Source organism: Coprococcus ammoniilyticus (genome assembly GCF_025567345.1).
GTDB classification, from domain to species: Bacteria; Bacillota; Clostridia; order Lachnospirales; family Lachnospiraceae; genus Coprococcus; species Coprococcus ammoniilyticus.
Map to the genome: position 1 here is coordinate 1 of NZ_JAOQJS010000007.1, position 57,671 is coordinate 57,671.

Genomic DNA, 57,671 nt, shown 5'->3' on the forward strand with positions numbered 1-57,671 from the left:
TTTCTGCATCATCTAATACATGTCGTTTAAGAACTAATCTATCTGTTTCTATTCTAATTGTGCCCTTATGTTCCATACGCATCCTCCACCATCAAGAAAATTCCGATTTTCCAGTTTCCAAAAAGGATTTTTCAAATTAGTCTTTGCAAATAACCTTTGAACCTTCACCATCAATTACAATTCCCTGATGGTTGTTAATAGGGCATAGATTCAAATCCGAAAACTCAGTCATTATTTTCTCGGTAACTTTCTTAAATGGTGCTGTAAGATAATGCGGAAGAACATAGAAATCAATCAAATCAAGCCCTGCATCATCTTCTTGTGAGTAGTCCTCCGGCTTTTCATCCATTTGCTCGATATATTGGATGCTTGGAGCGCATATAATTGCGCCTGCCGACTCGCCGATCATCAATTTTCCATTTGCCAATTCCTTTTTTAGCAACCCATCAGTTCTTGTTTTACGGAGTTGGTCCATAAGAAAGAAAGAATTTCCGCCGGTAAAATATATCACATCTGCATCTTCATAAACAGACTGTATCGTTGAATAAGCCTCCGTTGAAATATCAATTTCAGTTACGATTGCTCCCAACTTTTTGAATAATTTTCGAGCCGAGCCGACATAACCGGTGTAGCCTTCACGCAACGAAGCTGTTGGAATAAATGCGACTTTCTTATTTTCAATTTCTTCCTTTATCAGACTTCCTACACTTGAAAAGTGCGAACATAAAAATAGTTTCATCAATATTCTCCTTTATAAATCCCGATTTTAATGTCTCTATTATACCATAATGATACTATTATAAAAAAGCAAAAAGAGCTCCTTCGAGCTCTTTTGGGTCAGTTCTGCAAACTTGAATTTATATAATTATTCCTCTAACTTTCCCCATTTTATAGGCTTTCCCGCCTGTCCATTAGTGAAATGATATGTAGTTTCCCTTATTTTTGCCCTTATGAGATAATCACAAGGGAAATAAGGGAAATTTTTTAGTCATTGCCCACCACTTTATCAAGAAGCCGAACTGATTTTCGTTTCGCATCTCTTGTGGAGTGAGCATAGACGTTCATTGTGGTACTGACATCTGAGTGTCCCAACAATTCCTGCACATCTTTTGGGGCAGCTCCATTTGCTAAAAGGTTGCTTGTATAGGTGTGACGTAACTGGTGGAAATGAAAGCCTTCAAATCCCTCTAATGTTTTTGCCACCTTTCTGCAAACAGTCCCCAAAGTAGTTGGAAGTTCCAAACAACCATCCGGTCTTAAACAGACGAAAGAAATTTCTTTATAATCTGTCGGGACTTCCTCTGTTCTGTCTAAACAATAATATTCGTAGTACACTCTGTTTTTCTCTTTGACCTCTTTGTAGTAGTTCGTGTGATAAAGTTCTCCGTACTGCATTCGATTTTTTAACTGCTCTTTCCGGGCATTACGGAAAATCTCTACCAGTGTATCTCCAAAATCAACAACCCTTACTTTTTTCCGCTTGGTTGGTCCGATGATATATTTGCGCTTTGAGCCATCATATCGGATGCTGCGTCTTATGGTAAGGCATTGTTCTTCCAGATTTACGTCCTGCCATGCCAAACCGCAGGCTTCTCCAATACGAAGCCCGGCATAATAGGCTATCTGGATTGGAAGTATTGCGGCTGGGTTCTTTTTTTGCAGATAAGCAAGCAATCTTTCATAATCTTCTCGTGAAATTGGTTGGACATTTCCGTCCATATCCTCATCGGAAAACAAATCCACTTCATCCGTCTGATACCGCAGTTTAATATACTGCATGGGATTGAACGTAATATACTGCTTTGGAAATACTGCAAAACGGAAGGACTGCTGCATGACTGCGGAAAAAGAATGGATATAATCTTTGCTGTAACCCTTTCTCTCTTTTCCGTCGGGATGAACTCCCCCGAAGGAAAGCAAATCGAAGAAGGATTGCAAATGTTCAGAGGTTACATTTTTCAGTTTCCGTTCTGCCAATGGGTGTTTCTTGATATTTCGGATTGTTCCGAGGTAATTCTCCACCGTACCATTGCTGAGCGTACCTGTTTTTAATTCCTCCTCTGCCCACACATCCAAAAGCTGTCCGACTGTGAGATTTTCCGCTTTGGCAACAAATTTCTTTTTCTCATAATCATCCATTGCCTGACGGAGCAGCTTTTCAGTTTCACTTTTGCTTTCTGTTCCAACGCATTCTTTCTGAACAAGATTGCCGCTTGCGTCCTCTACATAGAAGCGGTAGTACCATTTCTTTCCTTTTTTTCTTACAGATCCTTTTGCCATAATCGTATGTCTCCTTTCGATATTAGACAATCGGAACTGATGAAATGCTTCGTGCGTGTAAGTATATCATAACTCCGGTTGTCTTACTATACCGATTCGGAATCTTCGTATAAGACTTCTGATAAAAGATTTGCAAGCCTTTGTTCTGCTGTTTTTGGTTTCTTGGAATAGAGCCTTACAACGTCTGCCATCTCATTAAAAGCATTGATGGTGTGAGTGATTTCCCTTAAGAACATAATCTCATTATATTCATCATTCGATTCAAACCCTATTGTTTTGGCAATATCCGTCTGACCAGCATTCCCCTTGAAGTTTTTGCAGGCGAACTGGAAGGAATCCAAAAACAGACCATATTGTTTTAACATCAGCAGTAATAAATCTTTTGAAAAAGCATCTTCTTCTTTGGTAAGGGCAAGCGGTAACTGTTCCAGAATATCTCCCATCGCATCACGAATCTGTAACTCTCTCTTATCCGTAATGTCGGTTTCATATTCATCTGTTTCCCCTTTGAGCCATTCCACAGATACATGGAGTGCTTCCGAAAGACCTTCCAGCACCATTTTTTTCGTATTGTCAATCGAACCATTCTCATAACGCAGGATTGTAGAAGCGGTAACACCCATCTTTTCTGCGACATAAGGCTGTGTCAGATTCAATTCCAGACGGCGCTGTTTTACTCTGCTGCCTATCAGCTTGCGTAGTTCTTTATCTTTCATGCTGACTGCCTCCTTTTTCGGTATGTATGAATTATAGCATTGTTTTTCTGTAATTGCAATATGCAACTTAAAAATTATTTTTAATATTTCGTAACGCTTGACAAAAAGATATGAAAAGGATATACTTACATCACAAGAATTGCATAATGCAATTTATAAGGAGGTGATTATATGACGCAAAGAAAAATTGCATTATCCATCGAAGAAGCTGCTGACTATACGGGAATCGGCAGAAACACCTTAAGACAGCTTGTAGAATGGAAGAAACTTCCAGTATTAAAGGTTGGTCGCAAAGTCCTGATTAAAACCGATATTCTGGAAATGTTTATGGAAGCGAATGAAGGTCGTGATTTGAGGGATAGAGGAAATGTAAAAGCCGTAACAAGAACTGCGGCAAATTAAAAAGGCGGCTTCCAAAGAAACCGCCAAAGGTTCTATCAGACCGAAGCCATGATATACCTACACGCAAGAAGATTATACCATGTGCTTCTTCTGATACGCAACCGAGAACTTATGTTTGTAAAAGAAAGGGGAATGTAATCATGGCAAAATCAACAAAAAGTTATGAAGAACGAATGCTTGAAATGGAAAAGAAGGAACAGGAAAGCCTTGAAAAAGCAAAACGATATGCAGCACAGAAGAAAGAACTTCTGAAACGAAAGAAAGCCGAAGAAAGTAAAAAACGAACCCATAGGCTCTGTCAGGTTGGCGGTGCGGTGGAATCCGTTCTCGGTGCGCCTATCGAGGAAGAGGACATCCCAAAGCTGATTGGTTTTCTGAAAAAGCAGGAAGCCAATGGGAAATTTTTTTCAAAGGCAATGCAGAAAGAAACACATACCGATATGGAGGAAGTGTAATGGCGGGGGGGGATGAGTTTTTCATTCCCTTCATTGCTTTTTCATGAAGGGCGCACTTATGGACAACCAGAGGTCGTCCCAATAAGTTTGCCACAAGTGGCAACCGGTCTTCGCTCACGCTTGCCGGGCTCGTTCCGTCGGCGGGGCTTTCAGCCAGACCTGCTCATGCCGCAGGAGGCACTCTTCGCCAGAGGGGCGCATTCCATGCAGGCTGCTATGCGCAGGGCACTCTTACGCAGAGGGCGTTCCGGCAATACTGCTTTTTCTAAAACTGAAAGCAATGTTGCCGGAAATCTATGCCGGATGTGCAGAAAGGGGGAATCCAGACATGGCGATTTTTCATTACACAATCAAAATAGTCGGACGAAGTAAAGGGAAATCTGTTATCTCCGCTTCCGCATATCTCAATGGGGATGTGATGAAAAACGAGGAAACCGGGCGAATCAGTTATTACACTTCTAAAAAAGAAGTGGTCTACACCAGTCTGATGATGTGCGAAAACGCACCTCCTGAATGGCAGATAGTACCAGAAGAAAATATAAAACGCTTTCAAAAATCTGTCCGATACAAAAGGTCAGAAGATAAAGAAGCTGCTTTAGAAAAATTTAAAATCACATTTCAGAAACAACGGTTATGGAATGAGGTATTGAAGATTGAAAAAAGTGCAGATGCCCAACTTGGCAGGTCATTTGAATTTGCCCTCCCCAAAGAATGGAGCAGACAGGAACAGATTCAATATACAGCCGACTATATCAAAAAAACATTTGTGGATAAGGGAATGTGTGCTGATTGGAGTATCCACGACAAAGGGGATGGCAATCCTCATGTCCATCTGCTTCTGACAATGCGCCCTTTTAACCCGGATCATTCTTGGGGGAAGAAAGAAGTCAAAGATTGGGATTTTGTCAGAGATAAAAGCGGAAATATCGTGATTGATGAATCCCATCCGAACTGGTGGCAGGATAAGAAAAACCCTGACCGTCATGGAATCCGTATCCCTGTATTAGATGAAAACGGAATCCAGAAGATTGGTGCAAGAAACCGCCTGCAATGGAAACGGGTACTGACCGATGCTACGGGATGGAACAATCCAAAAAACTGTGAACTGTGGCGGAGCGAGTGGGCAAAGGTGTGTAATGAACATCTGCCTTTGCATAATCAGGTCGATCACCGTTCTTACGAAAAGCAGGGAAAACTCCAGATTCCTACCATCCATGAAGGTGCTGACGCAAGAAAGATTGAACAAAAGTTTCTTGCCGGGCAGGAAATAAAAGGTTCGTGGAAAGTAGCGGAAAATCAAATCATAAAACAACAAAACACGTTATTGCAAAAGATACTGGACACCTTTGGGAAAGTATCAGGTGCATTATCATTATGGAAGGAGCGATTAAATGACATTAGAAGAAAGCCGGGAAATTATACCCTTAATGGAGTCCATGATTGGGCAAATCGAAGAACAGCAGACCTTAATGGCAGAAATGCTTCTGGAAATGCAGAACCGGGACACCCAACTCTCTCTTATGCAGGAACAGAATCAGAAATTGCAAAAATTAAACAGCGAGTTATCCGAGCTGCTCAACATTTTGCCAAATACCGAGGAACTACTTTCCAAGATGGAAGAACAGAAAACGAAGATAGAACTTTTGGAAAACGAAAATCAGCAATGGCAGATATTGGCACAGAAGCTGAACAGCGAAAACAGTTTATTACTGAAACAGAACACCGAATTGCTGAACTGGAACAGCAGGTAGAGAAAGGACGTGATATAGATGAACGAATCCAGAGAATTAAAGAACGCCGAACAGTTGGAAGAACTTCTGCTCTTGACCGAGGAGATACAAGAAGAGTTGGAACAGAAAGACCAGCTTATCGTGGAACTGAAGACGCAGCTCAACGAATCTCTGACCTTGAACGAGAAATTAAACAAAGAGAACAGAGCCGGGAATATTCAAGCATTAAAGAACGACTTGAAGCTGGCAGACAGAGCATTGCGGAGCGAGAAAGAGAAGCTGCGAAGCGCAAACGTCACGATAGAGGAATGTCAAGATAAAATACGATGCTTAACACAACAACGGGATTATGCCCGGACACATCAGAAAATCGTAGAGATACCGGTAGAAAAGCCGGTACTCTATAAAAAATGCGAAGCCTGTGACCGGACAGCCTATCAGAATGCAAAAGCAAGATACGAAACACAAAAAGAGCAACTTGCAGGACAATATAAAGCAAAAACGGTAATGTTCCAAACAACCTTGTTCCTTCTTGCATGGTATTCGCTGACAACCACTCTTTTTCAGGCAGTACAGTCAGATGTGTTCCTTTCCGATTGCAAATCATTCTTCCATGATGCAGCATCATTCATACAAACTTTTATCGGTTGGACGATTGATGCCGGGCAATCTGTGGCACAAATCAGCACAAAAATTCCAAATGAGATTATAGCCGGAATCATATATTGGTTATTGATGATATTGGTTGTTGGAATATGTGTGGCAGGGACAGGGATACTGGCAATACTGATAGAAATAAAGGTTATAGAATTATATAAGAAAAACTGTTGGGATGTTATTACCCTACTGATGATACTGACAAGTGCGGCTGTCATCATTTATTTTGGAGAAGTAATTAAAAAAGCATTATCAATAAATCTGTTGTTCTTTTGGTTAATTTTACAAGGAATATATCTTACAATTCGACGCTATATAAGTCAAGATACTGATTGACTAGATACAAAATATTTGATAAAATATAAATAGAAATACAGCAGATCAAAGGAAGTAAAACTTATGAGAGCAAAGAAAGTGATTGTAGGGGTAGCTATTAGTGCAATGTTAATTTCTTCATCAATTCCAGTAATGGCATTTTCTGTTACAAACGGGAATAAGACATTTGATAAAAAGTGGGAATTGAGCACTACATCTGATGGCGGAAAAGGTGTTTTGACTTATGGTTATAATACTCTTGCTATTAATGAAGATTATGCACACGCATATCATTCAACTAAAGATCATTACGCATATGTCAAGAATGGAAATGGTTCTTTTTCGGGTTCAAATGTTGGTAAAGGTAATTGGTCTAAAATTGAGGTTGCTCATAAAGGAAATAGTATTACCTACGGTAATAGCTACTAAACAAAGGTTCGGGATAATGGCTGAGTGGTTGGAATTCCAACCACTCTTTTTTGTGGAGTGTATATAAATGAAGAAAAAAATAAAATATATAGGAATTGTTTTGGTTATTTTGTTCTGTTGCTATAATTTATTTTGGTACTTCGGGAGTTATAAACCATATAACGAATTTCAGAAAGACTTCCCTGAAATAGAAGAATCTGGAGTAAAAATTTACACAGATAAAGATGGATTCCAGTATAGTGTGTCTGTCCCTGATTATTTGCTTTGGAATGGAAATCTTGCGATAGCTGAGTCAGATGTTCGATATGCACTAATTATTTGGATAAAACCATTTCACCAAGGAATAAGTCAAGGCGTGCTATTTAATGACTATAAGGATTTGAATACTCAAATTATGTTGTCAAGTAGCAAAAAAGCTGAAGATCAAGAAGATCAATGGATTGTTGATGAAAATAGCACAATATTGACTACGATATTTGAAAAAGCAAATAAAGTATGGAATCTGGGGTTGAAATAAATGAAAGCAATTAAAAACTTATGTTTGTTTTGTTTCCTGATTTTTGGAATACTTATGCAATCTGAAATATTTCAAGATCAGCTTTGGAACTTTTCTACAGCATATTTTACGTCATCACGCTATGAAGTTGCTAGTGAAGATATGTCGCAGTTTCTGAAAGATGTATCAGAAACTGCAACGGAGAATGATGTACATATTTTTTCTCAGTACAATGAAATCAATAATAAATACCTTTCAACACTTCATATTTATGGCGATGATAAAGTAATCAGACAAACATTAAAAAATACTGCAAACATAGAAGAATCAGAATATACCGCTTTAGTTTCCGGAATTACGAAAGTAAAATTTCATAATCTCTCAGAATTGCAAAGTACCTCTGTGGGTTATGAAAACTTTATCTCATACATAGGAAATGAGGACAATATTATCTCTGCATATCAGAAATTATCAGAAAAATATAGCTTAACTTATCCAGAATATTGGAATTCTACGGAAAAGGACATGATTTTTATTATATGGGGTATGATTATTGCATTGATGATTGTTCTAAATGTAATTGAAGTGGTTAGGCGAAAAAAAGAGGTTGTTGTACGAGTTTCCTTAGGAGAAAGTGCTGGTTTCATAGCATTTAAGGCTGCTTTATTCGATGTAACTTTTGACATTGCATTATTTATTGTTGCAAAAATATTGCTGTCAAATTATATATCGGGAGCATATGAGAATAGACTCGTCACAATTTTATATTCCATTGGAATTATTCTTTCCACTATTCCATATTGTTCTTTTTGCTTTTTTGATATTAGAAAGGCATTCGCAAATGCAACACACAAAAGAGGAGTGGATTTTTTAATTTATTCGTTAAAATTTATAGCAGGGGTAGCCGCTGTTTTTACAATTACCACTAATATTAGTAGTATTCATAATAACCTATTTACAAATGAACATTTGTTAGAAGAATATTATGATGCAAATTATTTTACCGTAAAGACTACTGATTTTAATGCTGAAAAAGAAGAAGCTTTTTGGAATAAACTATACAAGAATGAATATAACACATTAAAGCCTGTAATATGCTTGAATATTTTAAATGATAAAAATGATGTGATATATGTAAATAATCATGCAAAAGATATGTTACAAGGTTTTACGAAGCAGATAAATGCAGTAGAGAATGAATCTTCTGATTTGATTATTTTCATTCCAAAGAATAGATATTTTGCTAAAAACAAGCAATTAGCCTATGACTCCTTGAGCCATGTTTTAAATCATGATAATTTACAACAATTAAATATTCAGTACATAGAGTATAGCGAAACAGAATACTTTTCCTATTTAGATACAAGTAGAATAAATGGTATCGAAAAAAGCAAAAATCCGATAATTATTTATCAGGCAAACAAAGATTTAGCAGTCAATGGTGGGTATCTTGAAAGCTATAAAGCAGGAGCAGTTTTATTTCAATGTGATGAAAAACAGCTAAGAAATATCAGCAAAAAGTATGAAGATATGCTTGGAAATTATCAGCTAGTAATTACAAACGTACATGAACAGTATTTATATAATCACACATTTTTAATAAAACTCGTGGGATTTTTAAGTTCTCTTTGTACGATTGTATTGCTTTTAAATATTATGATTATTGTTACAGTAAGTAGACTAGAGTTCCGAGAAAATGCAATGAAAATTTCCTTGATGAAAATCTTTGGATATAGTTTATTTGAACGGCACAAAACACTTCTTAAAATGATTGTAGTGGAAAATTTTGTGATATTAGTAGGTATGCTTATCTATTCTTTATTATCGGTACAGACTGAAGTAGGAATTAGCATTCTTGTTAGTTCATTTATGGCACTAATAGAATTTACAATTATTTTCTTTAATATCACAATTGTTGAAAAAACAAACATACCGAAATCATTAAAAGGAGGTTGCTTATGATAACAATTGAAAATCTATGCAAAGCATATAATGATAAAATTTTGTTCAAAAATTTTCATTTGGAAATTCCAGATAGCCGTTTTTTGGTAATTAGTGGCGAAAGTGGATGCGGAAAAAGTACTTTACTTAATATGATTGGAGGTATTGAAACTCCTGACAAAGGTTCTATTATTGTGAATGGTTTTGATGTGGCAAAAAAAGGAAAAAAGCAGAAATATTTCAAAGAAGTTGTTGGATTTTTATTTCAAAATTTTGCCCTTTTGGAAAACAAAACAGTAAAAGAAAATCTAGAAATAATAAAAAAATCAGGTAGAACGGATATTTCAATAAATGAAGCTCTTGAAAAAGTTGGTTTACAGAAAGTAATTAACAAAAAAGTCTATCAATTATCTGGTGGCGAACAGCAGAGAGTTGCGTTAGCTCGTTTAATGCTAAAGAAATGTTCGATTGTATTAGCAGACGAACCAACTGGTTCCTTAGACAAAAAAAATAGTGAGATTGTTATGAATATATTGCATGAGTTAAGTGAACAGGGAAAAACAGTTATTGTTGTAACTCATAGTGAAGAAATTGTAGCACAAGAAAAGCATGTTCTATATTTATAATTACCCATAATAGAAGAATATGTTCTTTCGGGAGACACCTCCTCTAAGAACATATTCTTTTGGTTAAAATTGATTATAAAGATACTTTTATTTCAGTATATTCGCTATATTGATGGGATATATATTTGCATATTATTTATATGGATAAGGATTATAACTCTAGTGAGTCTTCTGCATCTACCCACATCTGTAAATTACCCTCAAGATATAATCTTGCATATTCCAAAGGCTCATCCACAGCCAATGAAGTAAGCGCACATTCTGATCCGTATGTGGTTTTTAGATTTTTTTCAGCTTTCCAGCAATCAATGCGAAGCATATATCCGGCACTTGTGTAAACATCAATACTATCGTGATTTATGTTGTATTCTGCATAAATTGTTCTCATCGTATCTTATCTCCATTTTCTTTTAATAATCAGTTATAGAGTTAAATATCGAAAACATTTCAATCAGTTCACCATGTCGTTATTGTTATACTGTGTTATGAAATTTTCTTTCCCTTATTTTTTCCCATATTAAGGTTCATGAAAACCAATGTGAGAATATAACACAAGGGAAAGAGTAAGGGAAAGCTCACTTGCTACAAACTTAGTATTTTCAAGGGTTTGCGAAGAATTTGATAATTAAATATAACAGTTATTAAATTTCCTAAAATATGTGAAATATCAACTTGAAGTTATAAAATCACAGTCCAAAACAGGGCACATCTTTTAACTGCAATACTTTATTCGTGAATTTCCAATGGTAGATTGTCAGGGTCATAAAAGAATGTCATTCTTTTACCTGTGTAAATATCAAGTCTAATCGGCTCAGTTATGATGCCCCTTTTATTCAATTCTCTTACGGTATTATCGACCGAGTCTACAGCAAAGGCAAGATGCCGGAGACCGTAAGCTTCTGGATAACTGGGGCGCTTCGGACAATTTTTAATAATAAAAAGTTCTAATTCCATCTCATCGAGTTGAAGATCAATTTTGTAATCATCACGTTCTGGTCTGTAATTTTCTCGAATAATAGAAAAACCTAATAGATCCACATAAAAATGCTTTGATTGCTCATAGTTGCTCCCAATAATGGCAATATGATGAACTTTTTTCAAATTCATGGTGTATTTACCTCTTTCCTACTTTGTTTGAATACATGAAATATAATATCATAAGAACGCATCTAATCAAACTTAAATACATTAAGCCCTGTTTCTTCATCATAAACTCTGTCAACTTTTCCATCAATGACCGTAATTACCATCTCACAGGTTGCACTCACGACAGCTCTGTTCAGATGCCCTCCAAACACTTCACCTTTCTCATTTCCGACACTCATATGAAGATGCGCATAATATTCTCCATCCATTGTATTGATCGTACCTGTCAGTGATGTAATTTCATAATACCCTTTAAAACTGTTTGAGTAATATTTCTTCTCATCTGTCTTATATACTCCGATTGTAAAATCATTGTTTTGTTTCTCCCTTCTGGAATTTCTATTTGTGTTGCCATGTCATTACATAATCTTTTTCTCCGGTAGCCTCATCTAAGCCACTATGCTGAATCTCAAATCCTTCTCTCTTATAAAAGGATATTGCCCGTGCGTTCTTTTGGTATACGTTCAAGAACAACTTATTTCTTTTATCCTTTGCATAATTCAGCAGAATTTTACCTATACCCTGCGATTGCATTTCACCAGAAACAAAAATGCCCTCAACATATTCATCATTTAACCCTATAAAGCCCTGTATTTCTGTATCATACTCATACACATAAATCTCTGCTTGTGACAGTGCTTCTTTTACTGATTTGAAATTGCCTTTCCAGTATTCGGCGGGGATAAAATTATGTGCCTTTATATTTGTACCCAACCATATATCCGCAACTTTATTTATATCATCCCTTTGAAATTCTCTAATCATAACGGTGGCTCTCCATAAACTTGAAATTGCTAATTAATCTTCATCATCCTAATAAATATTTTTCCATGCTATTTTCCCAAAATATTTTGAGTTGCAGATTTATATTTTCCTATTTAATCAACTGTACAACCAACCAAAAATTTAAGAAATCTTATACATATCGTTCTTGTAGAACATTATTGAATCGCCTTTTTCAGAATTTCTTAGAACGGTAAGAACATTAAACACATCCGGAAACGGCGAAACCATACCCATACACGCCATGCCGAAATTCAATCCATTAAATACTCTAAATTCAGCAGGACTAATTACAAATAATATAAATGGAACTAATCCAAGAACAAATGGCAACAGGCACATCAATATAAACCGATTTCGCTTCAATGGATATGATGCTAATGCGACAAATGTTGTCTTCCCCTTTATTCTTCCTATTGTTACATCTGCTTCCTTAGGATAAACAATTCCATGTAACCACTCATGCATTATTAACAATAAAAAACCGAAAGCAAATCCAACCGGAATAAATATTGGTGAGATTACAACGGTCTTACATATTATCGTTTTACCAAGCATAGCAATAAAAAGGAAAACACATAGAATTGCAGAAATCGGCACCGCTTTTTTCATCAGTTCACCAACACTCTGCGGTGTTTCTATCTTTACTGCGCCTTCCGGCAAGCTTCCTGTTTGATATTTATTTATATCATTTATTGACCACACAATTTTTATCATATCAACTTCCTATTCTTCTGTATAATCCTTTGCATTTACACTATGTGCCGTATTATAAAACAATTGCGCCAACTACTCACAGTCAGTCGTTTTGTATTCTATAAGTTTCATGTTTTATCCTCATAAACTTGAACTAGCAAGTGTCTATAATTTACAAATCATAATATATTCTTCATCATTTTCATCAACAATTTCAAATCCTATCTTCCTATACATACGGACAGCATAATTCATCTTTTGAACTGATAATGATGCTTGTTTATATCCTTCTAGTTTTAGTTTTGTTAGCATCTGTTTCATTAATTCTGTTCCGATACCATAGTTTCTATACTCTTTAAGAAGTGAAATTGCAAAAGACGGTGTTTCATTATCTATATGACCATAATCATTCATAATCCGAACCCACACGGCGCCAACAATTTTATCCCTAACTTGAGCAACCAAACATAAGTCTCCCTTATTCTTACCAAAGTCTTTTACATATACCTGCAAATCTGGTTGGTTAATAATATCTTGGAGCGGTGCAGAAACTCCTTCGGGAATAAAAATCACCTCATACAAAAAAGTATCTAATACCTTATTTTCATCTTGTTTTAATTCTCTTATCAAATAATTCATATAAACCTCCGATTTATTTTTCCTTATAAATCAGTTGTCATTCCACACATAATGATACCTCCGTCAAATCCTGATTTATCAACGTTTAACATGATTAAATCATATTAGAAACGGGATAAAATAAAATGGCTTCAACAATAAATTTTCTTCTCTTCCTACATCTTTTTGTGATATTAAATATATCTTATTCACATTTTGGGAATATTTTTTAGAAAATTCCTTTATTGATTCGTGTTTTCCTGTTCCGGAAGACTTAATCTCAAATGCATTTACCTTGCTTCCTTCTGAAATTAAAAAATCCACTTCATAATAATGCGTACTTCCATTCTTTTCCCATGTATGATAAAACAATTCTCTTCCAGATGCAGCAATCATCTGTGCTACAAGATTCTCATATAAATAACCCAGATTGGCAGGTAATTTATCAGAAAGCAGCTTGGCATATACATCATTTTCCGTTACCGGACGGTCAATAAACAACAACGTAACAAATAACCCCGTATCTGAAAGATATAACTTGTAACTGTCAAAATCTTTCGTGTCCGTCAGGCTGACCCTCGGATTGGTAGAATTATAGCATGGCAGAACCGTTTTCGAATCTATCAAATCATATAATAATTCTTCCGCCTTGGTATTATTTCTTTTTCCGATTGCTGTAGTAATACGATATTTTCTTACATCCTTTGACAACTGTGCCGGAATCGCATGATATAATGCCGATATTCTTCCGGAGGCATCGATTTTCTTAAAATCTTCCTCATACAAAGATATGATCTGCCTTTTTACCATATCTATTTCTGAAAAGTTTTTTCCATTAACATAGGCTTCTACTGCCTGTGGCATTCCTCCCACTGCCATATATATTCTCAGATCCCGCATTAATTTACGATTGGTTGCCTGTCCGATAGCTGTTCCGCTATCATAAATCTGCTGCAATAACCCATAATTATTGCCCGTGGCATCACAGAATTCTTCGTAATCCATGGGATATACTTCCAGCTTCATTTCCTCGGAAGGAATCAGGATGTCCTTTACATTTTTCTTTATCGAGATCAAAGATCCTGTTTCCAAATAACTGTATCTGCCATCAAACACAAGATGCTTGATTGCCTGTCTTGCTTTAGGAAATAGTTGAACTTCATCAAAAATAATAAGAGACTCATGCTCATATAATGTTATTCCTGTTTCTGCCTGTAACCTAAGAAAAAAGATATTTAAATTTCCTATATCATCAAAACATTCCAATATATTACCTGTTGTTTTTGAAAAATCAATCAATATATAAGATTTATACTCATTCTTTGCAAAATTCTCCGCTATCGTTGATTTTCCAACTCGTCTAGCCCCCTCTAACAGCACAGCGTATTTATCTGAATATAAATTTTTCCATTCTAATAGTTTGTCATATGCTTTTCTTTTAAAATACATATCTACCTCCAAATATGCTCCACTGAATCTCTTCCACCCATTATATCACAAATGTACTTTTCTTCAATATTTGCATCCAGTATTATGTGTTTTTCTTCAAAATTTATACTCAAAACCATGTGCTTTTCTTCAAAACATTTTGAGTTGCAGATTTATATTTTCCTATCTGATCAACTGTACAATCAACCAAAAATTTAAGAAATCTTATACATATCGTTCTTGTAGAACATTATTGAATCGCCTTTTTCAGAATTTCTTAGAACGGTAAGAACATTAAACACATCCGGAAACGGCGAAACCATACCCATACACGCCATGCCGAAATTCAATCCATTAAATACTCTAAATTCAGCAGGACTAATTACAAATAATATAAATGGAACTAATCCAAGAACAAATGGCAACAGGCACATCAATATAAACCGATTTCGCTTCAATGGATATGGGATATGATGCTAATGCGACAAGTGTTATCTTCCCCTTTATTCTTCTTATTGTTACATCTGCTTCCTTAGGATAAACAATTCCATGTAATCGCTAAAATAAAAATCCCCTTGCTTCTCATGATTTTCCTCCTGAAACTCCCGATTCATCACATGTATTCAACGCATCTAATCAAACTTAAATACATTAAGCCCTATTTCTTCATCATAAACTCTGTCAACTTTTCCATCAATGACCGTAATTACCATCCCACAGGTTGCGCTCACGACAGCTCTGTTCAGATGCTCTCCAAACACTTCACCTTTCTCATTTCCGACACTCATATGAAAATGTGCAGAATATTCTCCATAGAATCTTTTGACGTATACTCGCAAGCCAAGCTGTCACTCATTGCCCGAGTGACAGCTTAGTTACTTGCTATCCCTGATACCTTATTCTTTCTACCAGCGTTTCCTTTTTCAGATTACTGCTTAAAACGCAGGAAAGTACAAGCTGCAACAGACCGACCAAAAAAATCATAATAAAAATTGGTACGATTGGAACATGATAGATATTTATTCCAAATATTCCCATATGTTTTGCATAGGAAAAAAGTGCATAGCCGAGCGGCAGACCAATGATCAAAGCTACGCATATAGTGCCAACTGTAAAAATCAGTCCCTGTAACTGCAGGCATAAATTTAATTGTTTATTTGTCATGCCCACAGCCTGTAATATACCATATTCCTGCTTTTTTGTCGTAATATTCATGATCATGGTATTCGCCATATTCATAAACCCGATGAGTCCTACAATAGCCATAAACAGATAACAGCCAAGCTTCATCATGCTGCTTGCAAATTCGGCAGATTGTAACTGCGCATGATAAGTATCCATTTTTATATGCGAAGTATTAGAAATCAAAGTATTCAGACTTTGTTCTACAGATGCCACATCTTTTTTATCACAGTCCACCCACAGATAGCCATAGGCTGTTCCTCTCGGATTCATGGAACGATATACACCTTCCGGAATGACAAGATAAGTGTCCGCACTTACAAAAGATCCTGCAATCTTTCCCTGATAGGTATAGGTTCCACTTCCATTCTCAAAGTCAAATGCAATGGATTCACCCGGAGCATATCCATCTTGTTCCATCCACGTTGACCAACCAAAGAAAATATCACCATTCTTTACCGCCTGATCATAGTCCATAGAGCCAATATCCCCTTCTTGGCGCATAAAATCAAAATCCTTTTTACTCACAATAGTAGCCGGAAATCTTGTTCCGTTCAGATTTACAGAGACAATCTCTCTCGTCATGACATCTGTTACTCCCGGAATGCTTTTGATTTCTTCAATCAGCGAATCATTCAATGGATCATCCGTCAGAATCGTATCCAGATTATTCTCCGGATATCTTTCATCATACTCTGCAGAATAGTCAAGCTGCAGTTCAAATTGTCCATGATTAACGGAAAGACGTGCTTCATGCTCCGTGTCAATATTTCCCACATAATTAGAGATAATCACAAACAATACGCAAGAAAAACCCATTGTGAGGATAGTACCAATAGTTCTTTTGGGATTACCCGTTACATTTGCCATTGCCATAGAAAACACGGTAACATTTTTTCTGCCATTTCGTTTTCCTTTTTTGTGTGTTTCTGCATTTTCTAAATACCGTGTTGCTTCGATAGGTGAAATCCGTGAAACAATTTTCATTGGTTTACGCAGTGCCAAAGCAACGGTAAGAAATGATACGAAAATACATAGAAGCATAACAGGCAGGGAAAACAGTGGCACCTGCTGGTTTTGAACACCCATAGAACCAGTTCCGGTTGATACAAGGTTTCCCTGTTCTACCAGCCAGTTAAAACCGTATTTTGCAATCAGAAATCCAAAAAGAAATCCAACCGGTATTGAAAAAATTGTCAAAAAAATACCCTCTCTGAAGATCAGTTGTTTCATCTGCTTTTTTGTCGCTCCCAGAGCCTTGATTTTTCCATACTCCTGTATCTTGTTGGCAATACCGACCTGAAAAATATTATAAATGACCACAACAGAGAAAAGTACAATTGCAAGAATCAGCATTCCACATACCGCAATCGTTTCATAACTCGGCTGCAAGACCCATTGCAGATAGAGATCATTGATTATAACGTTTTTTTCTTCGATCCCACAAGATGCTGCAATCTGTTTTATAACCGGTTCAATATTATTCATAGATACATTTGCAGAATCATTTAAAGAAAAATAAATATTATACTGTCTGTCAGTCTCTGCGACATGCTCATCGTAAAACTCCTGTGACCCGAAAGCAACATAAGATGCCTCGATGGTATACTCATCCCGGTCATATAGGATTCCGCTGACAACAAATTCTTCCGGCTTATATTCTGACCGCATCCCTGCACGGTAATCCAGTGTAACCGTATCTCCGACCTTTACATCATCATATCCCATTTCACTAAAAAATGCTCTTCCTGCGGCAATTTCCTGCGTTCCCCCCGGATACTTTCCTTCCTTTAACTCATATTCCTTATTATAGGGAAGCATTTTTCTTGCAGTCTCATCCATGCAGACAAAACCACCGTTTTCGTTGCCTTTAATTATGCCTTCTGTACACATAATTTCTATTGCATCTATTTCTGCACGGCGGCGTACGTCCTTTAACTGCGAGGCATCTGCTGCGACAAACAAACCATAATTGCTTCCATATGAGCCTGCCGCCTGACTTTTCTGTAAACGGATCATTCCATTTCCCACAGTACTGATAATCACAAGCAGCATCGTAGTCAGACATATGGACATCATAATCAGTATACTTCTTGTCTTGTTCTTTTTGTCATTGCTATATGCAATCCTGCTTATTGTCTTCATCTGAAATCCACCACCTGTCCGTCCTCAATCACCAGAATACGGTCAGCGACCTGTGCAATTTCGTCATCATGGGTAATCATTACAATTGTCTGTCCATATTTTTTTGCTGTCATCTTAAGCAGGGCGATTACCTCATCACTGGTCTTAGAATCAAGATTTCCTGTCGGCTCATCTGCAAATATAATTTCCGGACGATTCACCAGTGCTCTTGCAATTGCTACTCTCTGTTGCTGTCCTCCGGATAACTGATTTGGCAGATTATAAATCCGGTTTTCAATCCCCAAAGTTGCAATGATATCATTTACATACGCTTCATCCACTTTTCTTCCATCCAGCCCCAGTGGCAGTACAATATTTTCCCAGACATTAATAGATGAAACCAGATTAAATGCCTGAAAAACAAATCCGATTTTTCTTCTGCGGAAAACAGCAAGGGCATCTTCCTTCATCCTGTATAAATCTTTCCCTGCTAAAGTAACACTGCCTTTTGTCGGGGTATCAAGCCCTCCAAGCATATGAAGTAATGTACTTTTACCGGATCCTGACTTTCCAACAATTGCGACAAATTCTCCCTGCTCAATCTGAATGTCCACCTGATTGACCGCTTTGACCTGATTCTCACCTGCGCCATAAAACTTACAAAGCTGTTTGGTTTCTAATATCACACTCATGTGTTGCCTCCTTTTCAATTCTGTAAAGCGTACCTTTTCAGCACACTTTCTTTGCCTGTTTATATAATTGGTCATTTTTCAACCTACATCCTAATTGTATCAGGACAATCTTTCATTTCACTTTCAAAAAACGAGCAGAACTCTTACAGAATTGTAAGGGTTCTGCTCACTTAAAATTTAACCAACATATGGTAATTGAATCACAAACGTGCTTCCTTTTTTCTTTTTGCCGGAGGTTACCGCGATCGTACCTGCGTGTTTTTCGATAATTTCTCTTGATAGAAAAAGTCCGATTCCTGTACCACTCTTTTCCATGACCTCCCTGGAACTTCCTCTGTAAAATCGTTGAAAAATTTTGTGATACTCATTCTGCGGAATACCAATTCCCTGATCCTCAATTTCCATTCTTACAAGATCGTTTCTTTTTTGTAACCGGATAAATATTTTTGAACCACACGGACTGTACTTGACCGCATTATCCAGAACGTTGATCACAGCTTCACCAAGCCACCTTTTATCCTGCATAATCGTGCATGTTTCCAGCTCTTTTTCATAGTCAAAAACGAATTCCATTTCTTTCTCATCCGCTTTGGGATAAGTACGGTTCACAGCAGATATGACAGTATCCATAAGCGGAAGTTTTTTCTTATTCATCTGAATCAGTCCAGTTTCCATCTTGGATATTTCAAGAAGCGACTGCAATAATGTCTCCACTCCATCCAGAGCACTCCGACAACGGATACGAAACTCCTCCTGTTCTGTGGCACTTAAGTCATTCTGCATCAACACACTAAAACAAGTATCCAAAGCTGCAACCGGTGTCTTTAACTGGTGAGAGATATCAGAAACCATTTCTTTCGTGCTCTCTTTTTCTGCCCGTGCTTCTTCCTTTAGCAACTGAATATGATGTCCGATTGCTTCAAGCTGGTCATTCAATTTTTCCAGTTCTGCCTGATTTTCCGTTTTCAGTAAATCATCAAATTTATTTTCACGGAATCTGATCAGAATTTCTTCCAACTGGTCTAAAATTTTCTGATGACACGCATCTTCTTTTTTCTTCCAATAAAGTAAAAAAGTCAAAAAAAGCACGCATATCACAGTGCTTACAGCACCGACCACCATAACCTGATGCCGGAATTGCGAATAAAATGCATTCCCTTTATTTCCCCAGTATCCATATTGCTCCAATAATCGTCTTCCCTGTTCGTTAGTTTCAATATCCTTATCTTTAAGCAATTCCGAAACAGCATCCAGCCCGGAAAATTCTTCCTTTGCAGCAATCTCTGTCATAAGATTCATTTTATATTTATAATCTTCATAAAACACATACGTGGTAAAACAATTTAATATTGCAAACAATATTATGACAGGCAATACCAAGGAAAGCACTACTGTGATCTTCTTGCGATATCTCTTTGTCACTGCCTTACCTCCTGATTCCATATATACCCAAGACCTCTGATATTCTTTATATAGACCGGTGCAGCCGGATTGTCTTCGATTTTCTCACGAAGTCTTCTGATATTGACAGCGATTGTATTTTCATCCACAAAATCCCCTTCCAGATCAAACACATTTTCCAATATTTGTGTTTTTGAAAGAATCTGTTTCGGATTCTGAAGAAAAAAAGTCAGCATTTTCAACTCCGTTTTTGTCAGACTGATTTCACGACTCTTTATCAGGACTTTCATTTCTCCTGCGATAAATACGATATCTCCCGAAATCATCTTTCCGGCTTCCGTTTTCTCCTGTCTTCGACGGAAATGTGCTTCTATTTTCAAAAGAAGTACCGAAAGACTAAACGGCTTTGTAATATAATCATCTGCCCCTGCTTCATATCCCATAACCTGATCCATCTCCTGATCTAGTGCTGTAAGGCAAATAATGTATGTATTATAATTGCACCTCATCCACCTTACAAATTCCAGTCCATTCCCATCCGGAAGATTCACATCACAAATGGTAACATCCACATTATTATCACTTGCAATTTTTTTCGCTTTTTTCACTGATTCTGCTGAAAAAACCTCATATCCGGATTTTTTCAGTGAGAATGTAATTCCACGATTTAAATTTTCATCATCTTCAACTACGAGTATACCTGGCATAGCATATGCGCCTCTCTTTATTAACTATCAAGTATTATTTTGTTATGTCTCCAAGGAATTCCGATTTAACAAAAAATCATACAAGCCAATATGCACAATACCATCTTCATCTATCCATGGTTTTGCATTCGACTTTGATATAATAATCTTCTTAAAAAAATCTTCTGATATGGGCGTTTACCTATTTCTCTCTGCTTTTGTAGATCATCCAATAGTTTCCCCTCAGAAAATGCAACAATTTCTTTATAGGTTTGAACATCATTATCTTTTTTTACCTTTTCAACCTGAAAGGCAAAGTACATAGAGAGTGCCCAAATGATTCCCCAAGGGATGAATGCCCAAACGCCAAACCACATAAATAGCAGAACTGCCGAAACTGCAGTGACAATCAGCATTTTAGTGTAGATTTTTCCATAGCGGTTCATTTTCCCAATTTGAGATTGTTTGTCTTGAAACATAAACTCGATCGGCTGACTCCTCTTGGGATAATTGTACTTCCTGACGATGTTTTTTTATTTGTTTTCCGAGTTCCATCTCTTCACCTCCTAGTATACTCATACTAATCAAAAAGTCATATTTTCGCTATCAAAGGACATTGACATCAAGGTTTTTAGCGTGTCAAAAGTCTTTTACATTCCAGGTCGGCGATATAGCAAGTTCTTTGTCCTCACTTTTCGGATTCACAACCCCTATAAAAACGCCAATATTCTCTCCACTACAAACACTGTCACACAGGCGGCGGCAGCTACGACTACCAGCCCTTTTTCACGAATACCAAGGATAACCGCTACGACAAATCCTGCGATCGCACTGATAACACTTTCCGTACTGTAGAAAATCGCCGGAAGGGTAAGTGCCGTCAGGCAGGCATATGGCACATAGTATAAAAACGAACTTAAAAACTGATTCTCTATCTTTTTCCTGAATAACACCAATGGCACCGCACGGATCAGATATGTGACAACCGCCATTGCGATAATATATGTATATACACTCATCTCTATTCTTCTCCTTTTTTCTTAACCGGTGCAACGATCGCACCGATTGCTGCTGCCGCTACTGTACATATAACGATCGATATTCCGGTCGAGATAAAGTGGAATATCGGAACATAATATAAAAGGATACTGAACAAAGCTGCAACGCATACCACAAATAACACAGATTTTGACTTCTTGGCAACCGGAACAACGATTGCCACGAACATGCCATAAAGTGCAAGACTGAGTGCGCTGCACACAGACTTTGGAAGCAGCCCGCTGGCTACTGCTCCGGCAAATGTACCACCGCCCCAGCCAAGGATCGGAAGGATCTGAAGTCCTAACATATACGGAAAGGTCACTTCTTTGAAATATCCCATTGCAACTGCAAAGATCTCATCTGTATTTGCAAATGCGATGATCAGACGCTTCCAGATGCCTACATCGTCAGCTAACTTCTGCGTAAGTGAAAGACTCATCAGACCATATCTCAGATTGATAATAAGCTGGGTAAGGATCACCTCAAGGATCGTTCCCCCGGCAATGATGATCTGAAGTCCGGCAAACTGACCGGCACTTGTAACATTTGTAACGCTGGTAAAAACTGCCTGAAAGACACTGAGTCCGCCTTTGATCGCAAGAATACCAAAACTAAAACTAACTGCAAAATACCCCAGGGCGATCGGGATTCCATCCTTCAGCCCATTTTTAAATTCATTCATTTGTACTACTTACTCCATATTACTTTTTTTCATAATCAACCTGCATCAGGCACAAGCCCTGCGGTGGTGCGGTCGGCCCTGCGAGCTGTCTGCACCGGCCTGTAAGCACCTCTTCCATGTATGCCGGTTCCATTCTGCCTGCCCCAACCTCTACCAGAGTACCGGTCAGGATACGAACCATATTCTGTAAGAATCCGGCTCCGTGGAAATCAAGAATCACATAATCGCCATCTTCCTTAATATCAATCGCAAATAACTTCCGAACCGTCGATTTCTTCATCTGCTTATTGCCACAGAAGCTCTTGAAATCATGTTCACCGACCAGATAAGCTGCTGCCTTTCGCATCCGTTCACAGTCGATCGTCTCACCCTCATCCAGAGTCCAGACGTATTTCCGGTCAAATACCGGCTTCAGCCTGCCACGATAGATCGTGTAACGGTAATGCTTGCCCTTTGCATTAAATCTTGCATGAAACCGTTCTGCTGCCGGAGTAACCTCCAAAATGCAGATATCATCCGGCAGATAATGATTCATATAATCCCGGATCTCCTCCGGTGTCTTATCTGTCGGAACCGGGCCGCTTGCGACCATTGCCCTTGCATGCACACCTGCATCGGTTCTTCCCGCTCCGTTGATCCGTACTTCTTCGCCTGCCATCAGGGAAAGCACTGATTCGATCTTTCCCTGTATGGTCACAACGTCTTTTTTATGTTCCCACCCATGATATCTCGTTCCATCATAGGCGATCAGAAATCTGTAATTCTGCATAATCGTTTCCTTTTCTACACGGCGTTTATATCCTTGATCGTGCCATTCTCATAATCTCTCGCATTGTCCAGTGTGGTACGGCTGATTGCTTCCAGTGCTTCTTCCGTCAGGAAACCCTGATGGGAGGTTACAATGACATTCGGGAATGACAGCAGTCTTGCCGTGATCGAGGATTCCAGAATATCATCCTCACGATTCTCAAATACATTATTTGTTTCTTCCTCATACACATCCAGACCGATACCGAAGAATTTCTTATTCCGATTTCCCGTGATCAGATCCTCCGTCTTGATCAGTGCGCCTCTCGATGTATTTACAAGGATCACATTATCCTTCATCTTATTGATCGTCTCTGTGCAGATCATATGGTACGAATCATCTGTCAGCGGACAGTGAAGAGAGATCAGATCACTGGTCGATAACAGCGTATCCAGATCCACATACTCTACAAAATCCAGGGATGGATTCCGGTACATATCATATGCCTGAACCTTCATGCCAAATCCATGACAGATCCGGCACATAGCTGCTCCGATCTTACCGGTTCCGATGATACCCGCGGTCTTGCCATAGAAGTTCATACCTGTAAGACCTACCAGACTGAAATTATTCTCACGAACCTTGATATAGCTCTTATGGATTCTTCTGGTAACCGCAAGTGCCAGTGCCATCGCATGCTCTGCAACCGCCTCCGGTGAATAACCCGGAACACGGAGCACCGTGATACCACAACGGTTTGCTGCATCCAGATCTACATTATTGAATCCGGCACAGCGCATTAACACTAATTTTACACCATTTACAGCCAGACACTCAACTACTTTTTCACTGACATCGGAACTTACAAATGCACAGATCGCATCATATCCTTTTGCAAGAGCTGCTGTTCTCGGCGAAAGGTCTGCTTCTAAAAACTCTACCTCCAGATCTGAATATTCCGGTAATATCTTTTCAAATGAATCTCTGTCATATTTCTTCGTATCATAAAATAAAATCTTCATATTCCATATCCTCCTATCATATCCTGCTGCCAGGCATCTGTAAAAGCATCGTATACTGCCATATTTTCGCTTATTTTTCGGTATGCCTGTATAATTCTATATTTCTGCAACTATTATTTACATTTCATTGCCATTTTATCACAACATCCATGTATTTACACAAATAAAATTATCTATTACAAATCGTTTCTCATCACCCAACACTCTTTACAGATAAAAAGAGATCATCCTGTATCTTTTACCGATACAAAACAATCTCTTTTCTCACAGGAATTGTCTTCTGATTCTTTCAATCCTTCTGATCATTCCTGTTCATATTATTTATTACTTATTGTTTTTTGTAGTTGTCGTAGTTTTCTTATCACTGCTTTTTTTGTTCTTTTTTTTATCCTTTTTTCCGGCCGATTGTTTATTTATTTTTTCAGCCTCAACGGTTGTCTGAGTCTGTTCGCCATTCTCATCTACCGTAATAACAGTTGCAGGATTCTTCATATACTTTTTGTATACCTTATACTGTTTATTCCAGTCAGTATACCGGGAATCTTTTTTCTTATTTTCAAATGAATAATGTTTTGAAATATATTTTCCTATCTCTCTTGTTACTTTTCTTGCACCGTAACAGTTCAGATGTTTTCCGCCATCTCTGGTATCTGTTCCCCAGTTGATCTTATTTTTGCCCTTTACCGTATTCAGATCAAGGAATGGGATTCCTAATTTCTTCGCATACTGTGTCATACCATTATGTTTTTTATAATTCCACGAGCTTGCTGTCGGCATCTCAACAAACATAACTTCAACATTGTTTTCTTTGCAGATATCCAGGAACATCTTAAGAAAAATTCTAGAAGACTTCGGTACCGGTTCAATATCCTTTGTCTCTACCATCTTATCTTCACCTGTATAAGCCACAACCGTTCTGCTCAGATACTGACCTCTTGTACTGGAACGATAAGTATATGATTTTTTCTTAAAGCTGTCCTTAAGTGCCAGTGTTTTCCACCTGTCATGATACTTCATGATCGGAATATATTTATAGATCAGGGATTTGACATTTCCCTCTACTCTAGATACCTGTGTCTTACCTTGCCACAACAGATCCACATCCAAAACAACCAGCTTCGGTTTCTGGCAGGTCAGTACTTCCTGAAGGACATTGACTGTCTCTGCAATATTCTGCGCTCCCTCCGCCGCAACATAGGTTGGAATTCCATAGTTCTTCCACATCATCATTGGAGAGTAGGCACTGTATGCGTTACTGTTTCCCATGACAACAACATCCAGCGAATTTCTCGGTTCTCCATAGAAGCCTCTGGCATTCGGATTTGACAAACCACCTTCCGGGTCACTGGTCTTCGGATAGAATACAACCGACAGAACTCCCATCAGTACACAGAAAATGATGAAAAACAGGATACATTTTATTATATTTTTTGTTTTGTCTTTTTTCATATCGTTCACCATCTATCCTAAAATTGTGCGTATATAAAGCCTGCGACTTCATATCCGCTTCCATATGCTCCAAGGATGATCACGGAAAAGATCAGTCCATAATATAATACCCAACGGAATACAATATTCTTTGTTGCAATATCTTCTCTGATATGACGTCCCTGTTCCTGATACAAGCCAACCAACAGCAACACAATTGCTCCAAAAAGCAGTAACAGGAAATCACTCATACCAATCCGGACATCAAACAATTCACCATAACGGATCGGATCCCATGACAGATTCCGGAACATCGATATAAACATCTGTCCGAAGATCTTCAGATCATCTGCACGGAACATCAGCATACCGATATTAACAAAGATAAAGGTTCTCACAACCTGAAGAGCCTTATAGATCTTACCTTCGCGGTTCACATGCATTTTTTCAAATAATTTTCTGAATAATGGTTCTGTCAAAAGTCCGAGGATCATGATCAGACAGTAATAAATACCGTACATAACATACTTCCAGCTTGCTCCATGCCAGATACCGGTTCCAAACCATACTGCAAGCATGGCAATTGAGGTCGGGATCAGGGTTGCAAAGAACGCATTGAACTTCTCTCTTGTCTTCTTGCTCAGTTTCATAAATGCCTTGGATAGAGAGATGGTATAGAATACATAATCTTTAAACCATGCACCAAGTGTCATGTGCCATCTTCTCCAAAACTCGCTGACTGTCTTTGACATAAACGGTCTTGCAAAGTTTTCTGACATCTCAATGCCAAACATCTGCGCACTACCGCGGACGATATCCATACAACCGGAAAACTCTGCATACAACTGTAAGGTATACAACAGCATTCCTATGATGACATACAGTCCGTCATACTGATCGTGGAAATTAAAAATCTGATTTACATACATATTTGCACGGTCAGCAATTACGATCTTCTTAAACAGACCCCAGAACACAAGCTGAAGTCCCATTGTTGCATTTTTATAATCAAACGGATGTCCTTCATATACCTGATCTCCCAGCAGATCAAAACGTCCGATCGGGCCTTCCACAATATGTGGGAAGAATACCAGAAACAAAGCAACCTTTCCAAGATTATCGGAGGCTTTGTATTTACCACGGTATACATCTACAATGTAGCTGATCGCCGATAAAGTGTAGAACGAGATACCAAGCGGCAGCATCATATTCTGCATTGGATTGGATATCTTAATATGGAAAATACTTAATATATCACAGAACACCTGTCCGAAAAATACGGAATATTTCAGATATACCAGAATACCAAGATTTAATAATACAATGGATACACAGACACATTTTTTCTGCCATCCGATGATCGACTTGAATTCCTTTTTATTTTCCTTTGGCAAGGCTTTCTTCGCCATACTGAAACCATCATCAATCTTATTCAGCAGCAGACCGCCAAAATAAATCGACAAGGTACTGAACAATATAAATACAATATATTTTCCGGAATTAATAAAATAGAACAGATAACTGAATATCAGCAGAACCTTCCACTTGTGCTTTAGGGGCACGATCGAGTAGAAAAAGAAGGATCCCATCAATATAAATCCCAAATAAGCTATAGATGTATAAGACATTTTTTTCTCCCTATCACTGATACCGAAAATCTACCGGGCAGCCATTTTCTGTATGTATTACAAAAGGCCGTCCGGTTTATTCCCAGTATTTCTTTTTTCCTCAGTCTGTAAACTAATTAATCATCACTGAGTCTCTGGATCATATCATAGATCGTCTGAACTGTTTTGAAGTTCTCTGGAACGATATCTACAGGTGTGATCTCGATATCAAATGCATCATTTAATTCCATAACAAGTGTTACCATTGTGATGGAATCTAAGACGCCATGGCCGATCAGGTCTGTATCATTTTCAAAATCAACACCTGGTTTTACTTCGTTTAAAATCTCTAATAATTCATCCATTTCTTTTTCCTCATTTCTTATAATTTATAGTTATTTTTCAACCACTTACGATCAATTTTTCCATTTTGATTGTGTGGCATACTCTTCACTCTTACAAACTGGTTCGGTTCCATATAATGTGGAACTTTTTTCTTGAATTCCCCAAGCAGGAATGCATCATCCAGTTTCTTACCTTCATATATAAATACGATCTTATCCTCTGCATCATCGTAGATACATGCATAGCTTCGGATACCTTCGATTGCACCGGCAGCCGCTTCGATCTCGCCGAGCTCGATACGGTAACCCATATGTTTGATCTGATAATCTTTTCTTGATATATAGACCAGTTCGCCATATTTATTATATTTTACAAGATCACCTGTCTTGTAGATCAGTTCCGGATAATTCGGGTTTAACGGATTCTGGACAAAGGCTTCTTTTGTCTTTTCTTCATTTCCATAATATCCAAGAGCGACAAAGGAACCTCTGGCATATAATTCACCTTCTGCACTGAAGCCTGTCTCCGGATTGATCTCCGGCGAAACCACCTTGCCATCTTCTCCAAGTACAAATACATCACAGTTGTTACATGCATTTCCCATTGGAAGTGGCTCATCGTCACGAAACTTTCTGTTTACCACATAGTAGGTACAAATATCGGTTGTCTCTGTCGGGCCAAACAGGTTTGCATACATGGCATCCGGCAGATTCTCGATCCAGTAATTCAATGGTCTTGTCGGCATAACCTCGCCTGCAAATAACACTTTTTTCAGATTCGGAAGCTCGGCATACTGGAACATCTTATAATTTGCAATGATTGAAAGCGCCGATGGAACCCAGTAGATCGTATTAACCTTTTTCTCATTCAGAAATTCCATGAGCTTGATTGGGAATGAAAAATATGCTTTTGGTATTATATACAATGTTGCGCCATTTTTCAACGTGCTATATAAATCTGAAACAGACATACTAAAATAAAATGGGGTCTGATTTCCAAATATTGTTGTCTCGTTGATATCAAAGGCTTCTGTATACCATGTAATATAAGAAAGAATATTTGCATGTGATATAACCGCACCCTTTGGAACACCTGTCGAACCGGAAGTAAATAATGCATACACCGGATCCGTATCGATCATATTAGCTCTTACCTTTGCCAGACAACTCTGGTCTGCTTCCTGATCCATCTCATCCAGATTGAAAATCTTTGGTGCATAGCCCTTGCCGTCCTCTGTTTCAACATGCAGCTCTTTTGCTTTATCGAGATGCTTATTATCGGTTATGGCAGCCTCCGGTTTCAATGCCTTTAAGATCTTATTCACTCTGTCAACCGGCATCTCCGCATCTATGACCACATAAAAGTTTCCGCTATATACAGCACCCATGAATGCTGCCACACTCTTCGGCTCCTTATCAAGAAGTACAACAACCGGACGATTTTTGCATCCGCCAAGTCCCTGATATAACCATGCTCCAACCTGTTTTGCAGTTTTCTCCAGTTCTTTATAAGTGAGTCCTCCGTTAACATCGGCAACTGCTAATTTGTCTGGATATTTAGCTGCTGAGCCTTCAATAAATTCAAGTACATTCTTCATATCTTTCTTTACCGGAACCTGTCCGGACCTCCTTTATTCCACGATTGCAAATACAAGTGTTACTGTATATTGCCCTTTCTTCTCTTTTACTGAAAAGTCTATGTTCATTTCCTGTGCAATTTTCTCACAGGTCTTAATTCCTATCCTTGTGCTTTCTGCTTCATTTCTGCTTTTGCTTATATGATTACTGATCACCAATGTTACCTTCGTATCCGATGTACTGTACTTAATATCTACCGGTTTGCTGTAATCCGAATATTTTCTTATATTCATAAATATATTATCAAACAGCCGTTTCAGATATGGGGCATCAATCTGTATCTTCGGTGAATTATCCTCTGCCTTAATCTGGAATGTAATTCCTTTTTCTTCTAACAGACACATATATTCACCGATCATCTGTTGGAAAAATTCTTTTGCCGGAAACTTTTCCATCTTCAGTTCATCCGTATGTCCGGAATATACGAAGAAGTAACGGAACAACTTGTCTGACAGATCTTTTAACTGCCCTGCCTTATCCACGCAGATATCAACGTACTGCTTATACTCTTCTTCCGAATCAAATTGACTTGTTTCCAGAAGATCCAGATACCCATTCAATACCGTAAGCGGTGTCCGGATATCATGTGCCATTGCTGTGACCAGATCCCGGTTCGCCTTCCAGGCTTCTTTTTCTTTGCTCATCTGCTGAATGATCGAATTTCTCATACTGTCAATATTATCTGCCAGCACATAGATCTCATCATTTCCGGATTTTGTGATAGTTGCATTGATATCGTTCTTTTTGATTCTGGATACCTCCCGTGTCAGACGTCTTACACGCTTTACCACACGACCGTTATAGATCATAACAAACATCATAAAGATAAACGAGCACACCAGAAAACCAATTGTCATCCAGAAATAGTAAACTCTTTTCTCTGAGTAATCCACGATACAGACATCATACAGACCATCCTCGAACCTCACAGAATAAAATGCATAATTTCCATACTGAGATGCTAATTCTTCTACATCTGAAGTATCGACCGGATTTGTTTCTTTATATTCTGACTCAGAAGATGCTATATCATTGCCAACATTTTCATTTGTCTTTTCTGTCTGTCTCTTATATTCTTTTTTCTTCCTGTAAATCTCAACCAGCCGTTTGTTTTTAATATTATTCAGCATCTGCTTCTTGTCTTCTTCAGACTCTGCAAGCTTTCTGCCCTTCTTGTTTCCATTTGTTATCTTATTAAAAAAACGCTCCATCGCGGTACGTCTTTTCTGTTTTGTTGAATCATATATTACATTCTCATTCTGATATACAAGAAGATATACACTTCCCTCTTCCTGCTGCCATCTGAGAATAGCATTCATATCTGTTGATTTTACCTTATTATCCCTGACATAATCGGAAAAGCGGTCGATCTTCTCGTCTGTTCGCCGGGCTATGGCTGTCTCGTCCAGATACTTTTTGTCAATTATATATACTGTAGTTTTCAGCCAGACGAAGAACAAACCGACTGCAAGTAACAGACTTCCTGCAATAACCAGAACCAGCTTCGTATTTAAGGTAAGCTTCTCGTCTGTTCTTTTTTCCCGTCTATTCCTTTGTCTCGTTTCTCTGTCTTTCATTCCGTCTGATCTTTTCAGGCTTTAATCCACCTGATATCCTTTTCCATAAATCGTTCTTATGATCTCAGGCTGTGCCGGATTCTCCTCGATCTTCTGTCGAAGCCTGAGCACATGCACCATGACCGTATTGGACGATGAAGGAAGATATTTTTCCTGCCAGATATTCTCATATAGTTCATCCAGATTCCAGGATCTACCACGATTCTTCACAAGAAAAAACAGCAGTGCAAATTCTTTATCCGTCAGATGGATGACTTCGTCTTCTTTCGTTACCACACGCTTATATGGATCGATCGATATTGTTCCGACACGAAGTATTCCATCCGCATTATCTTCTCTTCCTTTATAAACATTATAACGTCGGATCAGTGCTTTCACCTTCCGGATCAGCTCACTCTGTTCAAATGGCTTACTTAAGAAATCATCTCCACCGATATCGTATGCCTCATTCTTGTCCGGTTCCTGTGTCTTGGCTGTTAAGAACAGCACCGGAACCGATGAGAATTCCCGGATAGCCGCACAGCTTTCGGTTCCCGACATTCCAGGCATCATAATATCCATAATAACCAGATCAATATCCGAATGTTCTTTCATAATATCGATCGCCATCTGTCCGTTCTCTGCTTCCAGTGTTTTATACCCCTGCTTTTTCAGGTAAATACCTACAAGCTTCCGGATATCCTTTTCATCATCTACGATCAGAATCTTCGCTTTCTGTTCGGACAACAATCCCTTTTCCTTCTCTTCATCTATTGTTTTGTTATTTTTTAAAATCATAACCATATCCTCTCTTTTTCTAATATGCCCTGATTTTAACTTTCAATAACCACCCCAACATTATAGCATTTGCATCTATAATTCAAGTATGCGTCAGGTGTTGTTAAGATTTGTTAAGTCAGGTTATACCAGAAAATTACATCCTTTTTGTATCTAAATTTTTAAGATTCTTAAGTTTTTTGTTTAAGCTATCTAAAAAATCCATTCAAAGACGATTCCGTAAAGCTCCCTCAGATAATAAGTTGGCAATAACCACCACGCTGTTTTCCCGCACACCGCCGATGGTTTTATACCTGTATGTTCTGCAATAACAGATGCACGGTATTCATGAAATTCATTTGTTACGATAATAACCTGCGGATCCAGATTCTTCTCCTCTATGATCTTCTTTGAATATAGAAGATTCTCTCGGGTCGAGGTTGACCGGTCTTCCTTATATAAACGGTCCTGTGCAATTCCTTTTTCTGTCAGATACCGGTACATGCACTCCGCTTCGCTGATATTCTCACCTTTTCCCTGTCCACCGGACAGAATACACACAACCTCTTCATGTGTGTTCAGATAATCATATGCCGCATCTAAGCGTTCCGTCAGCATCAGGCTTGGACGATCGCCATTTACACCACAGCCAAGCACGATCATAACCGTTTCATCCTTCGGAGTGCTCTTCGATGCCCGTATCATGCATATCGTACCTGCTGCCGCAAATCCAACTGCAACTAATACAATCAGCAAAACGATCCCGCATATTACTTTTCCGGCAGTCCGGGTCATCCATTTTTTCACCCGGCGATTCACCCTGTGGAACCATGCCGCATATAAGATCAGGCAGATACCAAGAACAACTCCCGTAAGATTTCCTATGTTTTTAATCCCCTTCGTAACAAATGGATACAGAAATATGAATACTCCTGCAAATCCTGCTATGAATAATACTATTCTAAGCCATAATTTCTTCAATTTTCCCTGCATACCTCCCGTCTTTTTACATAATTCTCCCTTTTCTGGAGTTCACTCCATGTTTATAGCATCCAAATGCATCAAAATGCCATCATCTATATTGCGGAGCGATTAAGATTTATAAATGATCCGGTTACATTATATTTAAACACTATTATATACTGTTTTTAACAAAAAACAGCCATTTCAGGCAACGGATTGCTCCATTTAGAACAATTCATTATCCAAAATGACTGTATTTACACTAATTTAAAATGATTTCTAATGATTTTAAATCATTTTAAATTATTTCTTATAATTTCTAATGATTATTAATGTTTCAGGCATTCCTTAATAGATGCTTCAAAAATATCAAGACCTGCTGCAAGCTGCTCATCTGTCATTACAAGCGGTGCAAGGAAACGGATTACATTGTTGTAAGTTCCTGCGCCTTCTACTAACAGACCTTTCTTCGCACAGGTCTGGATCAGGTCAGATGTAAATGCTGCATCCGGTTCTTTTGTTTCCTGATCTTTTACGAATTCGATACCGATCATACCACCAAGTCCTCTGACATCACCGATAACCGGATATTTCTTCTGCATTTCCAGATAACGCTCTGTTACTTTCTTACCGATCTCACAGGAACGCTCTGCCAGATGATCTCTCTCCATAATCTCGATCGTCTTTAAGGATGCGGCACATGCCAGTGGATTTCCACAATAGGTTCCACCGATCGTTCCTGCCGGAACTGCATCCATAACCTCAGTTCTTGCAATAATGGCTGATAATGGCACGCCGGCTGCGATGGATTTTGCTGTTGCGATGATATCCGGCTCTACACCGGTCTCCTGCCAGTAAACAGAAGCAAACATACGACCGGTTCTGCAGAAACCGCTCTGTACCTCATCTGCGATCAACAGGATACCATTTTCATCACAGATCTTACGGACTGCTTTTACCCATTCGATCGGTGCAGGGATGAAACCACCTTCGCCCTGAAGCGGCTCAACAACGATCGCTGCGATCGTGTCCGCTGCCGCACACTGTTCAAATACATCGTAGATAGATTTGATATAGTAATCAACTGCCTTATCCTCAGGCATTCCTTCCGGATTTCTATAATAATATGGGAACTGTGCACGGAACACGCCGGCTGCTAACGGTCCCATATCCTTTGCATATGCTTTCTTGGATGTCATTGCCATTGTAAAATGTGTTCTTCCATGGAATGCACCGGAGAATACGATGATATTCGGACGTTTTGTATATGCCTTTGCTACCTTAACGGCATTCTCGTCTGCTTCGGCACCACTGTTTGCAAAGAATGCTTTCTTGCTATCACCCTTTACAGGTGCAATGCCGGATAACTTCTCTGCGAGTGCTACATAGCCTTCATGTGTTACGACATTGAACATGCCGTGGAAATATTTATCTGCCTGTGCTTTTACTGCTTCAACGACTTCCGGCTGAGAAAATCCGATATTCAATACACCGACACCGCCGATCCAATCCAAGAACTTATTGCCATCGACATCCTCGATCATGGCTCCTTCACCACGTTCTATAACGACTGGATATGCGCAACGAATCGCATTGGGAACTGCCTGTGCTCTCCTGTCTATGATTGCCTGTGCCTTAGGGCCGGGTAAAGTCTCTGTTATTATTTCCGGTAAATCTGTTCTTAACATATGTATCATCCTCCATCTTCTTAATACGAACGGCTTTTGTATCTGTGCCGTTCATTTATTTGCTCTTTTGAATTTTCTACAGTATGCCATTCATAAAAACCGATCACCATATCCCGCCAGCACAAAACTCCCACCCTATTTTGTGCTGATAGCACAATTATATGTTTGACAGGCACATATTTTCTATGGTATTGTTGGGTTATTGTAATCCATAGCACAAATCAGTGGTTTATTATATTAAGCAGCAGCTAATATAAACCTTATATAATTAAGTAAATATTAGGCAATCATGTTCAAACTGCTTGAAATCAATAAGCCACCGCCAAGCCGATACGCGCAGATCATATTTTGATTGAACGGACTTCTTATACATAGACAAGTAACAATTATCAAATTCTGCTAAGAAAGGATCTTATATATGGCAATATTATTAAGAGATTTATATAAAGAAACAAAAAGCACCTATGGTCTGGATCTGATCGCAGGGGAAGAAGGACTGGATCATCTGATGAACTGGGTCTATATATCAGAAGATCCCGGTACATTGGAATTCCTGCATGGCGGTGAACTGATCATTACGACCGGCGTTCTATGCGGAAATGAATACTGGTTATATAACTTCATCAAAGGGCTGATTGAGCATAAAACCTGCGGCCTTATTATCAATATCGGCGGACATCTGAACCGTTCCGATATCTCCGACCGTATCCGTATGCTGTGCGATCGGAAGCATTACCCGCTCTTTCTTATGCCATGGGAAACGCGGATCTTCGATATCACACACGATTATTACAATCGGATATTTGATGATACCCAGACCAGTCAGGCAATCTCAACAGCCCTTTCGCGCGTGATCCTTCACCCAAATGACAAAGCTCTGATGGAAATCAGCCTGCCTGTCTTATATGAACATGGTTTTCAGGCGGATGCACAATACCATCTCGTATATATATCAGATCTGCGTGATACAGCATCCATGAAACCAACCGCTGCACAGACAAATACCTCTATCCAGCAGTCTGAGCATTCCACCATCTCATCCGGTTATGCAAATACCGCCGGAAGTTTTCTTCAGAATCTGTTGACACGTCTGGTCAGAATCTATAATCTGCCATATACATTTGTCAACGGCACCAACTATACTCTGCTGATCTGCCCCGCGCGGTCAAATGAACGGCTCGAACAGGAGCTTAGCCGGCTTCTGTATTATATGGGTGAATCCGCCGGAACAGCTTTTCTACATATCGGAATCAGTTCCCCGTCCAAAGATCTGATCGGATTAAGTCAGGCATTTTTACAGGGACAGTGCGCCGTCCTGATGGCACAAAAAAAGAACAGTAGCCTGTTCTTCTTCGATGATATGGGATTCTATAAGCTTCTTTTATCTGTAAATGATACGGATGTGCTTAGAGAATATGTAAATGATACCCTGGGCTCCATCATTACATACGATGAGCAGCACCATACGAATTATCTGGAAACGCTCTCTCAGTATCTGCTCTGTGATGGCAGTATACAAAAAATTGCCGGTGCCCTGTTCTGTCACAGGAACACCGTCAATTATCGTGTTCGTATATTAAGAGAGGACTTACATCTTGCCTTAGATGATCCGTCCACTCGTTTTGAACTGATGACCGCATTTCAGGTACGCAGTTATCTTGATTTGTTTTCCTGAACCTGCTGCAGCACATTTTAATATCATGTACATCATATATCCGGTCATTAATTGGCCTGTTATTTTCTGCGTCTGACCGCCAGTAATTCTTTCCATGCCGGCGGATAGAACAACAAGAGCAATGGGAACAGCTCCAGTCTTCCGGCAAGCATATCGAACATTAACACGTATTTGGAAAATGTGCCATATACATTGAAATTCTTCGTTGGTCCTACCAGCTCCAGTCCCGGTCCGATGTTATTGATCGTTGCCGCAACCGCAGTAAAGTTTGATGTCATATCTTTTCCCTCAAAGGAGATCAGCAGTACGGATGTTGTAAACAAGATGATAAATGTTATAAAATATACATTTACCGCACGTACCACTTCATGCTCTACCGGCTTGCCGTCCATTTTGATCTTCTTGATACTCTTTGGATGCAGATAGGAATTCAACTCTTTTACCACACTTTTTACCACGATGATAAATCGGGATACCTTGATACCACCACCGGTACTGCCTGCACATGCACCAATGAACATCAGAATAACCAGTATCGTCCTACATGTCTGGTTCCACAGGTCAAAATCCACACTGGAGAATCCGGTTGTTGTTATGATCGAAGCGACCTGGAACGATGCATGACGGAGTACTGTCCAGAATCCATCCATTGTATGAATCAGATTCAATACAAGAACTGCGATCGCTGCCACAATAATGAGGAAATAGGTTCGCACCTCCTCCATCTTCAATGCCTTTTTGATATTGCCAAATAAAATCAGATAGTATGCATTAAAATTTACGCCGAATAAGATCATAAAGATCGTTACCACCCACTGCAGATATGGCGAAAAGCTGGCAAAGCTATCATTCTTTGTTCCGAATCCACCTGTACCCGCTGTTCCGAATCCGGTACAGAATGCATGGAATACCGGCATTTTCCCGGCTATTAACAAGATGATCTCTATAGCCGTTAATACAATGTAGATAACATATAATATTCGCGCCGTATACTTGATCTTCGGTACAAGCTTACCAACAGAAGGTCCCGGGCTCTCTGCTTTCATCAGATTGATATTTGATCCGCCACTAAGCGGCAATACCGCAAGCAGAAACACCAGCACACCCATGCCACCGATCCAATGTGTAAAGCTTCGCCAGAACAACGTCGTCCGGGATAATGCTTCCACATCGTTTAAGATACTGGCTCCTGTGGTTGTAAAACCGGAGATCGTCTCAAATAACGCATCTGTGAAAGATGGGATATCTCCTGATATGCACATTGGAAGTGCACCAAATATACTCAGTGCTATCCAACTCAATGCTGTAGCGATACAACCCTCTTTCAGATAGAATACATTTACTTTAGGTTTATGTTTTACAATGATGGCTCCAATCAGCATACAGATAACTGCCATCACCAGATAATCAATTCCTTCACTTTCCTGATAAATCAACGAAACCAGACATGGCAGAAGAAGCATAACCCCCTCCAGCATGACCACATGTCCGACTACGTATAAAATCATTGACCGATTCATAGCTTCCTATTTTCCCTTTTACAAAAATACTCATTACTTATACCAGAATATCCCTGATATCATTAAATCCTGTATGGGTCGTTACTACCATAGCAGTATCCCCGACTTCGATCGTATCATGACCGGATGGTGTAATAATCGTACCGTTTCGATTGATAAACGCGATCAGCACATCCTTCTTTAACTTCAGATCCATCAGTGGCTTACCCGTTACCTCGGATGCTTCATCCACACGGAACTCGATCGCCTCTACCCGGAAATCAAACATATGATATAACGTCTGCACACAGCTGTTCATGGAACGTGTATTTGATTTCGCACGAACATAAGCAGTAATAGTCTCCGCTGTAATAAAACTCGGATAAAATACACTTCCAAGGTTCAGATTATTAATTATTTCCTTGAAATTACTACGGTTGATCTTCGTGATGGTCTTTGCATCCGAAACATGTCTGGCATGCAGTGTCAGGAGGATATTTTCCTCGTCAATCCCAGTTAAAGCAACAAAGGATTCTGCATTGCTTAAGCCTTCTTCCTTTAATACATCCTGATCGGTTCCGTCTGCATTGATAATAACTGCTTTCGGAAGCAGAATACTGAGTCGCTCACAACGATCCTTCTCTTTCTCAATGATCTTTACATTGATTCCCATATTGATCAACTGACTTGCAAGATAATATGCAACGTCACCACCGCCGACGATCATCGCATCACTGACACGATTTGTCTTGAATCCGATAAAATCAAGAAATGCACGGCTCATCGGACGGGATCCTACAAACGAAAGAACATCTCCTGCATGCAGTTTAAAATGACCGGATGGAATATAGACTTCTCCATCTCTTTCAACCGCACAAATCAGAATATTGATATTCTTCGCTCGATCCATAAGCTGCTGACCAAGATGTGCCACAGACAGTCCGTCTAACATATTATGCTCCGGAATCTTGATCTTCGTCATCTCTGCCTGACCATGTGCAAAGGAATTGATCTCCAAAGCTGTCGGCATATAAAGCACACGCGCAACCTCCGTTGCTGTTTCAAGCTCCGGATTGATGACCATGGTAAGTCCCAGACTCTTTTTCAGATATTTTATCTCCTTGCTGTAGTCCGGATTTCTGACACGCGCTACCGTTGCGCAGTCACGTCCCTGTTTTGCGATCGTACAACAAAGCAGGTTCAGCTCGTCAGAATTTGTTACTGCGATCACAAGATCGGCATTCTCCACACCGGCTTCCATCAGCACACTGTAGCTTGCACCATTTCCGCAGATTCCCATAACGTCATACTGATTGACGTTCATCTCAATCTTATCCGCATTTTTATCAATGACTGTTATATCATGCCCTTCCTTGCATAACTGTCTGGTCAGTGCCGTTCCGACCTTACCGCATCCTATGATCAATATATTAAGACCCGTTTTCTTCGCGCCTCGTTGCTTAAACATCACTTACCTCCACCGACTTCGGCTATATATTATACATATCTTTTGTGCATAAAACGCTCACTTTATTATAGCGTCAATCTTGATTGTAACATCTTTTTTCTATATGTACAGTGATATTGGAAAATTTTATTTAAAGTTTAGTTTGATTCTGTGTTATACTACTGTCTGGAGGATTTGATATGTTATTTTCTTTATTTATTAATTTTTTCAAAATCGGATTATTTACATTTGGAGGCGGTTATGCAATGATCGCACAGATCCGGGAAGAAGTAGTTGCAAAACGAAACTGGCTCACGGAAGACGAACTGATCGAAGTGATTGCGATCGCTGAATCAACGCCCGGGCCACTGGCGATCAACCTCGCTACTTTTGTCGGTTATAAACAAAGAGGCTTCCGCGGAAGTCTGGCAGCCACCCTCGGTGTCTGTATCCCATCCGTTATTATTATATTTGTCATTTCTCTGTTTTTTGATGCTTTCATTGCAAATAAATATGTAGCATATGCCTTCGTTGGCATTAAATGTGCTGTTGCTTTTCTGATCCTTACAACCGGAATCAGCATGATGAAAACACTCGACCGAAAAAAAATACCGGTTCTTGTATTTGTAGTTACTTTTATAATCATGGTGATCGGAGAACTGCTTTCCAAATCCGTGAATGCAATTCTTCTGATCCTCGCAGGCGGCATCATCGGAATTTTTTGTACCTCTTTTAAAAGGATCCGAAAGGAGGATGCAGGCAAATGATATATCTGACATTGTTTATTGAATTCTTTAAAGTAGGACTGTTCAGCTTCGGAGGCGGCTTCGGCATGATACCGCTGATCCAGGATGCTATCATCCGCCATAACTGGATGAGTGAAGATGCCTTTTACAATTTTATCGGTGTCTGCGAATCTACACCGGGTCCGATCGCAGTCAACATGGCAACCTATGTCGGATCGACGCAGGCAGGACTTCCGGGCGGTATCGTCGCTACTCTCGGTGTCATCACGCCGTCCTTTTTCATTATATTATTAATTGCCGCAGTTATAAAAAATCTGACGAAAAATACCTACGTGCAGGGCTTCCTGTATGGCATCAAACCGGTTATCCTGGCCCTGATCCTTGCAACCGGAATCAACATGCTGTTAAAGTCTACCGGATATGTCAGCTTATCCGAATATGATGTGAATATCCCTGCTATCATTATTCTGTGCCTGCTTGCAGGAATCTATTTCTTCATCCGGCGCAAATGGAAGCAAAAGCTGTCAGCGATCTCCCTGATCCTGCTTTCCGCGGTTCTTGGAATCGTGGTATCCTTGATTGCCGAACACATCAGATAAAAAGTCACCTGATACAATACAGCGTATCAGGTGACTTCATATTTTTCATTGGCAGTCATAATTATCCTTTTATATCAGATTGCTCTGCCTTTTATTTTCGATAGGATGGAGCAAGTGCGTATGCCGGAACATACTCCTCTGCTGCCACACTGTTCATGGCAAATGCCCGTACCAGAAACGTACCGATGGTTTTTGATGCATTCCGAATATAGCGTGCATCCGTTTCATTATCTCCGGCCTCCGTCATATACAGTGCATGGTTTTTCTTCAGATACTCGACCGCTTCCTCCACAGAATGAACCATTTCACCGATCCGACTCGTTTCTTCCTGTTCTACATGTCCATGTCCAAATAAAAACTTCTGAAATCCACTTTCATATGCAACATGTTCAGAAAAACCGCCTTCAAAAATGGAGTTATGCGCATATGTGAAGAAATCCTCCACATAATGAAGTACATATCCGAGTTTCAGGAAAGAATATCTGCTGTTCTTCCCCTTTTCTTCCAGCTTCTGTATCCGGTTGACTGTATTATCAAATGAACTTTTCCAGGTATGCTTCTTAATATAGGTATGAACCAATATATCCGGCAGAATACTGCCTAACAATAACCACTTCCTTTTGTTCTGTGGAACCTGTTCTATAATTTCTCTGGTTACAAATAAATGACTTCTTTTTTTCATATCAGTCTCCTTCCCACTTTTAACTCGGCACAACTTTTTCCGTTGTTCCTATCTATATTTTACCGCAGGAAGTATGAAATACAAGCCATTTCACAGAATTTTCTTGAAATTAGAAAAATTTTCTAACAATTTTTACACTAACCAAGACATCTTACACAAAGGTAACATACCTGACTATCATCCGTATAGTCTTCCGCAGCCAGGATCTCCATCATTGTATCCTTATACTCTTCGCCATATTTTCTCCTGTATATGATGCTGTATGACTTTCCGGTGCCATTGATATTCTTTTTTAGATTTTGAAGTGAAGTCTTTTGCAAAAATGCCTGTCTGTCATCCGGATACAATTCATCTGAATTTGCAAATGTCGCAAACCAGTCTGAAAGCTTTGCCGAAAACACACTGTTCTTTAAGCTTTCTCTGTCAATACTTACAATCTGATATGAATTCTGTGTAAGATTAATGATAAGTACTTTAGTATATAGCTTTGTAAGTGCATTATGTGCAGCCTGCAATTTTCTCCGGTCTTCTCCCTTTTTACTGTAGTATTCTGCCTTACAGGCATACATTCTCTCATCCGCATGCTCTGCAAGTTCCTCAAAATTCTCCCACTGCCTTTCGCACTTCTCCGCATATCCCAGAGACACAGATACATCTGCTACTTTCTTTCCGGACCATTTGTTCATCCGTTCCTTAAAATCATCTATAATCTTTTTGAGTCTTCTGCTATCTGCAAACACAATTGCTGCGAACTCATCACCGCCAAATCTGTATACCCGTCCATATCCGTTAAAGCTCTTCATCATGCACTCCGCAGCTCCCTGAAGCAATTCATCGCCTGCCGCATGCCCCTGATGATCATTTACCTTTTTCAATCCATTGACATCCATGGATATATATACCATATCCGGTGATTCCCAGTATTCTTCCACATTCTCCTGATATGCTTTCCGGTTAAAACACCCTGTCAGTTCATCTGTATAGGCACTGCGCCTTACCCTGTCAAGCTTTGTAAACATACTTGCGAGTGCTTTCGCAGCAATTATAAAATACACGATCATAATCACCATTATGATAACATCTGTCTTTATATTCGAAAGTAAATTGCAGGTAACCACAACGATATAGTCATCTGTCCGGTCGAAAGCGCACCGGCTCACAATACCATCTATGTTCCTGTAGCATATTGCAGGGACATCTGCCTGTTCAGTAACCTTATCACGGGATATACCGACATCATTCAGCGTTTTACCAACCATTGCTGCTTTTGTACTTCCAAGGATTTTGCCATCTCCACTATCCGCAACAAATATATTGATGCCTGTATACATCGGCATATTGGAAATAACTACCGATATCTGATTCTGATTCATCTCATCAATCAGGCGCTTCGGTTCTATTCCTACCTGGATCATCTTTGTTCCGGAATTATTCCAGGTTATTGCATACATCATGCTTCGCCCCTCAGATGTATTTGGCATAACATCCTGGCACATTGTCAGGTCTTTATCCTGAAGCATGGGGGTAAAATATGCCATTTGATCTCCCGAATCAAAACTGTATCCATAATACTTTGGAATGGTTCCACCGTAAATAACTCCATTTTCATCAAATAAATGGATCTCATCTACAGACATAAATGCTGCAATCTTTTTCAACTCATTAAGATCATTTTCAACCTCCGGTTTTGCATCCAATATATAGGCAACTGCATTGACACGAACCTTATAATCCTCTTTTAAGGATTCCAGCATTTCTTTCTCCCGGCTGTCATTTTTTTCAATTACTTCCATCGTCTGGTTCATCAGCATCTGAGATGTTCTTTTGTAATCCTGTAAATTAACAACATATAATATGACGATTTCTAAAATCAATGCTAAAAAAACAGCTACATTAATCGTCATTGTCATCTGTCTGGTATTTTTATTCCTTTGAAAAAAGATTTTCTTCTTCAGTTTTCTTCCCCCTTTGCCTCCCCATATTTATATCATATATAAAATCGCTGTCTTACATACCTTCCGGCATCTCGGTCTCATAAAAGCCCCGTCCATTTCTGGTGCCCATTCGGATCGTCATGCCGAGATCCTCATAGACACTGGTGCACTCATAGTCAATCGGCTCTGTCGTTCTGACAAGCCTCTCCAGCTCTTCTGCAGCCGCCATATATTCGTCACCATCAAAGCCACCGATCGCCGGTCCTGACGCCCCATAATATAAAGTCAGATAGATCACCTTACCATCCTTATCTTCTGCCGCGATCGTATAGTCCAGTAACTCCTCATTATTCTCGGTTGTCTCCTTATCGCCAAATAATGTAACGATCTGACCAATGAACAGGCCATGATATTCTGCAAGTGCTTCGTCCTCATATACATTTAACAACAAATAACTGCCTGCCAGGTCCACATCATCATTTACTCTATAAAATGTATAATTCTCGCACGAATATCTCGCTTTCTCTGTCCCATCTGTCTTTTCTGTTGTGCTGTCTTTTTTCTGTGTATTCATATGATCTGAACTTCCCCCCGCTTCTTTTTCTGATGCTGCTTCTGTCTTCTCTGCTGTCGCATCTACTTCTATTGTCCGATAATTCTCAGTTGTTCCATCCATACTGTATTCGGATGTAGCTACCCATTCTCCATAATCTGTCGTGATACCTTCATCGGCACACCCTGTCATCATAAGCACTCCAACTGCCCCTAATAATAAAATCGTCTTTTTCATATCCGGTGTCTCCCCATATATTTATTTTACCCCTGTAAACCTATCAGATCTAGTTTATATATCGTTCGCTCTAACTTCATCTGATCCAGAAACATTTTTTTCAACTTTTCCAACCTTATTATACCCAATTTTTGCAACTTTTCCAACTTTTACCATACAACAAAAGGACGGCCGTTTTCACGACCGTCCTCTTATGTCTGTCAATTTTATTTATAATCATTCTCCAGCCCGTCTGCATCAAAGTAATTGATCTTCATAGCAGAACGTACATCATGAAGAGTTGCTGCTGCTTTCTTCTGTGCAGCCTCGCTTCCTGCCTTTAAGATGTCAAGAACATCCGGAATACGGCTCTCCCACATCTTACGACGTTCACGGATCGGTGTAAGCTCTGACTGTAATACATTGTTCAGGAACTTCTTCACCTTAACATCACCAAGACCACCACGACTGTAATGCTCCTTCAGTTCATCCAGATTCTTATAATCTGGCAGGAACTGTTCAAAATGCTCCGGACGACAGAACGCATCCAGATATGTAAATACGGAATTTCCCTCGATCTGTCCCGGATCCTCTACACGGATATGATTTGGATCTGTATACATGGACATAACCTTCTTCTTTACTTCATCTGCTTCATCGGAAAGATAGATGCAGTTGCCAAGAGATTTGCTCATCTTTGCTTTTCCATCGATACCCGGAAGTCTGAGACACGCTTTGTTAGACGGTAATACGATCTCAGGATCTGTCAGAGTTTCGCCATATACGGAATTGAATTTGTGAACGATCTCCTTGCACTGTTCCAGCATAGGAAGCTGATCTTCACCAACCGGCACTTCTGTTGCACGGAAAGCCGTGATATCTGCTGCCTGACTGATCGGATAGCAGAAGAATCCAACCGGGATACTTGCTTCAAAATTACGCATCTTGATCTCGGATTTTACAGTAGGATTTCTCTGTACACGAGATACTGTAACGAGATTCATATAATAGAAAGATAATTCTGTCAGCTCCGGAACCATGGACTGAATGAAGATCGTTGATTTCTCAGGATCGATCCCACATGCCAGATAATCAAGTGCAACCTGGATAATGTTCTGTCTTACCTTCTCCGGATGCTCGGCATTATCTGTAAGTGCCTGTGCATCTGCGATCATTATATATATCTCGTCATAGTTTCCTGAATTCTGAAGCTTTACACGCTCAGAAAGGGAACCCACATAATGTCCAACGTGAAGTCGTCCTGTAGGACGGTCACCGGTTAAAATAATTCTACTCATCTTAAAAAGTCTCCTTCATTTCTTCGTTCGATAATCCTGTCCCCAATTATACCGCGAGATACTGTCATCGTCAAGGAAACCCTACTGTTCACTGATGATCTTTCTGCCACTGAAATAGGTGATCAGGAAATATCCGCCATAGATCACAACCATAACAACAACGGTCATAAGCATGGCTGCTCCCATGTCATCGGTTCCCATCAGTGAAAGAATCTGTCTGCTGAATTTTAAACCAAATATTGAATGAATGACTGCCAGTGCAAGCGGGAACAGGAAGAACAGACCCATCTGTGCAAATAACGCATGGTTGATCATCTTCTGATCCACACCCAGTTTTCGAAGCATCTTATATCGTTCCACATTATCGGTGCTTTCTGACAATTCCTTTAATGCGAGGATCGCTGCACCGGAGATCAGGAAGATCATTCCGATATATAAGCCGATAAAGGAAGCGATCGCGCCAAGTCCGATACTGGCAGCTTTTACATTTTCTTTTGTATTTAGACTCAACCTGACATCCGTGTCGTCATCCAGATTGATATATTCATTTCTCGCCATGATCTTATCCGTATCGGTCGTATTATAGATTGCAAGCAAGCTTTCAGAGATCGGAGTTACTCCTGTAAGCACCCCATCCGGCACAATAATGATACCAGTATTAATCGCCTGCGTAGAGATCTGGACATCACCGGCCTGACATTTGCTCATTCCCGGCTTCAGTTCATAACCATTTACCTGAATCGTCGTACCAGCCTGCAATGACATATCTCTGTATTTCACCATCTGCTTGTAATTTGCCACAACTCCGTATTCATCATCTTTGATCGACACAGTTTCAAAACCACACAGCTTTGCCACACGATTATAATCGGACACTGTCATGACATTTTCCATAACATCCATCATACCATACACCGGCTGGTCACCAAGGAACTCACCCTTTGCCTGCTCACTGAACGTATCCCCGTATGTGAAATCCGGCAATGAGTATATATACACATCTTCATAGGCTGAAAACATAGATGGCAAGTCAATTTCTTTTTCCTTATATATATCGCAAATGTCGCGCTTATCCCATGTCGGATCATAATAAGCATCCTCATCTGCGCCCTTACCGGCTGCGACATCATAATCGGAGCTTCTTACCTGTCTGGTAATATTTACATCAACGGTAGCATACTTCCTTAAGCCCTCATTTAAACCATTTCGGATCGTAAGCGCCGAAGTCAGCACACAGATCGTAACAAATAGCATAATACAAATGATCGAGATTGACAGTACATTTGTATTTACACGACTGCTCATCTGACGGATGACAAATGAATTCAGCCCTTTATAATAAACACGTTTCATAGAAGAAACTAACCGGAACAACATACCGGAAACCGACCAGAAAAACAAAAATGTGCAGACACATCCAAGCCCGATACAGAAATAGATATCTTTCATATAGAGCTCTGTTGTATTTGAATTGATCTGGTAATATGCATATCCAAGTCCTGCTACGGAAAGGAGAAATACGAATACCGATATCCACGGATTTTTCATCTTAACAGTCTCTGATCTTCTGCCTCTCTGGAACAGGTCGATCAATTTGCAGCGTCCGATCGCGATCGTATTAAACAGGATCACAACCACATAGATGATAGCAAAATAGAAACAGGTCTTTACAAATGCAGAACTTGAAAATACAAAATTATAAGAAGACATATCCGCTTCAAACATATTTGCAACTAACAGACTGGTAAGCTGGGAAATTCCGATACCGGAAAGAAGCCCAACGCCAAGTGAAACCAGACCGATGATCAGTGTCTCGATAAACAGCATCTTTGACACCTTCCATTTGCCCATTCCAAGCAGCAGATACAATCCAAATTCTTTGTTACGCCGTTTCATCAGGAATCGGCTGGCATATATGATCAGGAAACCAAGCACAAATGCAATGAATACGCTGACACCGGAAATGATATTTGCCATCAGCTCTACAATTTCTCTGGTATCTTTGGAGATCCTCATCATCGCCGTCTGTGTCTCGATCGCATTAAAAATATAGAAGATTGCTACGCCAAGAACTAAAGTGAAGAAATAGATTGCATAGTCCTTCAGGCTTTTCTTCATATTACTAAGGGATAACTTAAAGAGCGTCATTTAAGTCACCTCCAAGCAAAGTTACGACATCTATGATCTTATTGAAGAATTCTTTTCGGCTGTCTGCTCCACGGCGAAGCTCATGGAATATTTTACCGTCCTTGATGAACAGGATGCGACCGGCATAACTTGCGGTAAAGGAATCATGTGTTACCATCAGGATCGTAGCTGACAGTTCTTCATTCAGATGTTTCAGACTTTCAAGCAACAGCTTTGCGGATTTGGAATCCAGTGCTCCGGTCGGTTCATCGGCAAGGATCAGCTTCGGGTTCGTAATGATTGCTCTCGCAGATGCCACTCTCTGTTTCTGTCCCCCGGACATCTGATATGGATATTTATTCAGAACTTCTTCGATCGCAAGCTCCTTTGCGATCTTCTTTATCTTTTCGTCAATCTTCTTCGCAGGCGTGTTCTGTATCGATAACGCCAGTGCAATGTTCTCATATGCTGTCAGTGTATCTAACAGGTTGAAATCCTGAAAGATAAATCCCAGTTCTTCCCGGCGGAAGCGGTTCAACTGGTTGCCGCGAAGCTTTGTGATATCATCTCTTCCTACATAGATATGACCGCTGCTGACACGGTCTATGGTAGAAATGCAGTTAAGCAGTGTCGTCTTTCCACTTCCGGATGCTCCCATGATCGCAACGTACTCACCTTTTTCTACACTAAATGAAATGTTATCAATGGCTTTTGTAATGTTAGATTTGTTGCCGTAATACTTTTCGATATTCTCAATCTTTAAAATTGTTTCCACTTTTATCTCTCCTTGCTATCCAGTGTGTGACTAAATCGTTCAGGTAACACTTACATGTTTTTTGTGACCATTGTTCCACCAGTGAGCATCCCGTAAAATCACGTTTGCCTTTCCTCATGTTCTGCCATCCTATCTGCACATGTCTCTGTCGCGATAAAACCATTGCTCCGACGACATGGCACAGGATAGCAGAACACTCAGTCGGCTGCTCTATGGATTTTAGGTATTGCTCACTGTCAGAACAACAGCCCCATAAAAACATCCACGAAATACTAAAACGATTTACCCACACACCATTTTCTATTAATAACTGAGTTAAGAGCTGTTGATCCTGTCAACACCTCATCTCCTGTTTACAAGTGTGAGTATATCGTTTTCAAGGGAGAGTGTCGTTTTTCTTATGTTACAGAAGGTTACAGTTTTGTAAGGTTAAGCATCTACCAGATAGTAGTCGTTTCCGCCAAAGGTTACAGCAACGTCTGTTCCGATATTTTCTTTGGAAGTGATGGTAAGATGGTGTCCTAGCTGGTCGCACAGACCTTTTACGATATATAAGCCCATACCTGTTGACTTGGCAAAACGACGTCCGTTCTCACCGGTGAACGATTTTTCGCAAACGCGAGGAAGGTCTGCTTCGGAAATTCCGATTCCATTATCTCTGATATGGAGTGTGATATCGTCACCTGCTTTTGTCGTCCAGATCCGGATCTGCCGATTCTCATCCGGCTTCATATATTTGATGCTGTTGCTCATGATCTGGTTTATCATGAATTCCAGCCATTTGGCATCTGTCGTAACGCTGACATCAACGTCATGCACATCCAGACAAATGTCACTCTCCAGCAACATATCTTTATTCTTCAACGCCACTTTATTCACAACCGACTTGATTCGTACTGGATCAAACCGATAATCTTTGCTCGCATGCTCTGCCCGGACATAATACAGCACCTGATCGGCATATGCATCCAGACGGTTCACCTGATCTTCGTATTTCTTCGGTATCTTATCCTGATTATTGTGGCACATCAATACCAGACTTGCGATCGGCAGTTTGATCTCATGCACCCATATTTCGATAAAATCCTTGAAATCATCTACACTCTGCCGGTACTCCTTCACATGCTCTGTCATGGATTTGTTGATCTCATATAACGCCTCATAGACCAGCTTTCCCTCATAGAAACCCGGCTCCTCTAACGTATCCATGACCAGATATTTCTGATCCAACTGCTCCATATGTGCATAAAGGGAATTATAGAAATGTCTGCGTTTTATATAGTCTGTTAATATGACAGTTACCAGAAGCAAAACTGTCAGCACAAGAAAGATCACCGTCAGCTCCCCTGGTGTCCGCATCGCACGAAAAGCAATTAACATGATCGCTATAAATAACAGATAACCGATCAGAATACCCGCTTTATCTTTTATATATTCCCAAATTCTCATATCAGACGATACCCCTGTTTCTTTCTTGTCTCGATCGCATCCGGCAGTCCAAGCTCCGAAAGCTTTGTCCGAAGCCTGCTGATATTAACCGTAAGTGCATTATCATTTACATATTCTTCATTATCCCATAGATCTGTCATGATCTCGTCTCTGGATACAATCTTGTCCTTACTGCTTAACAGCCGTTGGAAAATGATCATCTCATTCTTCGTCAGAACCTGTTCTTTCTCACCAAGCCGGATTGTCCCTTTGCTGAAATTCACCTCTGCTCCACGATAGGATGCTACATTCTGGCTTCCCTCCATCCGTTTCAGCACTGCTGCGATCCGCAGCAACAGGATCGTCGGATTATACGGCTTCGTGATATAATCATCTGCCCCATAGCTCATTGACAGAACCTCGTCCATCTCTGATGTACGACTAGTTACCATGATAACCGGGATATCCGATTCTTTCCGGATCTCCTTTAACAGATTTCTGCCATTTATGCCCGGAATATTAATATCCATCAAAATAAGATCTGCACCTGCTGCCAGAATCTCTTCTTTTGAATGTTCAAAATCAGTCAGATAGGATGCTGCATAGCCTTCGTTCTCCAAAATCTCAACAAGCTCCATGCATATGCTCTTATCATCTTCCACAATAAAAATTTTTTTCATAACGCTCTCTACCGGCTCCTTTTATCCGCCTATATTTACCCAACAGGCAGCCACACTACCCAGTTGCCTGTCGGCATCATTATAGCATACCCCCAAAACTTTTCACCATATTTGTTTCAGGGCTTTCACTACCAGATGCTGCCCATATCTTTCTTTACGAGGAATAGGCTCTGTTAAACATATAAAATTCCCCCGACTACTGTAGTTGAAAGACTCCCTCCGTTTTCTATTCAGCTCGCGCACTGATTTGTCAGCAGTCGCCCTAACTCACCCTGACGGGTTCAGACAAGGGCTTGGTGCTGACAGTTAGCGCAAGCAGAATTACGAAAACTCCGTGAATGTCTTATCAATACAGTAGTCGGGGAATTTTATATTGCATAACGAAGTATAAGCCCCTCGTAAAGAAAGATAGCGAATATCATCTCGCAATAAAAAGCCCTGAAACAGATATGGTGAAAAACATTCATGTAGTATTCGTGATAAAGTTTGTGCTAACTGTCAGCACCAAGCCCTTGTCTGAACCCGTCAGGGTGAGTTAGGGCTGCATCTCTTCCTTACGAGGAGATAAAAATGCAACGCAACAATCCAAGCTAAAAAAAGCCATTAGGCAAATAAGAAGAAAAATGTTCATAGTATTTTTGTAATGAAGCTTGCGCTAACTGTCAGCACCAAGCCCTTGTCTGAACCTGTCAGGGTGAGTTAGGGCGACTGCTGACAAATCAGTGCGCAAGCTGAATAAAAAATACATGAATTTTTCTCTTATTGCTCTAATGGCTTTTTATAGTTTGGATTGTTGCTAAATATTATTCCTCGTAAGGAAGAACTGCTCCATCGTAAGTTTCTTTGATGTAGCTCTTTACATCGTCAGACTTTAATACGTCAACGAGTGCCTTGATTGCTTCGTTGTTTTCGTTGCCTTCCTTAACAGCGATAACGTTTACATAGGTCTTAGCTGCTTCTGAATCATTCTGCTCATATGCAAGAGCATCTTTTCCTACTGAGAAGCCTGCTGCAAGTGCATAGTTACCATTTAAAACGACATACGCTGTCTCGTTTACAACTCTGGCAACCTGTGCTGCCTCAAGTTCAACGATTTCTACATTGTGTGGGTTTTCTTCGATATCATTAACAGTTGCATTGATACCTGCGCCATCCTTTAACTTGATGATTCCGTTGTCCTGTAATAACAGAAGGGCTCTTGCTTCATTTGTTGTATCATTCGGGACTGCGATAGAATCACCGTCAGCGATCTCGTCTAAACTTTTCTTTGTACCCGGATAGATACCGAATGGCTCATAGTGGATCTTGCCGGCAACTACAAGGTGTGTACCTTTTTCTTCATTAAAGCTCTCAAGGTATGGAACATGCTGGAAGTAGTTTGCATCGAACTCGCCGCTTTCTACAACCTCATTTGGCTTTACATAATCATCAAATACTGTAACCTGAAGATCATATCCTTTTTCCTTTAATGCTGTCTTTGCATACTCGAGAATCTCAGCATGTGGTGTTGCAGATGCTGCAATCGTAATTGTCTTTGAATCTGTTTTGCTGTCTTTATCTTCTTTCTTGCCGCAGCCTGAAAGGGCTCCTGCTACTAATACGCCTGTTAATGTAAGTGCTAATAATTTCTTAAATGTCTTTTTCATGGAAGATTCCTCTCTTTCTTTATTTTTCCTTTTTTATTTTCATTTTTATATATCGGATGCCCGGTGTGCACTTTCCTGACATCTGTTTGTAAACCACCAATAACGCTCCGGCACAGATCCGGCTGTCATGGTCAGGGTTTATCTGATTATGATTTTCTCCGGTCTAATCGGTTTGCGATCAGCATTCCGACTGACTGGAAGATCTGAACGATCACGATCAGTAAGATAACTGTCACAATCATGATATCTGTCTGGTATCTGTAATATCCATAGCGGACTGCGATATCACCAAGTCCACCACCTCCGACTGCACCTGCCATCGCAGAATAACCAAGGATGGTTCCGATAGCGATCGTTGCTCCGGTGATCAGCGATGTTCTTGCTTCTACAAGGAGCACACGAAGGATGATCCGCATCGTTCCCGCACCCATCGCACGGGCAGCCTCAACAACTCCGTTGTCAACTTCCTTCAAGGATGACTCTACCATTCTTGCGATAAACGGAATAGCTGCTACAGTAAGCGGTACGATCGTTGCTGTCGATCCGTAACTCTTACCAAGAAGAAATCTGGTAAATGGGATCAATAAGATCAACAGGATCAGGAATGGTACGCTTCGAACGATATTTGCGATAAAATCAAGAATCTTATACAAAACCGGATGCGGTTTCAGTCCGTCTTTATCGCTGATACAGAGGAGCACGCCCATCGGAAGTCCGAATACATATCCAAACAATGTAGAAACAACTGTCATATAAAGTGTCTCTAAGATACCATTTAAGATCATTTCTCTAATTTGTTCCGTCCACATGTTCCTCACCTCCATTCACATTGTCACTTAATTCTTCAAGCTCCAATCCCCGTTCTTTCAGGTACTTTTCCATCGCTGCAACATTTGTCGAACCCTTCGGAAGCTCAAGTATCATTTCACCCTTCGCCACTCCTCCGACATTCTTTGTCGCTGCTTTTAAGATATTGACCGGCTCCTTAAATGTCAGGATCATATTTGCAATTACCGGTTCAAATGCTGAATTCTCCGTGTATACGATTCGGATTCTGGTTCCATTCTTTATGCGGTCAGCCGTTTTTAACGTCTTCGGCTCTGTAGCATTTCCTTCGTCCTTCTGTAACAGCTCTCTGGCTACTTCGGACTTTGGATGATTAAAGATATCAATCGTTCTACCATGCTCAACGACCTGACCATCCTTCATGATCGCTACCTGATTACAGATCTCTCGGACAACCGCCATCTGGTGAGTGATAACAACGATCGTGATTCCAAATCTCTGGTTAATGTCCTTTAACAGTTCCAGAATCGATGATGTCGTCTGTGGATCAAGTGCACTGGTTGCCTCATCACAAAGCAGGATCTGCGGATCGGATGCAAGTGCTCTTGCGATCGCAACTCTCTGCTTCTGTCCACCGGACAACTGTGAAGGATATGCTTTTGCACGATCCCGCAAACCAACGATCTCTAACAGCTCATATGCCTTTTTTCTCGCCTCTGCCTTTAATTTCCCCTGAATGAACAATGGAAAACATACATTATCAAGAACCGATTTCTGCATCAGCAGATTAAAATGCTGGAAGATCATACCGATATGTTCTCTCTGTTTACGAAGCTCTTTATCTGACAGATCTCCTAGCTCCTTATCCTGTACCACAACCGTTCCCGATGTCGGCACTTCTATATGATTGATACATCGTACCAGGGTACTTTTTCCTGCACCGGACATTCCGATGATTCCGTAAATGTCGCCGGCTTCAATATTCAATGATACATCCTTTAATGCATCGATCGTTCCGTCTTTGGTCTGAAACGTTTTCGACACATGCTCGATCTGAATAATTGCCATATTGTTCTCCCCTTTCAAGTTCTTTTCCTATTATAAATCAGACAGTCTTCTACTTTATCCATGTAATAGATACCATCCTGCCGCATAACAAAAGGCAGTCATCATATGCTTATGACAACTGCCCTTTGTTATATGATAAACAATACTATATATCTAACAAATCAGGTGTTCAAAGCATATGAAATAAACGCCATACAATCACACATCATCCGGCAGCAACACATATTGTTCTTTGCAGTTGTCATGATTCTTTCTGAGCCCATATGCTTATCCTCCTTGTAAATTCTCTGTGATTTATTCTCAGGAACTTTTCATACTATGTTGATATGTTTTGTCTATTTTGTTCCTTTCATGTTTCATGATTATAGCGTCCGTTTTTCCGGTTGTCAACCATTATATCCTATTTAAGTTATAGGATATATATTTGACTGGCTATAAGTTTTTCTTATAGCCAACAAATATGCAGTATGATTTATACTCCCAGTTCTTGTTGAATCAGTAGAAAACTACACTTGTCTTCTCTTGTTACACGCAATGATGTTGACACATATTACGTTTTCAGTTAAACTATACAGATGTAAATACTATTGTTAGGAGGAAGATCGGCTTAACATTACATATTTACTTCCATGTTTTACTAATCTAAAGTTATTGCCGGTATAACTGCATGTCATTTCATTCATTATTAAATTCAATCATCGATTCACAATCCGTAACGAAAAATTCTCTGATCAATGAAACCGGGATCGACCGTTCAAGCTTCTATCAGATCTTGAGCGGCAAACGTATTCCCACAAAAGATCAGATTACAAGTATTATCCGCCAGCTTGATATATCTGCTGCCGATGAGATGGCTTTATATGATGCCTTTTATCTGGAACGGCTTGGTGAGACCAATTATCATTACCTGAAATTCACAGAGAAATGTCTGAGGGTGATCGGTTCTCCATATATAGATACCAATGCATCTAACAACCAGACACCTTCCCGCTCACAGGAATTACAAAATAAACTACCTGACAATCCGATTGATACAGATCAGTCACAGGCTGCCACAGGAACTATACTTTATCACTCCACGGATGAGATCATCTGTGGTCTGACTAAATTCTTAATACACGCCAGCAAAAAAGAAAACAATCACTTACAGGTATCACTTCCGTTCGACCTGTCATCACGGATCAAACTGTTTTCCAACATTCACTCACTTATCACTTCTGGGAAATTTCAAAATGCAACAATTTCCCAGATACTGCATTTCCAAACAAAAAATCCGAATGACATCACTGAAAAACTGGACGGATTTGCCACGCTGTTAGAATCGATTCTTACAAAAGGGACCAACATCACCTATAACATTTACTATTATTCCAATGAACAAAAAGTCAGCAAGAACTCCGGTGTACTTTTCCCGTTCTATATCATAACGGATGATGCCAGTCTCCTGCTAAATGCCGATGCCAACAAAGGTTGTCTGTTGACCGATCCGAGCCTTATCGGATTAATGCGGGAAGAATTCGCTTCCGTATTTGACCATGCGAAACCATTTCTGTCCAGCTTCAGCCAGAAGGAGCTTCCACAGTTTCAGGCAAGATCCATTCCTGCAGAAGAAGTGATCTTTATCCAGAAGCATCCCGGTGCCTGCCTGATGGTGACCGATGATCTGGTTGAGAAATATGTTCCTGAATAATTCAAGGAAACCCTAAAACAGCATTTTCATTTCATGCAGCAAATGAATGCCAGTGAAGGCATCACACTGGATGGCATCCGGGAATTTGCAAGAAATCATGTGATTTCCGAATCCGGATTCTATGTAGAAGCAAACACGTCAGATATTATCAATGCTCTAGAACAGTTAGAGGCACGGCTTGACAGGAACCTCTTTGTCCTTGATACCGAAAAAATTCCGGTATCGGATAACTGGGCATTTCTTTTATATACGGATCAGTATGCCCTGCTTGTTCCAAATAAAGAACTGGATTTTATTATCTGTGTATCTGATCCGGATATTATTCATGCTTTAACCTATACCTTTCACTCGGTAGATTTTGAAGATTATGTTTTAGATAATACCCTTGTCAGAAATGAGATACAAAAGCTGATTTCTGAAAATGAAAATCGAGTGGCAGATTCAACTTTATAAATGCCACTTCTGGTTTTTTGTACATCAGCATGATAATATTTAATTGTTTTTATTGTTACATCATTTGATGTTCACTTTATTCATATGAGGGGTAATTTATAGACAGGCGGCGGCTTCTTACAGGTCAAAGAAGCCGCCGTCTTTGTGATCTTACTATATTATCATAGTAGCATTACAGGATTTTATTTCTCTGTTTTGCGCTATTCTGCCATGTTCAAAATCCCTAGATCGTGCCTTTTACAACCAATGTACTGACACCCGGATCCGCCGTCCATACACCGGTAGCCGGATTCTGTGTATAGGTTGCAGCCGGGACTGTGATCTGACCCGCAATCGTTGTAAACACTCCTGTTGTCTCATCATAGGTATAGTTTGTTGTCTCTGCCCATGCCGTTCCATTAAAGGATACTGCAAGGTTTGACAAAAGCGGATTAAAGGTATCCACTATCACCGCATCGGTTCCGATATCTGCCGGTGCACTTCCTGCATTCTGGATCAGGAAAGTATAGGTCAATGTTCCGTTTTCTGTTACAGGAACCGGACTTACAGACTTCGTGATTGTAAGGATCGGCGTACTCTCTGTACCGATCGTCTCTGTTACCGTGATCGGAGTAATGCCACCACCGGATACAACTGCTGTATTCGTGATCGTTCCTGCTGCATCCATCGGTGCAAATGCATTCACCTCTGTCTCATAAGCAACTGTGATATTGCCCCCTGCAGGAACTGTCAGTCCTGAAATTGCAAGTGATGGTTCTGCAACAACAACTGGTGTTGACTGAAGCACTCCATTTACATAATATTTCACACTATCAGCCATATAAGTGAGCGGAGTCAGTGTTTCTGTTCCAAATGTGTATGCACCCAGATTATCTGTAACTGTCAGACCATTAAATGCAGTCGTACCGGAATTTACAATCGTTATAATATACGTTACGGTATCATTCTGACCATATGTCTTTCTGACTGCGGTCTTGCTTGCTGACAATACCTCCAGCAGTTCTCCGACTGCTATATTGGAATTTGCTATGGAATTACCATAGCGAAGCTGCGCCTGATTGGTAAACTGTGCCATAAATTGCTCTCTTCCTTTCTTATATTCAGGTATAGTACAATATATGACAGAATTATTATTTTGTTATTTTTATTAATTATCTTTCTCACGGAGTTTTACGACCAACTCATAAACCTCAGGATGTTTTTCTTTCAAATGCTCATCCAGCAAATGTCTTCGTTCTTTAAACTTCTCCGCAAGCTCCGGATGTTCCTTTGCAATACGGTCATGGATCTCTCTGCGATGCTCCTCGAAGCGTCTGGCAATCGTTTTCTCATCCTTACCTGATATATGAACGATCTCCTTCAGATGCTCTTCCAGATGCTCTAACCACTCATCCTCATCCATAGCTTCCATATGTGACCAGCTTCCATGTAAAAGCTCATCAACATCTCCGGTCTGTTTCAAATGCTCGATCTGAAGTCTGATCTGCTTCTCTATCTCATCTTCACTCTCCGCTCCAAACGCCCAGACAAATTCCTGAACCCTGTTATCTGCACGCTTTCTGGACGCACTTCTCGGCTGATTGTCTACATCACCCTCTAATGGATATGGTCGCTTAATTCCCATATCCTTTAAGGCAATATGTACTGTTCGTCTGACACAGCCTTCCTCAATCAGATAACCAAGTCCCAACTTACGCAGCTGTTCATTCACATCTGCGATATGCTCTGTCATGTAGAAACGGATTCCCTTATCCTTTAACGACTGATATAACATGGCGATCCTGTCAGCTGCTGTTATATCGATACTGCCGATTCCACTGGCATCTATGATAACCGCCTTTGTCTCAGGCGTGATATGATCTTCAATATCTCTCTGGAGGATCTGTATATTCGCAAAGAACAGATTGCTGCTGAACCGATAGATCAGTACACCGGAGATTGCATGGATCTGACTGCTCTCCTTCAGATCCCGGAAATGCTTATGCCCCGGCTGAATTCCAAGGAAACATCTTGCAGGCTTGGCTGTCCGTATGATCATCTCTGTAAAGGAAAGAAGAATACCGATCAATACA

The 57,671-nt window shown here is 39.8% G+C and carries 56 protein-coding genes and 2 pseudogenes (1 of these 58 running past the window's edge); 13 read left to right on the forward strand and 45 right to left on the reverse strand.

Annotated elements, in window-relative coordinates:
* Positions 1-136: 136 nt before the first annotated feature.
* The 3 genes from OCV60_RS11590 to OCV60_RS11600 form a co-directional block, all read right to left on the reverse strand.
* The gene (locus OCV60_RS11590) at positions 137-739 is read right to left on the reverse strand and encodes a peptidase E (RefSeq protein ID WP_262530211.1); all 603 of its coding nucleotides are present in this window, start codon (positions 737-739) and stop codon (positions 137-139) included.
* A 245-nt stretch (positions 740-984) separates the two neighbouring features.
* On the reverse strand, positions 985-2,280 hold the full coding sequence (locus OCV60_RS11595; protein WP_005608354.1) for a tyrosine-type recombinase/integrase: 1,296 nt from the start codon (positions 2,278-2,280) through the stop codon (positions 985-987).
* Positions 2,281-2,366: 86 nt separating this feature from the next.
* Positions 2,367-2,996 carry a helix-turn-helix domain-containing protein gene (locus OCV60_RS11600; RefSeq protein ID WP_005608353.1) on the reverse strand — a complete coding sequence of 210 codons (630 nt, stop codon included), beginning with the start codon at positions 2,994-2,996 and terminating at the stop codon, positions 2,367-2,369.
* 171 nt (positions 2,997-3,167) lie between these two features.
* Here OCV60_RS11600 and OCV60_RS11605 point away from each other — a divergent pair, with 171 nt between their 5' ends.
* From OCV60_RS11605 to OCV60_RS11640, 8 genes are all read left to right on the forward strand, one after another.
* Positions 3,168-3,398 carry a helix-turn-helix domain-containing protein gene (locus OCV60_RS11605; RefSeq protein WP_004843519.1) on the forward strand — a complete coding sequence of 77 codons (231 nt, stop codon included), beginning with the start codon at positions 3,168-3,170 and terminating at the stop codon, positions 3,396-3,398.
* A gap of 140 nt (positions 3,399-3,538) precedes the next feature.
* A complete protein-coding gene (locus OCV60_RS11610) occupies positions 3,539-3,853 on the forward strand; it encodes a hypothetical protein (RefSeq protein ID WP_005608351.1) in 315 nt (104 codons plus the stop codon).
* 328 nt (positions 3,854-4,181) lie between these two features.
* Entirely contained in the window at positions 4,182-5,903 is a 1,722-nt protein-coding gene (locus tag OCV60_RS11615) for a MobA/MobL family protein (RefSeq protein ID WP_040893156.1), read from the forward strand.
* Positions 5,842-6,576, forward strand: coding sequence for a DUF6040 family protein (locus OCV60_RS11620; RefSeq protein ID WP_005608347.1), 735 nt, complete (start codon positions 5,842-5,844; stop codon positions 6,574-6,576). Before OCV60_RS11615 ends, OCV60_RS11620 begins: the two co-directional genes overlap by 62 nt.
* 63 nt (positions 6,577-6,639) lie before the next feature.
* On the forward strand, positions 6,640-6,984 hold the full coding sequence (gene mdcF, locus OCV60_RS11625) for a broad-spectrum bacteriocin mediterrocin MdcF (protein WP_005608346.1): 345 nt from the start codon (positions 6,640-6,642) through the stop codon (positions 6,982-6,984).
* Positions 6,985-7,051: 67 nt separating this feature from the next.
* Complete coding sequence (locus OCV60_RS11630) at positions 7,052-7,501, forward strand: hypothetical protein (protein WP_004843525.1); 450 nt, start codon at positions 7,052-7,054, stop codon at positions 7,499-7,501.
* Complete coding sequence (locus OCV60_RS11635; RefSeq protein WP_005608344.1) at positions 7,502-9,442, forward strand: DUF1430 domain-containing protein; 1,941 nt, start codon at positions 7,502-7,504, stop codon at positions 9,440-9,442. It abuts the gene before it with no gap.
* Positions 9,439-10,047 carry an ATP-binding cassette domain-containing protein gene (locus OCV60_RS11640; protein ID WP_005608342.1) on the forward strand — a complete coding sequence of 203 codons (609 nt, stop codon included), beginning with the start codon at positions 9,439-9,441 and terminating at the stop codon, positions 10,045-10,047. Before OCV60_RS11635 ends, OCV60_RS11640 begins: the two co-directional genes overlap by 4 nt.
* A 151-nt stretch (positions 10,048-10,198) precedes the next feature.
* On the opposite strand, the gene OCV60_RS11645 is transcribed toward OCV60_RS11640, so the two are convergent.
* The 27 genes and pseudogenes from OCV60_RS11645 to gabT form a co-directional block, all read right to left on the reverse strand.
* Positions 10,199-10,435, reverse strand: a complete 237-nt coding sequence (locus tag OCV60_RS11645; protein ID WP_004843528.1) for a DUF6061 family protein — start codon at positions 10,433-10,435, stop codon at positions 10,199-10,201.
* Between the two features lie 338 nt (positions 10,436-10,773).
* Positions 10,774-11,154 (reverse strand): SMU1112c/YaeR family gloxylase I-like metalloprotein, encoded by a 381-nt coding sequence (gloA2, locus tag OCV60_RS11650; protein WP_008402179.1) that lies wholly within the window; start codon positions 11,152-11,154, stop codon positions 10,774-10,776.
* A gap of 62 nt (positions 11,155-11,216) precedes the next feature.
* Positions 11,217-11,507, reverse strand: a pseudogene (locus OCV60_RS11655) (PPC domain-containing DNA-binding protein); the annotation flags it as partial.
* A 25-nt stretch (positions 11,508-11,532) separates the two neighbouring features.
* Positions 11,533-11,958, reverse strand: coding sequence for an N-acetyltransferase (locus OCV60_RS11660; RefSeq protein WP_117785785.1), 426 nt, complete (start codon positions 11,956-11,958; stop codon positions 11,533-11,535).
* Positions 11,959-12,099: 141 nt separating this feature from the next.
* Positions 12,100-12,693: a DUF3267 domain-containing protein gene (locus OCV60_RS11665; RefSeq protein ID WP_117785784.1), complete on the reverse strand. Its 594-nt coding sequence runs from the start codon at positions 12,691-12,693 to the stop codon at positions 12,100-12,102.
* A gap of 144 nt (positions 12,694-12,837) precedes the next feature.
* Positions 12,838-13,311 (reverse strand): GNAT family N-acetyltransferase, encoded by a 474-nt coding sequence (locus OCV60_RS11670; RefSeq protein ID WP_262530213.1) that lies wholly within the window; start codon positions 13,309-13,311, stop codon positions 12,838-12,840.
* Positions 13,312-13,410: 99 nt separating this feature from the next.
* A complete protein-coding gene (locus OCV60_RS11675) occupies positions 13,411-14,739 on the reverse strand; it encodes an ATP-binding protein (protein WP_117785782.1) in 1,329 nt (442 codons plus the stop codon).
* A gap of 194 nt (positions 14,740-14,933) precedes the next feature.
* Entirely contained in the window at positions 14,934-15,152 is a 219-nt protein-coding gene (locus OCV60_RS13105) for a hypothetical protein (protein ID WP_243000531.1), read from the reverse strand.
* A gap of 198 nt (positions 15,153-15,350) precedes the next feature.
* A pseudogene (locus OCV60_RS11685) lies at positions 15,351-15,518 on the reverse strand (PPC domain-containing DNA-binding protein); the annotation flags it as partial.
* 82 nt (positions 15,519-15,600) lie between these two features.
* Positions 15,601-18,045, reverse strand: coding sequence for an ABC transporter permease (locus tag OCV60_RS11690; RefSeq protein ID WP_262530214.1), 2,445 nt, complete (start codon positions 18,043-18,045; stop codon positions 15,601-15,603).
* Positions 18,042-18,716 (reverse strand): ABC transporter ATP-binding protein, encoded by a 675-nt coding sequence (locus tag OCV60_RS11695; protein WP_173788818.1) that lies wholly within the window; start codon positions 18,714-18,716, stop codon positions 18,042-18,044. The genes OCV60_RS11690 and OCV60_RS11695 overlap by 4 nt, the downstream gene beginning before the upstream one ends.
* A gap of 177 nt (positions 18,717-18,893) precedes the next feature.
* A complete protein-coding gene (locus OCV60_RS11700) occupies positions 18,894-20,159 on the reverse strand; it encodes a sensor histidine kinase (protein ID WP_262530215.1) in 1,266 nt (421 codons plus the stop codon).
* Entirely contained in the window at positions 20,135-20,824 is a 690-nt protein-coding gene (locus tag OCV60_RS11705; RefSeq protein WP_262530216.1) for a response regulator transcription factor, read from the reverse strand. The genes OCV60_RS11700 and OCV60_RS11705 overlap by 25 nt, the downstream gene beginning before the upstream one ends.
* Before the next feature lie 110 nt (positions 20,825-20,934).
* Positions 20,935-21,282 carry a hypothetical protein gene (locus OCV60_RS11710; protein WP_243175734.1) on the reverse strand — a complete coding sequence of 116 codons (348 nt, stop codon included), beginning with the start codon at positions 21,280-21,282 and terminating at the stop codon, positions 20,935-20,937.
* Positions 21,221-21,382: a helix-turn-helix transcriptional regulator gene (locus OCV60_RS13180; protein WP_317258986.1), complete on the reverse strand. Its 162-nt coding sequence runs from the start codon at positions 21,380-21,382 to the stop codon at positions 21,221-21,223. The genes OCV60_RS11710 and OCV60_RS13180 overlap by 62 nt, the downstream gene beginning before the upstream one ends.
* A 131-nt stretch (positions 21,383-21,513) precedes the next feature.
* Positions 21,514-21,822 (reverse strand): AzlD domain-containing protein, encoded by a 309-nt coding sequence (locus OCV60_RS11720; protein WP_021943195.1) that lies wholly within the window; start codon positions 21,820-21,822, stop codon positions 21,514-21,516.
* Between the two features lie 2 nt (positions 21,823-21,824).
* Positions 21,825-22,526, reverse strand: coding sequence for an AzlC family ABC transporter permease (locus tag OCV60_RS11725; RefSeq protein ID WP_262530218.1), 702 nt, complete (start codon positions 22,524-22,526; stop codon positions 21,825-21,827).
* Between the two features lie 19 nt (positions 22,527-22,545).
* Positions 22,546-23,295 carry a tRNA pseudouridine(38-40) synthase TruA gene (gene truA, locus OCV60_RS11730; RefSeq protein WP_021943194.1) on the reverse strand — a complete coding sequence of 250 codons (750 nt, stop codon included), beginning with the start codon at positions 23,293-23,295 and terminating at the stop codon, positions 22,546-22,548.
* A gap of 14 nt (positions 23,296-23,309) precedes the next feature.
* Positions 23,310-24,296, reverse strand: a complete 987-nt coding sequence (locus OCV60_RS11735) for a 2-hydroxyacid dehydrogenase (protein WP_117785778.1) — start codon at positions 24,294-24,296, stop codon at positions 23,310-23,312.
* Between the two features lie 324 nt (positions 24,297-24,620).
* Positions 24,621-25,745, reverse strand: a complete 1,125-nt coding sequence (locus tag OCV60_RS11740) for an SGNH/GDSL hydrolase family protein (RefSeq protein ID WP_243863377.1) — start codon at positions 25,743-25,745, stop codon at positions 24,621-24,623.
* Between the two features lie 17 nt (positions 25,746-25,762).
* The gene (locus tag OCV60_RS11745; RefSeq protein WP_118483274.1) at positions 25,763-27,352 is read right to left on the reverse strand and encodes an MBOAT family O-acyltransferase; all 1,590 of its coding nucleotides are present in this window, start codon (positions 27,350-27,352) and stop codon (positions 25,763-25,765) included.
* Positions 27,353-27,468: 116 nt separating this feature from the next.
* Complete coding sequence (locus OCV60_RS11750) at positions 27,469-27,696, reverse strand: acyl carrier protein (protein WP_021943190.1); 228 nt, start codon at positions 27,694-27,696, stop codon at positions 27,469-27,471.
* A gap of 17 nt (positions 27,697-27,713) precedes the next feature.
* Complete coding sequence (locus OCV60_RS11755; RefSeq protein ID WP_262530219.1) at positions 27,714-29,273, reverse strand: AMP-binding protein; 1,560 nt, start codon at positions 29,271-29,273, stop codon at positions 27,714-27,716.
* Positions 29,274-29,306: 33 nt separating this feature from the next.
* Positions 29,307-30,890 carry a HAMP domain-containing sensor histidine kinase gene (locus OCV60_RS11760; RefSeq protein WP_262530220.1) on the reverse strand — a complete coding sequence of 528 codons (1,584 nt, stop codon included), beginning with the start codon at positions 30,888-30,890 and terminating at the stop codon, positions 29,307-29,309.
* A gap of 21 nt (positions 30,891-30,911) precedes the next feature.
* Positions 30,912-31,667 carry a response regulator transcription factor gene (locus OCV60_RS11765; protein WP_262530221.1) on the reverse strand — a complete coding sequence of 252 codons (756 nt, stop codon included), beginning with the start codon at positions 31,665-31,667 and terminating at the stop codon, positions 30,912-30,914.
* A 192-nt stretch (positions 31,668-31,859) separates the two neighbouring features.
* Complete coding sequence (locus OCV60_RS11770; RefSeq protein ID WP_262530222.1) at positions 31,860-32,627, reverse strand: YdcF family protein; 768 nt, start codon at positions 32,625-32,627, stop codon at positions 31,860-31,862.
* Between the two features lie 311 nt (positions 32,628-32,938).
* A complete protein-coding gene (gene gabT / locus OCV60_RS11775; RefSeq protein ID WP_262530223.1) occupies positions 32,939-34,297 on the reverse strand; it encodes a 4-aminobutyrate--2-oxoglutarate transaminase in 1,359 nt (452 codons plus the stop codon).
* 418 nt (positions 34,298-34,715) lie between these two features.
* Here gabT and OCV60_RS11780 point away from each other — a divergent pair, with 418 nt between their 5' ends.
* Positions 34,716-35,972: a PucR family transcriptional regulator gene (locus tag OCV60_RS11780; RefSeq protein WP_262530224.1), complete on the forward strand. Its 1,257-nt coding sequence runs from the start codon at positions 34,716-34,718 to the stop codon at positions 35,970-35,972.
* Between the two features lie 59 nt (positions 35,973-36,031).
* On the opposite strand, the gene OCV60_RS11785 is transcribed toward OCV60_RS11780, so the two are convergent.
* The gene (locus OCV60_RS11785; RefSeq protein ID WP_021943182.1) at positions 36,032-37,492 is read right to left on the reverse strand and encodes a TrkH family potassium uptake protein; all 1,461 of its coding nucleotides are present in this window, start codon (positions 37,490-37,492) and stop codon (positions 36,032-36,034) included.
* A 37-nt stretch (positions 37,493-37,529) separates the two neighbouring features.
* Positions 37,530-38,939 carry a Trk system potassium transporter TrkA gene (gene trkA / locus OCV60_RS11790; protein WP_262530225.1) on the reverse strand — a complete coding sequence of 470 codons (1,410 nt, stop codon included), beginning with the start codon at positions 38,937-38,939 and terminating at the stop codon, positions 37,530-37,532.
* 179 nt (positions 38,940-39,118) lie between these two features.
* On the opposite strand from trkA, the gene OCV60_RS11795 reads away from it, so the two are divergent.
* Both OCV60_RS11795 and OCV60_RS11800 read left to right on the forward strand, forming a co-directional pair.
* Positions 39,119-39,685 (forward strand): chromate transporter, encoded by a 567-nt coding sequence (locus OCV60_RS11795; RefSeq protein ID WP_262530226.1) that lies wholly within the window; start codon positions 39,119-39,121, stop codon positions 39,683-39,685.
* Positions 39,682-40,263, forward strand: a complete 582-nt coding sequence (locus OCV60_RS11800) for a chromate transporter (RefSeq protein ID WP_262530227.1) — start codon at positions 39,682-39,684, stop codon at positions 40,261-40,263. The genes OCV60_RS11795 and OCV60_RS11800 overlap by 4 nt, the downstream gene beginning before the upstream one ends.
* Positions 40,264-40,354: 91 nt before the next feature.
* Here the strand turns inward: OCV60_RS11800 and OCV60_RS11805 are convergent, their stop codons facing one another.
* The 11 genes from OCV60_RS11805 to OCV60_RS11855 form a co-directional block, all read right to left on the reverse strand.
* Entirely contained in the window at positions 40,355-40,945 is a 591-nt protein-coding gene (locus tag OCV60_RS11805; protein ID WP_117808262.1) for a zinc dependent phospholipase C family protein, read from the reverse strand.
* Positions 40,946-41,082: 137 nt separating this feature from the next.
* Positions 41,083-42,849 (reverse strand): GGDEF domain-containing protein, encoded by a 1,767-nt coding sequence (locus OCV60_RS11810; RefSeq protein WP_262530228.1) that lies wholly within the window; start codon positions 42,847-42,849, stop codon positions 41,083-41,085.
* A 103-nt stretch (positions 42,850-42,952) separates the two neighbouring features.
* Positions 42,953-43,669, reverse strand: coding sequence for a hypothetical protein (locus tag OCV60_RS11815; protein WP_173788808.1), 717 nt, complete (start codon positions 43,667-43,669; stop codon positions 42,953-42,955).
* A 206-nt stretch (positions 43,670-43,875) separates the two neighbouring features.
* Positions 43,876-44,946 (reverse strand): tryptophan--tRNA ligase, encoded by a 1,071-nt coding sequence (trpS, locus tag OCV60_RS11820; RefSeq protein WP_021943426.1) that lies wholly within the window; start codon positions 44,944-44,946, stop codon positions 43,876-43,878.
* 81 nt (positions 44,947-45,027) lie between these two features.
* Positions 45,028-47,094: an FtsX-like permease family protein gene (locus tag OCV60_RS11825; RefSeq protein WP_118615284.1), complete on the reverse strand. Its 2,067-nt coding sequence runs from the start codon at positions 47,092-47,094 to the stop codon at positions 45,028-45,030.
* Positions 47,081-47,848, reverse strand: a complete 768-nt coding sequence (locus OCV60_RS11830) for an ABC transporter ATP-binding protein (protein ID WP_021943424.1) — start codon at positions 47,846-47,848, stop codon at positions 47,081-47,083. Before OCV60_RS11830 ends, OCV60_RS11825 begins: the two co-directional genes overlap by 14 nt.
* A gap of 429 nt (positions 47,849-48,277) precedes the next feature.
* Entirely contained in the window at positions 48,278-49,297 is a 1,020-nt protein-coding gene (locus OCV60_RS11835; protein WP_262530229.1) for a sensor histidine kinase, read from the reverse strand.
* Positions 49,294-49,956 carry a response regulator transcription factor gene (locus OCV60_RS11840; protein ID WP_262530230.1) on the reverse strand — a complete coding sequence of 221 codons (663 nt, stop codon included), beginning with the start codon at positions 49,954-49,956 and terminating at the stop codon, positions 49,294-49,296. Before OCV60_RS11840 ends, OCV60_RS11835 begins: the two co-directional genes overlap by 4 nt.
* Positions 49,957-50,759: 803 nt before the next feature.
* Complete coding sequence (locus OCV60_RS11845; protein ID WP_262530231.1) at positions 50,760-51,602, reverse strand: MetQ/NlpA family ABC transporter substrate-binding protein; 843 nt, start codon at positions 51,600-51,602, stop codon at positions 50,760-50,762.
* Between the two features lie 146 nt (positions 51,603-51,748).
* Entirely contained in the window at positions 51,749-52,411 is a 663-nt protein-coding gene (locus OCV60_RS11850; RefSeq protein ID WP_008402135.1) for a methionine ABC transporter permease, read from the reverse strand.
* On the reverse strand, positions 52,392-53,456 hold the full coding sequence (locus OCV60_RS11855) for a methionine ABC transporter ATP-binding protein (RefSeq protein WP_262530232.1): 1,065 nt from the start codon (positions 53,454-53,456) through the stop codon (positions 52,392-52,394). Before OCV60_RS11855 ends, OCV60_RS11850 begins: the two co-directional genes overlap by 20 nt.
* A 667-nt stretch (positions 53,457-54,123) precedes the next feature.
* Between OCV60_RS11855 and OCV60_RS11860 the strand changes: the two genes are divergently transcribed.
* Positions 54,124-55,146 carry a hypothetical protein gene (locus OCV60_RS11860; protein WP_262530233.1) on the forward strand — a complete coding sequence of 341 codons (1,023 nt, stop codon included), beginning with the start codon at positions 54,124-54,126 and terminating at the stop codon, positions 55,144-55,146.
* A 33-nt stretch (positions 55,147-55,179) separates the two neighbouring features.
* Positions 55,180-55,599: a hypothetical protein gene (locus OCV60_RS11865; RefSeq protein WP_262530234.1), complete on the forward strand. Its 420-nt coding sequence runs from the start codon at positions 55,180-55,182 to the stop codon at positions 55,597-55,599.
* A gap of 223 nt (positions 55,600-55,822) precedes the next feature.
* On the opposite strand, the gene OCV60_RS11870 is transcribed toward OCV60_RS11865, so the two are convergent.
* The gene (locus OCV60_RS11870) at positions 55,823-56,674 is read right to left on the reverse strand and encodes a hypothetical protein (RefSeq protein WP_008402132.1); all 852 of its coding nucleotides are present in this window, start codon (positions 56,672-56,674) and stop codon (positions 55,823-55,825) included.
* 72 nt (positions 56,675-56,746) lie between these two features.
* Positions 56,747-57,671, reverse strand: the end of a protein-coding gene (locus tag OCV60_RS11875; protein ID WP_118662440.1) for a SulP family inorganic anion transporter. 1,190 nt of this gene lie beyond the right edge of the window; 925 of the gene's 2,115 nt are visible here — the last part of the coding sequence; the start codon falls outside the window, past its right edge — the gene reads right to left on this strand; the stop codon is at positions 56,747-56,749.

Coding starts and splice junctions, on each gene's coding strand:
- OCV60_RS11590 (WP_262530211.1), bottom strand. CDS start 739: ATGAAACTATTTTTATGTTCGCACTTTTCAAGTGTAGGAAGTCTGATA.
- OCV60_RS11595 (WP_005608354.1), bottom strand. CDS start 2,280: ATGGCAAAAGGATCTGTAAGAAAAAAAGGAAAGAAATGGTACTACCGC.
- OCV60_RS11600 (WP_005608353.1), bottom strand. CDS start 2,996: ATGAAAGATAAAGAACTACGCAAGCTGATAGGCAGCAGAGTAAAACAG.
- OCV60_RS11605 (WP_004843519.1), top strand. CDS start 3,168: ATGACGCAAAGAAAAATTGCATTATCCATCGAAGAAGCTGCTGACTAT.
- OCV60_RS11610 (WP_005608351.1), top strand. CDS start 3,539: ATGGCAAAATCAACAAAAAGTTATGAAGAACGAATGCTTGAAATGGAA.
- OCV60_RS11615 (WP_040893156.1), top strand. CDS start 4,182: ATGGCGATTTTTCATTACACAATCAAAATAGTCGGACGAAGTAAAGGG.
- mdcF (WP_005608346.1), top strand. CDS start 6,640: ATGAGAGCAAAGAAAGTGATTGTAGGGGTAGCTATTAGTGCAATGTTA.
- OCV60_RS11630 (WP_004843525.1), top strand. CDS start 7,052: ATGAAGAAAAAAATAAAATATATAGGAATTGTTTTGGTTATTTTGTTC.
- OCV60_RS11635 (WP_005608344.1), top strand. CDS start 7,502: ATGAAAGCAATTAAAAACTTATGTTTGTTTTGTTTCCTGATTTTTGGA.
- OCV60_RS11640 (WP_005608342.1), top strand. CDS start 9,439: ATGATAACAATTGAAAATCTATGCAAAGCATATAATGATAAAATTTTG.
- OCV60_RS11645 (WP_004843528.1), bottom strand. CDS start 10,435: ATGAGAACAATTTATGCAGAATACAACATAAATCACGATAGTATTGAT.
- gloA2 (WP_008402179.1), bottom strand. CDS start 11,154: ATGAATTTGAAAAAAGTTCATCATATTGCCATTATTGGGAGCAACTAT.
- OCV60_RS11660 (WP_117785785.1), bottom strand. CDS start 11,958: ATGATTAGAGAATTTCAAAGGGATGATATAAATAAAGTTGCGGATATA.
- OCV60_RS11665 (WP_117785784.1), bottom strand. CDS start 12,693: ATGATAAAAATTGTGTGGTCAATAAATGATATAAATAAATATCAAACA.
- OCV60_RS11670 (WP_262530213.1), bottom strand. CDS start 13,311: ATGAATTATTTGATAAGAGAATTAAAACAAGATGAAAATAAGGTATTA.
- OCV60_RS11675 (WP_117785782.1), bottom strand. CDS start 14,739: ATGTATTTTAAAAGAAAAGCATATGACAAACTATTAGAATGGAAAAAT.
- OCV60_RS13105 (WP_243000531.1), bottom strand. CDS start 15,152: ATGTGCCTGTTGCCATTTGTTCTTGGATTAGTTCCATTTATATTATTT.
- OCV60_RS11690 (WP_262530214.1), bottom strand. CDS start 18,045: ATGAAGACAATAAGCAGGATTGCATATAGCAATGACAAAAAGAACAAG.
- OCV60_RS11695 (WP_173788818.1), bottom strand. CDS start 18,716: ATGAGTGTGATATTAGAAACCAAACAGCTTTGTAAGTTTTATGGCGCA.
- OCV60_RS11700 (WP_262530215.1), bottom strand. CDS start 20,159: ATGGAATCAGGAGGTAAGGCAGTGACAAAGAGATATCGCAAGAAGATC.
- OCV60_RS11705 (WP_262530216.1), bottom strand. CDS start 20,824: ATGCCAGGTATACTCGTAGTTGAAGATGATGAAAATTTAAATCGTGGA.
- OCV60_RS11710 (WP_243175734.1), bottom strand. CDS start 21,282: ATGTTTCAAGACAAACAATCTCAAATTGGGAAAATGAACCGCTATGGA.
- OCV60_RS13180 (WP_317258986.1), bottom strand. CDS start 21,382: ATGAGTATACTAGGAGGTGAAGAGATGGAACTCGGAAAACAAATAAAA.
- OCV60_RS11720 (WP_021943195.1), bottom strand. CDS start 21,822: ATGAGTGTATATACATATATTATCGCAATGGCGGTTGTCACATATCTG.
- OCV60_RS11725 (WP_262530218.1), bottom strand. CDS start 22,526: ATGAATGAATTTAAAAATGGGCTGAAGGATGGAATCCCGATCGCCCTG.
- truA (WP_021943194.1), bottom strand. CDS start 23,295: ATGCAGAATTACAGATTTCTGATCGCCTATGATGGAACGAGATATCAT.
- OCV60_RS11735 (WP_117785778.1), bottom strand. CDS start 24,296: ATGAAGATTTTATTTTATGATACGAAGAAATATGACAGAGATTCATTT.
- OCV60_RS11740 (WP_243863377.1), bottom strand. CDS start 25,745: ATGAAAAAAGACAAAACAAAAAATATAATAAAATGTATCCTGTTTTTC.
- OCV60_RS11745 (WP_118483274.1), bottom strand. CDS start 27,352: ATGTCTTATACATCTATAGCTTATTTGGGATTTATATTGATGGGATCC.
- OCV60_RS11750 (WP_021943190.1), bottom strand. CDS start 27,696: ATGGATGAATTATTAGAGATTTTAAACGAAGTAAAACCAGGTGTTGAT.
- OCV60_RS11755 (WP_262530219.1), bottom strand. CDS start 29,273: ATGAAGAATGTACTTGAATTTATTGAAGGCTCAGCAGCTAAATATCCA.
- OCV60_RS11760 (WP_262530220.1), bottom strand. CDS start 30,890: ATGAAAGACAGAGAAACGAGACAAAGGAATAGACGGGAAAAAAGAACA.
- OCV60_RS11765 (WP_262530221.1), bottom strand. CDS start 31,667: ATGATTTTAAAAAATAACAAAACAATAGATGAAGAGAAGGAAAAGGGA.
- gabT (WP_262530223.1), bottom strand. CDS start 34,297: ATGTTAAGAACAGATTTACCGGAAATAATAACAGAGACTTTACCCGGC.
- OCV60_RS11780 (WP_262530224.1), top strand. CDS start 34,716: ATGGCAATATTATTAAGAGATTTATATAAAGAAACAAAAAGCACCTAT.
- OCV60_RS11785 (WP_021943182.1), bottom strand. CDS start 37,492: ATGAATCGGTCAATGATTTTATACGTAGTCGGACATGTGGTCATGCTG.
- trkA (WP_262530225.1), bottom strand. CDS start 38,939: ATGTTTAAGCAACGAGGCGCGAAGAAAACGGGTCTTAATATATTGATC.
- OCV60_RS11795 (WP_262530226.1), top strand. CDS start 39,119: ATGTTATTTTCTTTATTTATTAATTTTTTCAAAATCGGATTATTTACA.
- OCV60_RS11800 (WP_262530227.1), top strand. CDS start 39,682: ATGATATATCTGACATTGTTTATTGAATTCTTTAAAGTAGGACTGTTC.
- OCV60_RS11805 (WP_117808262.1), bottom strand. CDS start 40,945: ATGAAAAAAAGAAGTCATTTATTTGTAACCAGAGAAATTATAGAACAG.
- OCV60_RS11810 (WP_262530228.1), bottom strand. CDS start 42,849: ATGACGATTAATGTAGCTGTTTTTTTAGCATTGATTTTAGAAATCGTC.
- OCV60_RS11815 (WP_173788808.1), bottom strand. CDS start 43,669: ATGAAAAAGACGATTTTATTATTAGGGGCAGTTGGAGTGCTTATGATG.
- trpS (WP_021943426.1), bottom strand. CDS start 44,946: ATGAGTAGAATTATTTTAACCGGTGACCGTCCTACAGGACGACTTCAC.
- OCV60_RS11825 (WP_118615284.1), bottom strand. CDS start 47,094: ATGACGCTCTTTAAGTTATCCCTTAGTAATATGAAGAAAAGCCTGAAG.
- OCV60_RS11835 (WP_262530229.1), bottom strand. CDS start 49,297: ATGAGAATTTGGGAATATATAAAAGATAAAGCGGGTATTCTGATCGGT.
- OCV60_RS11840 (WP_262530230.1), bottom strand. CDS start 49,956: ATGAAAAAAATTTTTATTGTGGAAGATGATAAGAGCATATGCATGGAG.
- OCV60_RS11845 (WP_262530231.1), bottom strand. CDS start 51,602: ATGAAAAAGACATTTAAGAAATTATTAGCACTTACATTAACAGGCGTA.
- OCV60_RS11850 (WP_008402135.1), bottom strand. CDS start 52,411: ATGTGGACGGAACAAATTAGAGAAATGATCTTAAATGGTATCTTAGAG.
- OCV60_RS11855 (WP_262530232.1), bottom strand. CDS start 53,456: ATGGCAATTATTCAGATCGAGCATGTGTCGAAAACGTTTCAGACCAAA.
- OCV60_RS11860 (WP_262530233.1), top strand. CDS start 54,124: ATGTCATTTCATTCATTATTAAATTCAATCATCGATTCACAATCCGTA.
- OCV60_RS11865 (WP_262530234.1), top strand. CDS start 55,180: ATGCAGCAAATGAATGCCAGTGAAGGCATCACACTGGATGGCATCCGG.
- OCV60_RS11870 (WP_008402132.1), bottom strand. CDS start 56,674: ATGGCACAGTTTACCAATCAGGCGCAGCTTCGCTATGGTAATTCCATA.